At 69.3% G+C, this 56,453-nt stretch carries 51 protein-coding genes (2 of these 51 only partly in view); 22 read left to right on the forward strand and 29 right to left on the reverse strand.

Annotated features, from left to right (window positions below):
* On the forward strand, positions 1-33 hold the end of the coding sequence (locus J5226_RS16310) for a hypothetical protein (protein WP_215835487.1). 147 nt of this gene lie to the left of the window's left edge; the window shows 33 of its 180 coding nt (coding positions 148-180); its start codon lies beyond the left edge, outside the window; its stop codon occupies positions 31-33.
* Between the two features lie 407 nt (positions 34-440).
* Positions 441-854: an inner membrane protein YiaA gene (gene yiaA / locus J5226_RS16315; protein ID WP_215835488.1), complete on the forward strand. Its 414-nt coding sequence runs from the start codon at positions 441-443 to the stop codon at positions 852-854.
* A 262-nt stretch (positions 855-1,116) separates the two neighbouring features.
* On the opposite strand, the gene J5226_RS16320 is transcribed toward yiaA, so the two are convergent.
* The 6 genes from J5226_RS16320 to J5226_RS16345 form a co-directional block, all read right to left on the reverse strand.
* A complete protein-coding gene (locus tag J5226_RS16320) occupies positions 1,117-1,665 on the reverse strand; it encodes a YggN family protein (RefSeq protein ID WP_215835489.1) in 549 nt (182 codons plus the stop codon).
* A gap of 77 nt (positions 1,666-1,742) precedes the next feature.
* The gene (locus J5226_RS16325) at positions 1,743-2,504 is read right to left on the reverse strand and encodes a DUF4097 family beta strand repeat-containing protein (protein ID WP_215835490.1); all 762 of its coding nucleotides are present in this window, start codon (positions 2,502-2,504) and stop codon (positions 1,743-1,745) included.
* Positions 2,505-2,595: 91 nt separating this feature from the next.
* On the reverse strand, positions 2,596-3,621 hold the full coding sequence (locus J5226_RS16330; protein ID WP_215835491.1) for an ABC transporter permease: 1,026 nt from the start codon (positions 3,619-3,621) through the stop codon (positions 2,596-2,598).
* Positions 3,618-4,502, reverse strand: coding sequence for an ABC transporter ATP-binding protein (locus J5226_RS16335; RefSeq protein ID WP_215835492.1), 885 nt, complete (start codon positions 4,500-4,502; stop codon positions 3,618-3,620). Before J5226_RS16335 ends, J5226_RS16330 begins: the two co-directional genes overlap by 4 nt.
* The gene (locus tag J5226_RS16340) at positions 4,499-4,891 is read right to left on the reverse strand and encodes a GntR family transcriptional regulator (RefSeq protein ID WP_215835493.1); all 393 of its coding nucleotides are present in this window, start codon (positions 4,889-4,891) and stop codon (positions 4,499-4,501) included. The genes J5226_RS16335 and J5226_RS16340 overlap by 4 nt, the downstream gene beginning before the upstream one ends.
* A gap of 3 nt (positions 4,892-4,894) precedes the next feature.
* Positions 4,895-5,410, reverse strand: coding sequence for a hypothetical protein (locus J5226_RS16345; RefSeq protein ID WP_215835494.1), 516 nt, complete (start codon positions 5,408-5,410; stop codon positions 4,895-4,897).
* Between the two features lie 187 nt (positions 5,411-5,597).
* Between J5226_RS16345 and J5226_RS16350 the strand changes: the two genes are divergently transcribed.
* From J5226_RS16350 to J5226_RS16385, 8 genes are all read left to right on the forward strand, one after another.
* Positions 5,598-6,197, forward strand: coding sequence for a glutathione peroxidase (locus tag J5226_RS16350; protein WP_215835495.1), 600 nt, complete (start codon positions 5,598-5,600; stop codon positions 6,195-6,197).
* 266 nt (positions 6,198-6,463) lie between these two features.
* Positions 6,464-7,408: an FKBP-type peptidyl-prolyl cis-trans isomerase gene (locus tag J5226_RS16355; RefSeq protein WP_215835496.1), complete on the forward strand. Its 945-nt coding sequence runs from the start codon at positions 6,464-6,466 to the stop codon at positions 7,406-7,408.
* Positions 7,409-7,538: 130 nt separating this feature from the next.
* Positions 7,539-8,366, forward strand: a complete 828-nt coding sequence (locus J5226_RS16360; protein WP_215835497.1) for an FKBP-type peptidyl-prolyl cis-trans isomerase — start codon at positions 7,539-7,541, stop codon at positions 8,364-8,366.
* Positions 8,367-8,638: 272 nt separating this feature from the next.
* Positions 8,639-9,982 (forward strand): UDP-glucose/GDP-mannose dehydrogenase family protein, encoded by a 1,344-nt coding sequence (locus J5226_RS16365; protein WP_215835498.1) that lies wholly within the window; start codon positions 8,639-8,641, stop codon positions 9,980-9,982.
* 7 nt (positions 9,983-9,989) lie between these two features.
* A complete protein-coding gene (locus tag J5226_RS16370) occupies positions 9,990-10,220 on the forward strand; it encodes a SlyX family protein (protein ID WP_215835499.1) in 231 nt (76 codons plus the stop codon).
* 10 nt (positions 10,221-10,230) lie between these two features.
* A complete protein-coding gene (locus J5226_RS16375; protein WP_215835500.1) occupies positions 10,231-10,962 on the forward strand; it encodes a DUF2058 family protein in 732 nt (243 codons plus the stop codon).
* Positions 10,963-11,247: 285 nt separating this feature from the next.
* Positions 11,248-11,505 carry a hypothetical protein gene (locus J5226_RS16380; RefSeq protein ID WP_215835501.1) on the forward strand — a complete coding sequence of 86 codons (258 nt, stop codon included), beginning with the start codon at positions 11,248-11,250 and terminating at the stop codon, positions 11,503-11,505.
* Positions 11,506-11,511: 6 nt separating this feature from the next.
* Positions 11,512-12,120, forward strand: a complete 609-nt coding sequence (locus J5226_RS16385; RefSeq protein ID WP_215835502.1) for a hypothetical protein — start codon at positions 11,512-11,514, stop codon at positions 12,118-12,120.
* A gap of 111 nt (positions 12,121-12,231) precedes the next feature.
* On the opposite strand, the gene J5226_RS16390 is transcribed toward J5226_RS16385, so the two are convergent.
* A complete protein-coding gene (locus J5226_RS16390) occupies positions 12,232-13,092 on the reverse strand; it encodes an alpha/beta hydrolase (RefSeq protein ID WP_215835503.1) in 861 nt (286 codons plus the stop codon).
* A gap of 173 nt (positions 13,093-13,265) precedes the next feature.
* Complete coding sequence (locus tag J5226_RS16395) at positions 13,266-14,054, reverse strand: SDR family oxidoreductase (RefSeq protein WP_215835504.1); 789 nt, start codon at positions 14,052-14,054, stop codon at positions 13,266-13,268.
* 134 nt (positions 14,055-14,188) lie between these two features.
* Here J5226_RS16395 and J5226_RS16400 point away from each other — a divergent pair, with 134 nt between their 5' ends.
* The 3 genes from J5226_RS16400 to J5226_RS16410 all read left to right on the forward strand — a co-directional run bounded on the left by J5226_RS16400 (position 14,189) and on the right by J5226_RS16410 (position 16,724).
* On the forward strand, positions 14,189-14,737 hold the full coding sequence (locus J5226_RS16400) for a TetR family transcriptional regulator (RefSeq protein WP_215835505.1): 549 nt from the start codon (positions 14,189-14,191) through the stop codon (positions 14,735-14,737).
* 209 nt (positions 14,738-14,946) lie between these two features.
* Positions 14,947-15,756: a right-handed parallel beta-helix repeat-containing protein gene (locus tag J5226_RS16405; RefSeq protein WP_215835506.1), complete on the forward strand. Its 810-nt coding sequence runs from the start codon at positions 14,947-14,949 to the stop codon at positions 15,754-15,756.
* Between the two features lie 140 nt (positions 15,757-15,896).
* Positions 15,897-16,724: a right-handed parallel beta-helix repeat-containing protein gene (locus tag J5226_RS16410; RefSeq protein ID WP_215835507.1), complete on the forward strand. Its 828-nt coding sequence runs from the start codon at positions 15,897-15,899 to the stop codon at positions 16,722-16,724.
* Between the two features lie 140 nt (positions 16,725-16,864).
* On the opposite strand, the gene J5226_RS16415 is transcribed toward J5226_RS16410, so the two are convergent.
* The 4 genes from J5226_RS16415 to J5226_RS16430 all read right to left on the reverse strand — a co-directional run bounded on the left by J5226_RS16415 (position 16,865) and on the right by J5226_RS16430 (position 22,620).
* A complete protein-coding gene (locus J5226_RS16415; RefSeq protein WP_215835508.1) occupies positions 16,865-17,587 on the reverse strand; it encodes a hypothetical protein in 723 nt (240 codons plus the stop codon).
* A gap of 53 nt (positions 17,588-17,640) precedes the next feature.
* Entirely contained in the window at positions 17,641-20,400 is a 2,760-nt protein-coding gene (gene metH, locus J5226_RS16420) for a methionine synthase (protein ID WP_215835509.1), read from the reverse strand.
* Positions 20,401-20,525: 125 nt separating this feature from the next.
* Positions 20,526-21,641, reverse strand: a complete 1,116-nt coding sequence (locus tag J5226_RS16425) for a homocysteine S-methyltransferase family protein (protein WP_215835510.1) — start codon at positions 21,639-21,641, stop codon at positions 20,526-20,528.
* 10 nt (positions 21,642-21,651) lie between these two features.
* Positions 21,652-22,620, reverse strand: coding sequence for a metalloregulator ArsR/SmtB family transcription factor (locus J5226_RS16430; protein ID WP_215835511.1), 969 nt, complete (start codon positions 22,618-22,620; stop codon positions 21,652-21,654).
* 396 nt (positions 22,621-23,016) lie between these two features.
* Here J5226_RS16430 and J5226_RS16435 point away from each other — a divergent pair, with 396 nt between their 5' ends.
* The 3 genes from J5226_RS16435 to J5226_RS16445 all read left to right on the forward strand — a co-directional run bounded on the left by J5226_RS16435 (position 23,017) and on the right by J5226_RS16445 (position 30,749).
* Positions 23,017-24,177: an acyl-CoA dehydrogenase family protein gene (locus J5226_RS16435; RefSeq protein WP_215835512.1), complete on the forward strand. Its 1,161-nt coding sequence runs from the start codon at positions 23,017-23,019 to the stop codon at positions 24,175-24,177.
* Positions 24,178-24,721: 544 nt separating this feature from the next.
* On the forward strand, positions 24,722-29,581 hold the full coding sequence (locus tag J5226_RS16440) for an NAD-glutamate dehydrogenase domain-containing protein (protein WP_345778206.1): 4,860 nt from the start codon (positions 24,722-24,724) through the stop codon (positions 29,579-29,581).
* 388 nt (positions 29,582-29,969) lie between these two features.
* Positions 29,970-30,749 carry an NAD kinase gene (locus J5226_RS16445; RefSeq protein WP_215835514.1) on the forward strand — a complete coding sequence of 260 codons (780 nt, stop codon included), beginning with the start codon at positions 29,970-29,972 and terminating at the stop codon, positions 30,747-30,749.
* A gap of 124 nt (positions 30,750-30,873) precedes the next feature.
* On the opposite strand, the gene J5226_RS16450 is transcribed toward J5226_RS16445, so the two are convergent.
* Complete coding sequence (locus J5226_RS16450; protein WP_215835515.1) at positions 30,874-32,247, reverse strand: amino acid permease; 1,374 nt, start codon at positions 32,245-32,247, stop codon at positions 30,874-30,876.
* Positions 32,248-32,408: 161 nt separating this feature from the next.
* On the opposite strand from J5226_RS16450, the gene J5226_RS16455 reads away from it, so the two are divergent.
* The gene (locus J5226_RS16455) at positions 32,409-33,329 is read left to right on the forward strand and encodes a 5'-nucleotidase (protein ID WP_215835516.1); all 921 of its coding nucleotides are present in this window, start codon (positions 32,409-32,411) and stop codon (positions 33,327-33,329) included.
* A 244-nt stretch (positions 33,330-33,573) separates the two neighbouring features.
* Here J5226_RS16455 and J5226_RS16460 read toward each other — a convergent pair whose 3' ends face one another.
* Entirely contained in the window at positions 33,574-33,963 is a 390-nt protein-coding gene (locus J5226_RS16460; RefSeq protein ID WP_215835517.1) for a lysozyme inhibitor LprI family protein, read from the reverse strand.
* Positions 33,964-34,288: 325 nt separating this feature from the next.
* Between J5226_RS16460 and J5226_RS16465 the strand changes: the two genes are divergently transcribed.
* Positions 34,289-36,346: a TonB-dependent copper receptor gene (locus J5226_RS16465; protein WP_215835518.1), complete on the forward strand. Its 2,058-nt coding sequence runs from the start codon at positions 34,289-34,291 to the stop codon at positions 36,344-36,346.
* A 13-nt stretch (positions 36,347-36,359) separates the two neighbouring features.
* Here J5226_RS16465 and J5226_RS16470 read toward each other — a convergent pair whose 3' ends face one another.
* The 4 genes from J5226_RS16470 to attM form a co-directional block, all read right to left on the reverse strand.
* Positions 36,360-36,911, reverse strand: a complete 552-nt coding sequence (locus J5226_RS16470; RefSeq protein ID WP_215835519.1) for a DUF2939 domain-containing protein — start codon at positions 36,909-36,911, stop codon at positions 36,360-36,362.
* A 282-nt stretch (positions 36,912-37,193) separates the two neighbouring features.
* Positions 37,194-38,369, reverse strand: coding sequence for a DUF4785 domain-containing protein (locus tag J5226_RS16475; protein WP_215835520.1), 1,176 nt, complete (start codon positions 38,367-38,369; stop codon positions 37,194-37,196).
* Between the two features lie 11 nt (positions 38,370-38,380).
* Positions 38,381-39,271, reverse strand: coding sequence for an alpha/beta hydrolase (locus J5226_RS16480; protein WP_215835521.1), 891 nt, complete (start codon positions 39,269-39,271; stop codon positions 38,381-38,383).
* A gap of 311 nt (positions 39,272-39,582) precedes the next feature.
* On the reverse strand, positions 39,583-40,374 hold the full coding sequence (attM, locus tag J5226_RS16485) for an N-acyl homoserine lactonase AttM (RefSeq protein ID WP_215835522.1): 792 nt from the start codon (positions 40,372-40,374) through the stop codon (positions 39,583-39,585).
* A gap of 136 nt (positions 40,375-40,510) precedes the next feature.
* Between attM and J5226_RS16490 the strand changes: the two genes are divergently transcribed.
* Complete coding sequence (locus tag J5226_RS16490) at positions 40,511-41,401, forward strand: LysR family transcriptional regulator (RefSeq protein WP_215835523.1); 891 nt, start codon at positions 40,511-40,513, stop codon at positions 41,399-41,401.
* 33 nt (positions 41,402-41,434) lie between these two features.
* Here the strand turns inward: J5226_RS16490 and J5226_RS16495 are convergent, their stop codons facing one another.
* From J5226_RS16495 to J5226_RS16545, 11 genes are all read right to left on the reverse strand, one after another.
* Entirely contained in the window at positions 41,435-42,475 is a 1,041-nt protein-coding gene (locus J5226_RS16495) for a PH domain-containing protein (protein ID WP_215835524.1), read from the reverse strand.
* The gene (locus J5226_RS16500; RefSeq protein ID WP_215835525.1) at positions 42,448-43,134 is read right to left on the reverse strand and encodes a DUF2461 domain-containing protein; all 687 of its coding nucleotides are present in this window, start codon (positions 43,132-43,134) and stop codon (positions 42,448-42,450) included. The genes J5226_RS16495 and J5226_RS16500 overlap by 28 nt, the downstream gene beginning before the upstream one ends.
* 137 nt (positions 43,135-43,271) lie before the next feature.
* Positions 43,272-44,717 (reverse strand): exodeoxyribonuclease I, encoded by a 1,446-nt coding sequence (gene sbcB, locus J5226_RS16505; protein ID WP_215835526.1) that lies wholly within the window; start codon positions 44,715-44,717, stop codon positions 43,272-43,274.
* 1 nt (position 44,718) lies between these two features.
* Entirely contained in the window at positions 44,719-46,092 is a 1,374-nt protein-coding gene (locus tag J5226_RS16510; RefSeq protein WP_255322825.1) for an NAD(P)/FAD-dependent oxidoreductase, read from the reverse strand.
* A gap of 52 nt (positions 46,093-46,144) precedes the next feature.
* Positions 46,145-47,431: a kynureninase gene (gene kynU / locus J5226_RS16515; RefSeq protein WP_215835528.1), complete on the reverse strand. Its 1,287-nt coding sequence runs from the start codon at positions 47,429-47,431 to the stop codon at positions 46,145-46,147.
* Positions 47,432-47,475: 44 nt separating this feature from the next.
* Positions 47,476-47,901 (reverse strand): zeta toxin family protein, encoded by a 426-nt coding sequence (locus tag J5226_RS16520; protein ID WP_215835529.1) that lies wholly within the window; start codon positions 47,899-47,901, stop codon positions 47,476-47,478.
* 10 nt (positions 47,902-47,911) lie between these two features.
* Positions 47,912-48,922: an amidohydrolase family protein gene (locus J5226_RS16525; protein ID WP_215835530.1), complete on the reverse strand. Its 1,011-nt coding sequence runs from the start codon at positions 48,920-48,922 to the stop codon at positions 47,912-47,914.
* 7 nt (positions 48,923-48,929) lie between these two features.
* Positions 48,930-49,460, reverse strand: a complete 531-nt coding sequence (locus J5226_RS16530) for a 3-hydroxyanthranilate 3,4-dioxygenase (RefSeq protein WP_215835531.1) — start codon at positions 49,458-49,460, stop codon at positions 48,930-48,932.
* 3 nt (positions 49,461-49,463) lie between these two features.
* Positions 49,464-49,904 (reverse strand): RidA family protein, encoded by a 441-nt coding sequence (locus J5226_RS16535; RefSeq protein WP_215835532.1) that lies wholly within the window; start codon positions 49,902-49,904, stop codon positions 49,464-49,466.
* Entirely contained in the window at positions 49,901-50,566 is a 666-nt protein-coding gene (gene can / locus J5226_RS16540; protein WP_215835533.1) for a carbonate dehydratase, read from the reverse strand. The genes J5226_RS16535 and can overlap by 4 nt, the downstream gene beginning before the upstream one ends.
* A gap of 61 nt (positions 50,567-50,627) precedes the next feature.
* A complete protein-coding gene (locus J5226_RS16545) occupies positions 50,628-52,055 on the reverse strand; it encodes an aldehyde dehydrogenase (RefSeq protein ID WP_215835534.1) in 1,428 nt (475 codons plus the stop codon).
* 536 nt (positions 52,056-52,591) lie between these two features.
* Here J5226_RS16545 and J5226_RS16550 point away from each other — a divergent pair.
* The 3 genes from J5226_RS16550 to J5226_RS16560 form a co-directional block, all read left to right on the forward strand.
* The gene (locus J5226_RS16550; protein ID WP_215835535.1) at positions 52,592-54,220 is read left to right on the forward strand and encodes a TldD/PmbA family protein; all 1,629 of its coding nucleotides are present in this window, start codon (positions 52,592-52,594) and stop codon (positions 54,218-54,220) included.
* A gap of 18 nt (positions 54,221-54,238) precedes the next feature.
* Complete coding sequence (locus J5226_RS16555; RefSeq protein WP_215835536.1) at positions 54,239-55,573, forward strand: TldD/PmbA family protein; 1,335 nt, start codon at positions 54,239-54,241, stop codon at positions 55,571-55,573.
* Between the two features lie 85 nt (positions 55,574-55,658).
* On the forward strand, positions 55,659-56,453 hold the beginning of the coding sequence (locus tag J5226_RS16560; protein WP_215835537.1) for a TldD/PmbA family protein. Its footprint extends 831 nt past the window's final position; the window shows 795 of its 1,626 coding nt (coding positions 1-795); the start codon lies at positions 55,659-55,661; its stop codon lies beyond the right edge, outside the window.

The raw sequence follows: 56,453 nt of genomic DNA on the forward strand, positions 1-56,453 counted from the left end.
GCCGCCGTCGCCGGCGTCCAGACCGCGCGCTGACCGCCGCGCCCGGGCCGGAACCTCCGGCCCGGGACGTGCGCGTCCGTGGGCGCGCGGCGGCGCGTCCGCTTCGGCGCCGTTGCGTTTCAGCGCCGCCGGAGCAGCCAAGGCGGCGGCCGATCCGGCCGCATCGCCGATCGACGGGGCGCAGGCCGATCCGGCCGTATCGCCCGATGCGCGGCCACGCCCGCGCGATGCTTCGTCTTCCCGCGCCGCCTCGCGACGGCGCGCCGCGAACCTCCATATCCCGCATTCCCGCAGCGCCCCGCCGCCGCGGATGACAGCGCGCGGCGCGATAGGCATAGTGGCGCCGCGGGCTGGGAGCGCCCGCACGGCCACGCCGCCGCGCCTCGCGCGGACGGCGACATTCCGGCGCCCGCCGGCCGCTACTCATTCAAGGATGCGATATGAACCGTGCTATTTCCCGCAAGCCCTCGGCGGCTTTCGTCGGCGCCTCGTGGGGCGCGCTCCTGCTCGGCTCGCTGGCCTATCTGGTCGGCTTGTGGAACGCCGGCATGCAGCTCAACGAGAAGGGCTATTACCTCACCCTGCTGCTCTACGGCCTGTTCGCGGCGGTGTCCGTGCAGAAGTCGGTGCGCGACCGGATGGAGGGCATCGCGGTGACCAACCTCTATTTCGGCCTCGCCTGGACCTCGGTGATCGCGGCGCTGACGCTGATGTTCATCGGCTTGTGGAACGCGCAGATCAGCTTCAGCGAGAAGGGCTTCTACGCGATGGCGTATGCGATGAGCCTGTTCGCGGCGATCGCGGTGCAGAAGAACACCCGCGACAGCGCGGACGACGGGCGCGGGTACGAGTGAGGCCCGGTTAAAGGGTTCCTCTTCCCCGGCGTTTTTTGTTCGCTATCCCCGCGAAGGCGGGGATTTCGCGGCTTTGGCGTGAGGTCGCGATAACGCCCTGGATGCCCGCGTTCGCGGGCATGACGGCGAGCGGGCCGCGCGGCGTTGCTTACGGATCGTCATCCCCGCGAACGCGGGGATCCGGAGACTTCAGCGCGGCGCCGCGTCGAAACGACGCCGCGCCATGCCATCCGCGCTGCGAACGCAACGCGTCCGGCCGGCCTCAGCTGCGCGACCGGCACTCATCGCCGGTGGTCAGGTTCTTGCGCGCGAACGGCGCGAACTGCGGCACCTGCGCGACGAGCTGTTCCTGCGCCACGCGCAAGGTGCCCACCCGCTGGCAGATCCGCATCGCCTGTTCCTCCAGCTTGGCCGCCTGCGCTTCGACCTTGGACCCGGTCTGATCGGTGTGGCCCGAGCGCAGGTCTTGCGCCACCGTGCTCAGCACTTGCCCGGCCATCGCCGCGCCGGCCTTGCCGATGGCGGCGCCGTCGCTGCGGATGCCGACGGCTTCGACGTAGAACGCGCGGCCGGCGGCTTGCTGCGCCGGGTTCAAGGCCAGCGCCTTGCCGTCGATGGCGATGGCGCCGTCGGGGCCGATCTCGGCGCGCTGGCCGCCGCCGCGCACTTGCAGGCGGTCGCCGGCCATCGACATGTGGTCGATCACCACCACGTGCACGTCGGAATCGGATTTGCGCGAACAGCCGCCGGCCAGGGCCGCCGCGAACGCGACGGCGAGCAGGAGGGCGGCGGAGGGCTTGCGGGCGGTCATGGGAGGCGTTCCGTGGAAGCGCGCGGCGGAAAGGGAACGGCGCGGACGGGCGGCGCGCGGCCCGTCCGCGCCGAGGATCAATCGTCGTTCGGCACGTCGACCTTGCCGGTCACGCCGCGATGGCGCACCGAGCCGCTGCCGACCCGGGCCACGCGCAGGTCGCCGCGCACGTCGCCGACTTCCAGATCGCCCGAGCCGATGCGCTCGACGCTCACCGAGCCGGCGACCTGATCGAGTTCGACGTCGCCGGAGCCGACCGTGCCGACCTTGACGTCGCCGCCGACGTTGCGCGCCTTCAGATCGCCCGAACCCAGCGCGACGATCTGCAGCGGCCCGATGTCGCGCAGGCCGATGTCGCCGGAGCCGACCGCGGCGACGGTGAGGCCGCGCACGTTGGAAATCTGGATGTCGCCGGAATTCACGTCGGCGCTGAGCGCGGCCACGTTCTTGACCGTGGCGTCGCCGGAACCGACCTTGAGCTGCACCCGCAGGTCTTGCGGCACGTTGGCGTGCAACTGCATGTGGTACTGGCCGTTGAAGTTCAGGCCCAGGCGCTTGGCGTGCTCGGCGGTCACCACCAGCTTGTCGCCTTCGCGGCGCTGGCTCAGGGTCAGGCCGGGCAGGTCGGCGGCGTTGGAGGCGCAGGCGCGGCCGCTGATGCCCGGCGCGCCGGTGCCGCCTTCGATCACCAGATCGTCGGAGCCGATGTCGAACACGACGGCTTTGACGCCCTTGAGATCCAGCGCGAGGCTGCGCGGCTGGGCGTTTTCGCAACGGTCCGCGGCGCAGGCGGTGCCGGACAGCAAGGCGGCGCAGAGCAGGGTGGAGGCAAGACGCATGGGACGCTCCTGAGCGATGAGGTGTAGCTGGGATGCGGAACGAGCCGGCGCGGTTGCAATCGATCCCGATCGCCGCCGCGCCGGCCGCGCCTCAGCCGTCGTCGCGCCAGCGGCGCAGGCGGATCGCGGCGTAGATCATCGCCGCGCCGATCACCGCGCCGATCCACAGGTCGGCGGTGGCCAGCACGTGCAGGCTCGAGGCCGAATCGAGCTGGTTCAGCGCCTCGGTGCCCTTCATCGCCGCGTTCTGGGCGTCGTCGCCGAGGCTGTCGTGCAGGAACCAGGTGCCCGGAACCACGCTGAGCAGGCCGCGCAGCGCCACCGTGTACCAGATCGCGCCGTGCGGGATCTCGATGCCCGGCATGATGTCGAGGAAGCTCACGAACACGCAGGCCAGCAGCGGAATCACCACCGCCCAGACGAACGGCACGCTGCGCGCCCAGGCCGAACACAGCATCAGCCAGCCCACGGTCGGCAGCGCCCACAGCGCGTACACCGGCACCGACAGCGCCAACTCGCCGAGCATCCGGAACGGATGGGCCTGGGTGAAGATCGCGCCGGCGCCGGAGAAGCCGTTGAGCACCGCCGCCAGCCACGCCAGCACCCACATCACCAGGCCCACGGCCAGACCGATGCCCGCCGCCAGCACCGGCGCCAGCAACAGCGCCCAGGCCAGCTTGGACAGCACCGCCTGCACGTCGGACACCGGCAGCGATTTCCAGAACAGGATGCTGCGGTCCTTGCGTTCGTCGTAGAGCGAGCCGAGCGCGTAGAAGAACACCACGAACACGAACACCAGGCAGACGATGCCCAGGCCGCCGGCCAGCGCGGCGTCGCCGATCTGTCCGGCGCGGGCCAGGTCGCCGGTCATTTCCAGGTTGATGCCGTCGTGGTCGCGCACCGCGTACTTGTTGAACAGCACCGAGCCGCCGACCACGCCGAGCACGGTGAAGGCCACGGCGATCGCGCCGGCGATCAGCGGACCCCACAGGAAACCGCCGCGGTGTTCCCAGAACTCGCGCTTGAGCAGCATCAGGAACACGCGCGAGGCGGGGATCGCGGCGGCCGCGCGGGGGACGGCGGCGGGGGAGGAGAAGTCGTCGGTGGCGGCGTTCATGCGTAGGTCCCCTTCATGGTGGCGACGAACAGATCGGCCAGGCCCGGGGTGCGGGTTTCGCCGAGTCCGTCGAGCTGCGCGGCGGCGACGCCGTCGAACAGCATCACGGTCTTGCCGAACGGCAGAGCGCGTTCGTCGAGCGGGCCGAGCGTGCGCGCGTGGTCGGCCTTGTCGCGGTCGATCAGCACTTCGACGAAGCGGCCGCCGAGGTCTTCCATCGGACAATCCAGGACGATCTTGCCGTCGCGGATGAACATCACGTCGGTGAGGATGTGCTCGATCTCCTCGACCTGATGGGTGGTGACCACGATGGTCTTGTTCTCGTCGAAATAGTCTTCCAGCAGGCGCTGGTAGAACTGCTTGCGGTAGAGGATGTCCAGGCCCAGCGTCGGCTCGTCGAGCACCAGCAGGCGCGCGTCGATCGCCATCACCAGGGCCAGATGCAGCTGCACGATCATGCCCTTGGACATTTCGCGCACGCGCAGGTCCGGCTTGAGCTGGGTGCCGTGCAGGAAGCGCTCGCACTTGGCGCGGTCGAAGCGCGGATGCACGCCGGCGACGAAGTCGATGGCTTCGCGCACCCGCAGCCAGCGCGGCAGCACGGCGACGTCGGCGATGAAGCAGACCTCGCGCATCAGTTCGTCGCGCTGGGTGCGCGGGTCGAGCCCGAGCACCGACAGGTCGCCGTCGAACTGGGTCAGGCCGAGCACCGCCTTGAGCGCGGTGGTCTTGCCGGCGCCGTTGGGGCCGATCAGGCCGACGATGCGGCCGGCGGGGATGTCGAAATCCGCGCCGTCCAGCGCGGCCTTGTTGCGGTAGACCTTGCGCAGGCCGCGGGCGCGGACCACGTGGCCGGGATCGATGTGCAGGGCGTTGGTCATGGTGCGTCCGCCTTGTGGGAACCGTTCGCGCTGGCGTCGTCGCCGCCCAGCAGTTCTTCCGCGCGCAGGCCGAGCCGGGCGATGCGTTCCAGCACCAGCGGCCATTCCTCGCGCAAGAACCGGTCGCGTTCGTTGAGGAGCAGTTTCTTCGCGGCTTCTTCGGTCACGTACATGCCCAGGCCTCGGCGTTTTTCGACCAGCGCCTCGTCGGCCAATTCCTGATAGGCGCGCGAGACGGTGATGGGATTGAGTTGGTATTCGGCGGCGACCTGCCGCACGGAGGGCAGGGCGTCGCCCGGCTTGAGCACGCCGTCGAGCATCATCGCGACGACGCGTTCCTTGAGTTGGCGGTAGATCGGAGCGCCGTCGCTCCATTGGATTGCGGTCATGGCTCAGCCCCGCGACAGGAAGGAGAAATAGGGCATGACGAGATTGCTGCGGCTGCGGCGCGCGGCGCTTCCGGCCTTGCGCTTGGGTTCGGCGGCGCCGGCCGACTCCGCGGCGGCGTTGGGGTTCGGGGCGATGGCGGGCGCCACCGCGTTGGCCAGCGCGGCGAGGTCGGCGACATCGCCGGCCAGGGCGCCGGCGATGGTGGTCAGCTCGCCGGCCTGATCGGTGTTTTCCAGCTGCTGGGCGCGCTGCTCGATCTTGCGCACGGCGCCGGCGACGTCGCCGGAGCGGCTGCGGGCGCGTTCGAGGAAGTCGCGGTCGAAGCTGATGCGGGCCTTGACCGCGCCCAGGTTCACCTCGATCGGGCGGGTGGCCGGGGCGTCGGCGGCGAACTGGGTCAGCGCCGGCGCCGGCGGAGCGTCGGGGGCGGGCAGGGGCAGGGCGACCACGAGGCCCAGGACCAGGGCGCCGCCGGCGGCCATCAGGGCCGAAATCGAGTTATGGAGCTTGCGGTTCATGCGAACGTCCTGCTCTTTAGTGGGCCGGTGTTGTATGCAACTATAACACCTAAACACGCCGCGTCAATCGCCGCGGACCCAACTGAAGTCATACTTGGGCGGAGCCGCTGATCCGGCCCGGCCGGGCGTCCTCCCGTCCCGTCCCGGCCGCGCTGGCCGGGCTCCCACTCATCTTCAGAGGCGTCCCATGCCCGCCATCGCCCCCGTTTCTCCCCGCCGCGCCGTCTCCGCCGCGCTGGCGCTCGGCCTGACCCTGGCCGTCGGCGCCGCCGCCGCGGCCGGCGGCCTGCTCGACCGCAGCTACCGCCCGCTCGCCGGCAAGCAGCCGGTGGAGCTGTCCAAGACCTACGCCGGCGACGTCGTGCTGGTGGTCAACACCGCCAGCAAATGCGGCTTCACCCCGCAATTCGAAGCGCTGGAAGGCCTGCACGCGAAATACAAGGCGCGCGGCTTCGCCGTGCTCGGCTTCCCCTCCGGCGATTTCAAGGCGCAGGAGTTCGAAGACGAGAAGCAGATCCAGGAGTTCTGCACGCTGACTTACGGGGTCAAGTTCCCGATGTTCGAGAAGGTGCACGTGGTCGGCGATCAGGCCACGCCGCTTTATAAGGATCTGGCCAAGGCCGCCGGCGAGGCGCCGAAGTGGAACTTCCACAAGTATTTGATCGGCCGCGACGGCAAGCTGATCGCGAGCTACGGCAGCAAGACCACGCCGGACGATCCGGCGGTGGTGGCGGCGATCGAGCGCGCCCTGGCCGCGCCGGCGCCCAAGCCGGTGGCGGCGCGCTGAGCGCGGAGGGCGATGGCGCCGTCGTGTGCGGCTCGGGCACGAGCTCGCTACGACCGCGGCACGATTTGCGCGCCCGGTCCGGTTTCCGGGCCGCGTCGCGGCCGCGACGGCGGAACTAAAACGCGCGGCGGCCGTCACATTGGAACATTGCCGCGTGCGGCCGCGCCCGCGACAATGACGGGCTCGCGCCGCGCGACGCCGCGGCGCGGCACTCCATCACTACCAGCAGCCACACCCAGAGTTTGGCAACCAGGAGCGGGACCCTAATGAAGCCCTTCGTGCGCGGCGCGGCCGTGTTGATGACCACCGCGGCGCTGTTCGCAGGCGCCGCCTCTGCCCAGGAAAAATCCGTGCTCGCCAACGAACGCGAAAAAATCAGCTACGCCATCGGCATGGACGTGGCGTCCTCGCTCAAGCCGGTCGGTCCCGACCTCGACACCGCCACCTTCGAGCGCGCGGTCAAGAACGTGTTCGACGGCGGCAAGCCGCTGATCACCCAGGACGAGGCCCGCACCGTCGACACCGCGCTGCGCGCGCGCATCGCCTCGCGCGAAGGCAAGCCGGCCCAGGGCACCCCGCCGGGCACGCCGCCGCCGGCGGTGGACAAGGCCAAGGTCGGTCTGCTGATCGGCACCTACATGGTCGGCCCGGCCCTGCAGCAGATCAAATCCGAAATCGAACTGCCGGTGCTGGTGCAGGCCGTGCGCACCTCGCTCGGCGGCGGCAAGACCCTGCTGGCCGAAGGCGACGCGCGCACCGTGCTGACCAACTTCAGCGAGCGCATGCAGGCCAAGGCCAAGGCCGACGCGGCCGCGGCGGGCGACAAGAACCTCAAGGAAGGCAAGGCGTTCCTGGAGGAGAACAAGAAGGTCAAGGGCGTGTTCGCGACCGGTTCGGGCCTGCAGTACATGATCCTGCGCCAGGGCTCGGGCGAGCGTCCCAAGCCGACCGACAAGGTCAGCGTGAACTACAAGGGCACGCTGCTCGACGGCAAGACCTTCGACAGCTCCTACGATCGCGGCCAGCCGGCCGAATTCCCGGTCAACGGCGTGATCCAGGGCTGGCAGGAAGGCCTGGCGATGATGCCGGTGGGCAGCAAGTTCAAGTTCTGGATTCCCTCCGAACTGGCCTACGGCCCCAACGGCGCGCCGCCGAGCATCGGCCCCAACGCGGTGCTGACCTTCGAAGTCGAGCTGCTCGACATCCTCTGATCCCCCGCACGCGCCGCGCGTCTGCGGCGCGTGAAGCAACGTTCAGCCGGCGCCGGGCAGTTTGTCCGGCCGGCCACCCACCTTCCGGTCATCCAAGTCTTTTCAGGAGTGCAGTTTGATGAAGCCTTTCATGCGTAACACCGCCCTGGCGATCGCCGTGGCTTCGATGGCGCTGTTCGCCGCGGGCTGCGATCAGGCCGGCAAGCCGGCCGGCGCCGACAAGGCGGCCGACGCCAAGAGCGGCGACAAGGCCGGCGATGCCAAGAAGGACGTCAAGGTCCTGGGCGGCATGAAGACCGAGAAGGAGCAGAACAGCTATCTGATCGGCATGGACATGGGCCGTTCGCTGGAACTGCTCAAGGACGATATCGATCTGGCCGTGCTGCAGAAGGCCATGCAGGCCAGCATGAAGGGCGAGAAGTCCGCGCTCAGCGACGAAGAGGCGATGCAGATCCGCCAGCGCCTGCAGGAGACCGTGCGCAACAAGCAGGTCGAGAAGATGATGGCGCTGGCCAAGACCAACCTGGAAGAGGGCGAGAAGTTCCTCGCCGCCAACGGCAAGAAGGCCGGCGTGGTGACCACCGCCTCGGGCCTGCAGTACCAGATCGTCAGCGAAGGCAAGGGTCCGAAGCCCAAGGCCTCCGACACCGTGCGCGTCCACTACAAGGGCACGCTGCTGGACGGCAAGACCTTCGACAGCTCCTACGATCGCAACGAGCCGGCGGTGTTCCCGCTGGGCGCGGTGGTCCCGGGCTGGCAGGAAGGCATCGCGCTGATGCCGGTGGGCAGCAAGTTCAAGCTGTGGATCCCGGCCAAGCTCGGCTACGGCGAGCAGGGCACCCCGGGCGGCCCGATCGGCCCGAACGCGACCCTGGTGTTCGACGTCGAGCTGCTCGACATCGTCAAGGCCGACGCGGGTCCGCAGTCGGCCGCGATGGGCACCGCGCCGAAGCATTGATCGGCACCCCCGGCGGCGGCGCCCGATCCGGGCGCCGACCGCCGCGCCGCCCGCGCCCGCGAGGGCGCGAGCGCGGGGCCGGGCGGTCCGCTTTTGCAGCGCCGCCCGCGTCCCCATACCCTGGCGGCAACCGGCGCCGTCGCCCGGCCGGCCCTAAGCCGCCCGGGTTCCGGCGTCCGCCCCTTTCGCGGGCCGCGCCGCACGGATTCGACGCAGCGTTTTCGATGTAGCGTTTTCGGCGCGGCGGTCCCGCAACACCAAGGAACAACGAAATGCGCGTCACCATCTTCGGCACCGGCTATGTGGGCCTGGTCACCGGCACCTGCCTGGCCGACGTGGGGCACGACGTGGTCTGCGTCGACATCGACCAGGCCAAGGTCGAGGGCCTCAACCGCGGCGTGATCCCGATCTACGAGCCGGGCCTGGAGCCGATGGTCAAGGCCAACCACGCCTCCGGCCGCCTGCACTTCACCACCGACGCCGCCGGCGCCATCGCCCACGGCGACCTGATCTTCATCGCGGTCGGCACCCCGCCCGACGAGGACGGCAGCGCCGACCTCCAGTACGTGCTGGCCGTGGCCCGCACCGTCGGCCGCCACATCGAGCGCCCGGTGATCGTGGTCAACAAGTCGACCGTGCCGGTCGGCACCGCCGACAAGGTCCAGGCGACGATCGCCGCCGAACTCGCCGCGCGCGACGCGCAGGTCGCGTTCGATGTCGCCTCCAATCCCGAATTCCTCAAAGAAGGCGATGCGGTCAACGACTGCATGCGCCCCGACCGCATCGTCATCGGCGCCGGCAACCCGGCGGCGGTGGAGAAGCTCAAGCGCCTGTACGCGCCGTTCAACCGCAACCACGAACGCATCGTGGTCATGGACGTGCGCTCGGCCGAGCTGACCAAGTACGCGGCCAACGCGATGCTGGCGACCAAGATCAGTTTCATGAACGAGATCGCCAACATCGCCGAGAAAGTCGGCGCCGACATCGAGATGGTCCGCCAGGGCATCGGTTCGGACCCGCGCATCGGCTGGCACTTCATCTACCCCGGCGCCGGCTACGGCGGCTCGTGCTTCCCCAAGGACGTGCAGGCGCTGGCGCGCACCGCGCAGCAGCACGGCTACGGCGCGCGCCTGCTCGACGCGGTGGAAGCGGTCAACGACAGCCAGAAGGGCCATTTGTTCGAGCTGATCCAGCGCCACTACGGCGGGGACGTGCGCGGCAAGACCTTCGCGGTGTGGGGACTGGCGTTCAAGCCCAACACCGACGACATGCGCGAGGCCTCCAGCCGGCGCTTGCTGGCGCAGTTGTGGGAGGCGGGCGCCAAGGTCCGCGCCTACGACCCGGAAGCCAGCGAGGAAGCGCACCGCATCTTCGGCGAGCGCGACGATCTGGTGCTGTGCGACTCGGCCCGCGCCGCGCTGGCCGACGCCGACGCGCTGGTGGTGGTGACCGAGTGGAAGCAGTTCCGCAGCCCGGACTTCGTCCGCGTGCGGCAGGCGCTGGCCGACGCGGTGATCTTCGACGGGCGCAACCTGTACCATCCCGACGAGGTCGAGGCCGCCGATCTGGCCTACTACGGCATCGGCCGCGGCCGTTCGATCCACCTCGACGCCTGAGCCGCCCGTGAGTTCCGACCTCGAACAACGTCTGATCGATCTGGAAACCCGCGTGGCCTTCCAGGAGCACGCGCTGACCGAACTCAGCGACGCGCTCGCCGCCGCGCGCGGCGAGGAGTCGCGCAACGCGCTGCTGCTGTTGCGCGCGCTCGACGAGATCAAGCACCTGCGCGCGGCCATGGCCGCGAGCCCCCTGACCGGCGATTCGGCCAACGAACCGCCGCCGCCGCACTACTGACGAATCTGCAATGAGCGATAGCCTGCGCGACCAATTGCTCGGCCTGGGTTTCAAGCCCGCGCCGAAGCCCGAACGCCAAGAACGCAAGGGCGAGGACCGCCGCGGCGGCAAGCCCGGCGGCGGCAAACCGCCCGTGCGCGGCGATCACGCCGCGCGCGGCGACGCGCGCCCGGGCGGACCCAAGCCCGGCGCGTCCGGCAAGCCCGCTGGCGCGCCCGCCAAGCCCGGCCAAGGCCGCCCCGGCGGCGGCAAACCCGGCGACCAACGCGGCCGCGGCGGCCGACCTGGCGGCCCGGGCGGGCGTCCGGCTTCGCGCGAGGACATCGACCTCGCCAAGGCCTACGCGATCCGCGCCCAGCGCGAGAAGGACGAGCGCATCGCCGCCGAGCAAGCCAAGCAGGAAGAAGCGCGCCTGCGCCGCGAAGCCCGCGCCAAGCTGGCCGAGATGCTCAAGGACCGCGCCTTGAACGTGGCCGACGCCGACATCGCCCGGCATTTCCCGTACGGCGGCAAGATCAAGCGCATCTACGTGACCGCCGAACAGCTCAAGCAGCTCAACGCGGGCGAGTTGGGCGTGTTGCAGCAAGAAGGCCGCTACCTGTTGGTGACGGCGGCGACGCTGGCCGAGGCCGAGGAAATCTTCGCTCCGGCGGTGGCGCTGAAGGTCGATCCGAACGTGCCGGCGCACGAGGATCCGTATGCGGATCCGATGTATCAGGTGCCGGACGATTTGGTGTGGTGACGGTTCGGTGAGTCGCGCGCGGACGAGTCCGCGCGGCTTTGCATGACGGCGGCTGCGATGAGAATCGCGGCCGTTGTTTTTTGGTGGGCAGTGAGGAACGGCTGGGCGATGAAGCGTCGATGCGGACTGTTGAAATCCGATTGTCCGTTCGCTGCGCCGCTCTTGTTTCTTCCTGTAGGCGTTGCGCAGGCTGCGATCAATCGTAGCGGCGATGCTCCGGAACCGCCTCGAAGTCTTGCGAGCCCCGGTTAGTCGTTGTGGCGAAAGCCGGAATTAATTTCGATCTTGTCGCTGTCGCTGTCGCTGTCGCTGTCGCTGTCGCTGTCGCTGTCGCTGTCGCTGTCGCTGTCGCAGTTGCAGTTGCAGTTGCAGTTGCAGTTGCAGTTGCTGTCGCAGTTGCAGTTGCTTTTGCCTTTGGCTGGGACGTATCTCCGCCCGAGGTCATCGTTCTGCAGCCCCGGAGGGCGCGCGCATGGATGCGCGCGCGCGCCATGGGTCAGGATGACCCTTATGGCGCGGCCCCGCGCCCGGTACTGGACCTAGTGGCTCTTGATTCGAAAACAGGGAAAGCGCCTTTCTTTGGTTACTTTCTTTGGCAAGACAAAGAAAGTAACTCGGCCGCTTGCGGACGAAAGCTTTAAGCGTTTGATCTTCGCTTGTCGTCGTACGCCTCTTGCCAGAGAAAGCGGAAGCAACATCAAAATGGATTCCGGCTTCCGCCGGAATGACGGAGTGCGAGCTGCGTTTCTCGCACGTGGCGGAACACCCCACCCACCGTCATTCCGGCGAAAGCCGGAATCCATTTTGACTTTGCAGTTGGTTTTGCCTTCAACGCAGCAACGAGTGACGACAAGCGACAATCCAGAGCGTTCCGTCCGCAAGCGGCCGGGTCACTTTCTTTGTCTTGCCAAAGAAAGTAACCAAAGAAAGGCGCTTTCCTTGTTTTCGAATCAAAAGCCACTAGGGCTCATAGCGACGCGGGGCCGCGCCATAAGGGTCATCCTGACCCATGGCGCGCGTGCGCATCCATGCGCACGCCCTTCGGGGCTTTGGAACGTGTGCTTTGCTTGGGGATGCGTCAAAGCGAAGAGCGACAGCAATGGCAGCTGCAACAGCAACAGCCAATGGATTCCGGCTTTCGCCGAAATGACGAGCTGAGGGATGTGGGCTTCGGGAAAGTTCGGCACAGCGTCGTCGCTGCGGTTGGCCGCGGCTTGCGCAACGCCCACGCAGAGAAAGAGAAATCGAAGCGGCGCGCCGCGCGGGCGATCAGGTGCCGGTAGGCCGCAGCGGCACGTCGTCGGCCTCGGCTTGCGACGGTGCGAGCCGCTCCAGCATCGCCTCGATCGCGCGAGCCGTCTCCACCGGCCGCTCCATCGGAAACAAATGCCCGCCCTCGACCCAAGCCCAGCGATCCCCGACCAACCGCCGGGTCGCCGCGCTGCCGGCGTTGCGCAGCTCGCGCGAGCGGGTGCCGGCGAGAAAACCGACCGGCGTGCGCAGGCGCGGGGTCAGATCGCTGAGCGAGGTGGTCGGCAGGCTGCGGTAGATGCGGTACTCGATCTCGCGCTCGAACGACAGCTCGCGCGCGCCGTCCTCGGCCGCGCGGGTGCCGTGTTCGACGTAGTCGTCGAGCACGCGCGCGTCCCAGCGCGCGAACGCGGGTTTGGCGAGGAAGTGGTCGCGCACCGCGGCGCGGTCGGGCCAGTGGCGGCGGCGTTGCAGGGTGGCGCGGGTCGGCATGACCAGATTGTCCAGGCCGGTGCGCCGGCCCAGTTGCACCAGCCGCGCGCGCCAGCCGGCGATCAGCGGCGAGTCCAGCATGACCACGCCCGCCAGGCGCGAGGCCAGCGCGGTGCCGGCCAGACGGTGCGAGGCGAGCAGGCTGAGGTAACCGCCGAGCGAATGGCCGACCAGGAAGATCCGCCGCGCGTCGCCGGCGGCGGCCTGCACGCGCAGGGCCAGTTCCTCGACCAGATGCGGCCAGTCCAGGGTCACCGGATAGCGCGGATCGTGACCGATGCGCTCGGGCCGTTCGATCCGGTAACGCGCCGACAGGGTGTCCAGCATCACCCGATAGACCGGGGCCGGGAAGCCGTTGGCGTGGGAGAACAGCAGCAGGTCTTGCATGGCGGCGCGGGCGGGCAGGGCGGCGGTGGCGGAAACATACCATTGCGTACGGTTTAGCGATAGCCGCGCGCCCTGTAGGAGCGGCGCAAGCCGCGACCGCGACACCGCGCCTACGTCGCAAGCCGGAAGTCGCGATCGCGGCCCACGCCGCCCCTACCGCCGGATCGCCGGCCTCAACCGCCGTTGAGATACCGCGGCGCGGGCTGCGATTGGCTGTAATGCGGCAGCATCGCCTTGCGCGCCGCGTCCGCCGCCTGCCACAGACCCTCGTCGTGCAGCGGCGGAATCGTCACCGTCTCGCGGCGGTCGTAGCCGGCCAGCGCCGCGTCGACCAGCGCATCGACCTCCATGACGCCGGGAATCTGCTCGACGTCGCGCCCCGAGCGCGCCCAGATTTCAGTGCGCGTCGCCGCCGGCAGCACCGCCTGCACGTACACGCCCTGGCCGCCGAGTTCGAGCTGCAGCGACTGGCTGAGGTACTGGACGAAGGCCTTGGTCGCGCCGTACACGCTGGAGCCGAATTCCGGCGCCAACCCGACCACGGACGCGAGATTGACGATGGCGCCGCTGCCGGCCGCGGCCAGACGCGGGGCGATCGCCGCGGCCAGGCGGGTCGGGGCGGTGACGTTGAGCGCGATCAACTGCGCGGCCTGCTCCGGCGATTGGTCGAGGAAACCGCCGGGCAGGGTGGCGCCGGCGTTGTTGATCAGCACGCCGATGCGGGTGTCGTCGCGCAGCAGGGTTTCGACCCGGGCGAGTTGCGCCGGGTCGGCCAGATCGGCCTGCAGGGGCTGGGCGTTCACGCCGTACTCGGCGCGCAGGCGCTGGGCCAGGGCGTCCAGGCGGGCGAGGTCGCGCGCGACCAGGATCAGATCGTGGCCGCGGCGGGCGAAGCGGTCGGCGTAGACGGCGCCGATGCCGGTGGAGGCGCCGGTGACCACGACGGTGGGGAGGGTGGACATGGGGGAAGGGCTCGAAGTTGGGAGAGAGGGCGGACCGAAGGGATCGGTCCGGATTTATTCATGATGATTATCATGTTTGATTTATCATGATGATCGTCATGTAAGATGTCAAGCCGCCCCAGGAGCCCGTCCCGATGAAAGTCAGCCGCGAGCAAGTCGGCGAAAACCGCCGCCGCATCCTCGACGAGGCCGGCCGGCTGTTCCGCGAGCGCGGGTTCGACGCGGTCAGCGTGGCCCAGGTGATGAAGGCCGCCGGGCTCACCCACGGCGCCTTCTACGGCCATTTCCAGTCCAAGGACGATCTGATCGCGCAGACCCTGAGCCACGTCCTCGCCGGAACCGAAGCGCGCGCCGAGCCGGATGCGTTCCTCGCCGGCTATCTGTCCTCGGAGCATTGCGCGAACGCGGCCGGCGGCTGTCCGGTCGCCGGACTCGGCGCGGAGACGCTGCGCCAGTCGCCGCAGGCGCGCGCGGCCATGACCGCCGGCTTGCGCGAGCAACTGCGGCGCATGAGCGAAAGCGCGCCGGGCGCCGACGCGCCGGCGCGCCGGCGCGAAGCGATCGGGCGGTGGTCGGCGATGGTCGGCGCGCTGACGCTGGCGCGGCTCAGCGACGATCCGGCGTTGGCGGAAGAGATTCTCGAACAGGCGCGCGCCTGGATCGGCGAGCGCGGCGCGGGCTGAGCGTCGCGACGGAGCGCGCATCGCCGTCGCTGCGCGGCGAACGCGTCGCACGCGCCGATACGCAAAGCGCGAATACACAAAAACACAGGCGCGCCGCATCGCCGGCGCGCGCCGCGCGCCGTCGTCTGCGCATACTCGTCGAGCCGGCGCCGCGCTACGCGGCGGCGCCGCGCATCACCCATGGACGCAATCACACAGAGAGGGATTTCATGCGCATCATCCTGCGTACGGGGCTGGCGTTGGCCGGCCTGATCGCCGCCGGTTCGGCGTTCGCCTGCGACACCGTGCTCGACCCGCAGCAGCGTTTCATCGACCGGCCGGGCAAGTACTGCTTGAACGCCAATCGCGACCAGCCCATCGCGATCCTCGCCGACGACGTCGAACTCGATTGCCGCGGCCGCACCTTGACCTGGAAACCCAACGACGGCAACGACGGCGTCGGCCTGCACTTGCGCCGCGGCGACAAGGCCATCGTGCGCAATTGCCGCCTGCAAGGCTGGAGCTACGGCATCCTGGTGAGCGAGCGCGGCAACGCGCAGGTGCTCAACAACACCGTCTACGCCAACGGCGTGGGGATCGCCGTGCACGGCAGCGAACGGCCCGAGGACGAGAACGCGCGGCTGATCGGCAACCGCGTGTTCTATTACACCCAAGGCAACGGCGCCGACGCGGCGATCGAGGTCCAGCACGCGGCCAAGCCGGTGCTGACCAACAATCTGATCGCCGGATTCCGCGGGCGGAGCGCGATCCTGTTGGACCGCGCGCCGGACGCGCAGCTCACCGGCAACCAGATGCTCGACCTCAACGAAGGCGGCTCGGAGGCGGTGCGGATGGAGTACTCGCCGCGCGCGAAGCTGGTCCACAACACCGCGATGCTGCGCCGCGGCGTCAACGGGCGCGGTCTGGTCGGCGCGCAGGACGCGACCTGCATCGAGAACGTGTTCATCAACACCGTCGAGTCGGGTTTCCAGTCGTGCTCGGTGCGCCGCTACAACGTCGAGCAGATCGTCAACGACTGACGCTGCGTTTTTGAGCGCGACGGTCGCGGCCGCTGAGAAGCGCGGCCGCGACAATCGATGCGCGGCGGCGACGCGGCTTCGGCCGGCGCCGCCGCCTTCGCCAAGGACCTACACACCCTCAAGACAAGGACGATCACTGCATGCGATCCATCCATAAGGCCGGACTGGTTCTGGCTTGCGCCCTGCTCAGCGCCAATGCGCTGGCCTGCGACACCGTCGTGCCGCCGCAACAGGGCAGCCTGTTCGGCCCGGGCAAGTACTGCTTGAACGCCAACCGCTCCGCGTCGCTGGAACTGATGGGTTCGGACATCGAACTCGATTGCCGCGGCCGCACCCTGACCCGGCCGCAGAACAGCGGCGCGGCGGTCGGCATCCGGGTCAATCCCGGCGACAGGATCGTGGTGCGCAACTGCCGCATCGACGGTTTTCCGGTCGGCATCGACATGAGCGCGAACGCCGGTTCGCAACTGCTCAACAACACCGTGCTGCGCGCCGCGGATGCGCCGATCGTGGTGCGCGGCGGCCCGCCGTCGGGCGATCCGCAAGCCGAACCGATGCGCATCGTCGGCAACCGCGTGGTCGGCTACGAAAGCGGCCAGCCGATCGGTCCGGGCGTGGCCTTGCGCGTGATGGGCCTGCCGCGCGCGGTGATCGCCAACAACGTGGTCGCCGGCTACACCGGCTCCGGCGGTCTGGAACTGAGCGAATCGCCCGACGCGCAGGTGACCGGCAATCAGTTCATCGACTTTTCGGCCGCCCAGCAGATGATCCATCTGATGCATACGCCGCGGGTGCGGGTGGTGCACAACACCATCGTCTCGGCCCAGCCGGCGATGTACGGCTTGGTCGGCGCGGACGATGCGACCTGCGTGGAGAACGCGTTCGTCAACGTGCGCTCGTCGGGCTTCGAGCGTTGCCCGGTGGCGCGTTACAACATCGACCGGGCGCCGGCGCCGGGCGGGTTCTAAGCAGCGCAGGGGCCGTTCCGAGCGCGGGGCGGCTTCCGCGGATCGAAGCGCGATCTTCGCCGCCGGCCTCAGCGCCGGCGGTTTCGTTTCGGCGAAGCGTTAAGGCGAATGCCGCTCTCGCGCGGCGCGAGCGCCGACGCTCAATCGAACGCGGCGTCGAAGCGCTCGCGCAGCGAATGGCCGATTTCGCGCACCGTCGACACGCCCAGATCGCGCAGGATGCGGTGGGTGGCGTGCGGCAGCGGCGATTCGTCGATGTCGTGCGGGGCGATGTTCTTGCCGGGCACGCCGGGCAGGAACTCGATGCCGGCGGCGAGATAGCAGTGCTGCACCAGCGCCGAGCAGAACAGCGCGCCGTCCTTGGCCAGCAAGTTGCTGCGCTTGCGCAGGCGGCGGCTGTGCATCGCCATCATCGTGCCGAGCAGTTCGGTGAGCGAATAGCTCGACAGGCCGGCGAGCAGATCCAGTCCGGCCTTCTGCACCTGCAAGACCTGCTCGGAACTCAGGCCGAAGTCGAGGACGGCGATGTTGGGAAAAGCTTCGGCGTCGAAGTAGCGCGCCGCGCGGTTTTCCTGCACGCCCAGGCGGATCTGGCGATAGCGCAGGTCCAGATCGGATTCGATCACCCACCACTGGCCGTCCACGCGCCGCTCGCTGAAGACGAAGGCGTGCGACCACAGGCTGCGGTGGCCGTCCTCGGTCAGCGGCGACTGCGCCTTGCGGATCAGCTTGTTGATGAAGTCGCGCCCGCCGCACAGGCCGATGCGGCCCGGCGCGGCGTGCTTTTCGATGAAGGCCTGATTGCCGCGCGGGTCGGAGGACTCGTCGTCGGCAACGTCTTCGGGCAACAGGATTTCGCTCATCCGTGAAGTTCCGGCAAGGGCGGGGCGGGCTGGCGGGCCCGCGCCCGGACCCGTCATTCGGGATCGTAATCCAGATTCGACGCCAGCCACCGCTCGGCCTGGGCGAGGCTCACGCCCTTGCGCCGCGCGTAGTCCTCGACCTGCTCCTTGGAGACCCGCCCGACCACGAAATACTGGCTGTCGGGATGGCTGAAGTAATAGCCCGACACGGCCGCGGCCGGGTACATGGCGAAGCTCTCGGTCAGCTCCAGGCCGGCGTGGGCGCTGGCGTCGAGCAGGGAGAACAGCGCGCGCTTCTCGCTGTGCTCGGGGCAGGCCGGGTAGCCGGGGGCGGGGCGGATGCCGCGGTAGCCTTCGTCGATCAGCGCGTCGTTGCTGAGCGCCTCGTCGCCGGCGTAGCCCCAGAATTCCTTGCGCACGCGCTCGTGCAGGCGCTCGGCCAGCGCTTCGGCGAAGCGGTCGGCCAGGGCCTTGAGCATGATCGCGTTGTAGTCGTCGAACTCGGCCTCGAAGCGCGCGACGTGCGGCTCGATGCCCAGGCCGGCGGTGACCGCGAACGCGCCGATCCAGTCCTGGCGGCCGCTGTCCTTGGGCGCGACGAAGTCGGCCAGACAGAAGTCGGGGCGGTCGGCGGGCTTGTCGGCTTGCTGGCGCAGGAAGTGCAGGCGGGTCGTGCCGCTGAGGCCGCCGGCGACGCGTCGCGGCTGCGTCGGGCCGTGGTCGCCCGACGGCGCGGCGTCGGGTTCGACGCCCAGCTCGACATCGACATCGTCGCCGACCGCATTCGCCGGCCAAAGGCCGAACACCGCCTTGGCGCCGATCCACTTTTCCGCGACCAGGGTTTTCAGCATCGCGCGCGCGTCGCGGTACAACTCGCTGGCCTGCTGGCCGACGACCTCGTCGGTGAGGATCGCCGGATAGCGCCCGGCCAGTTCCCAGGTGTTGAAGAACGGCGTCCAGTCGATGTAGTCGACCAGTTCCTCCAGCGGGTAATCGTCGAACGCGTACACGCCCGGCGCGAGCTTCGGCGCCGGCGGCGCGTACTCGCTCCAGCCGCCGTCGAAGCGCTGGCCGCGCGCTTTCTCCAGCGACACCAGGCGCTTGCCGTCGCCGCGCTGTTTGTGGCGCTGGCGGATTTCGGCGTAGTCGGAGGCGTTGGCGGCGACGAAGGGCTCGCGCAGTTCGATCGAGATCAGCGACTGGGCCACGCCGACCGCGCGCGAGGCGTCCTTGACCCAGATGGTCGGCGCTTTGTAGTGCGGATCGATCTTCAGCGCGGTGTGCGCGCGCGAGGTGGTCGCGCCGCCGATCAGCAGCGGCATGGTGAAGCCCTGGCGCTGCATTTCGCGGGCGACGTGGCTCATCTCTTCCAGCGACGGGGTGATCAGGCCGGACAGGCCGATCAGGTCGGCGTTCTCGGCCTTCGCGCGGTCGAGGATGGTCTGCGCCGGCACCATCACGCCCAGGTCCACGACCTCGAAGTTGTTGCAGGCCAACACCACGCCGACGATGTTCTTGCCGATGTCGTGCACGTCGCCCTTGACGGTCGCCATGACGATCTTGCCGTTGGACTTGCCGACATCGCCGGTGCGCAGCTTCTCGGCTTCGATGTACGGCAGCAGATAGGCCACGGCCTTTTTCATCACCCGCGCGGATTTGACCACCTGCGGCAGGAACATCTTGCCGGCGCCGAACAGATCGCCGACCACGTTCATGCCCGACATCAGCGGGCCTTCGATCACGTCGAGCGGGCGCGTGGATTCGGCGCGCGCGACCTCGGTGTCTTCCTCGATCCACTGGTCGATGCCGTGGACCAGGGCGTGGCTGAGGCGGTCGCGCACCGGCTTGTCGCGCCAGCGCAGGTCTTCGACCTTTTTCTCGCCCTTCTTGCCCTTGAAGCGGTCGGCGATTTCCAGCAGGCGCTCGGTGGCGTCGCTGCGGCGGTTGAGCACCACGTCCTCGACCCGCTCGCGCAAGTCGGCGTCGAGATCGTCGTACAGCGGCAGCGCGCCGGCGTTGACGATGCCCATGTCCATGCCGGCCTTGATCGCGTGGTAGAGGAACACCACGTGGATCGCCTGCCGCACCGGCTCGTTGCCGCGGAAGGAGAACGACACGTTCGACACGCCGCCGGAGATGTGGCTGTACGGAAAGCGCCGCTTGATCTCGCGGGTGGCCTCGATGAAGGCGACCGCGTAGTCGTTGTGTTCTTCGATGCCGGTGGCGACGGCGAACACGTTGGGATCGAAGATGATGTCTTCCGGCGGGAAGCCGACTTCCTCGGTCAGTAGCTTGTAGGCGCGCGAGCAGATCTCGACCTTGCGCTCGATGGTGTCGGCCTGTCCGACCTCGTCGAAGGCCATCACCACCACCGCCGCGCCGTAGCGGCGCACCAGCCGCGCCTGACGCAGGAATTCTTCTTCGCCTTCCTTCATCGAAATCGAGTTGACGATGCCCTTGCCTTGCAGGCACTTCAGGCCGGCCTCGATCACGTTCCACTTGGAACTGTCGACCATCACCGGCACCCGCGCGATGTCGGGCTCGGCCGCGATCAGGTTGAGGAACTCGACCATCGCCTTCTGCGAATCGAGCAGGCCCTCGTCCATGTTGACGTCGATGACCTGGGCGCCGTTCTCGACCTGCTGGCGCGCGACCACCACCGCCTCGTCGAGGCGGCCTTCCAGGATCAGTTTCTTGAACTGCGCGCTGCCGGTGACGTTGGTGCGTTCGCCGACGTTGACGAAGTTGCTTTCCGGGGTGATCTGCAGCGGCTCGAGGCCGCTGAGGCGGGTTTGGCGGGGCAGAGCTTTCATGTAGGGCGGTGCCGGGGCTCGTGCGGATCGTGGGGAGGGGGAGCGGGAGATAGCGGATAGGAGTTGGGAGATAGCGAAAAGCCGCTTCTGCTATCTCCTAACTCCTATCCGCTATCTCCTAGCCTTCAAGCTGCGGCTTCCAGCGACAACGGCGCCCGCGGCGCCACCCCCTCCACCGCCGCCGCGATCGCCGCGATATGCGCCGGCGAGGTGCCGCAGCAGCCGCCGACCAGATTGAGCAGGCCGGCGCGGGCGAATTCGCCGAGCACCGCGGCCATGTCCTCGGGCGTTTCGTCGTAGCCGCCGAAGGCGTTGGGCAGGCCGGCGTTGGGGTGGGTGCTGATGTGGGCGTCGGCGATCTGCGAGAGCACGTCGACGTGCACGCGCAGGTCCTTGGCGCCGAGCGCGCAGTTCAGGCCGATCGCGGTGGGCTGGACGTGGCGCACCGAATACCAGAACGCTTCGGCGGTCTGGCCGGAGAGGGTGCGGCCGGAGGCGTCGGTGATGGTGCCGGAGATCATCACCGGCAGCCGCGCGCCGCGCGCGTCGAAGGCTTCCTCGATCGCGAACAGGGCGGCCTTGGCGTTGAGCGTGTCGAAGATGGTTTCCACCATCAGCACGTCGGCGCCGCCGTCGATCAGGCCGTCGGCGGCCTCGCGATAGGCCTCGCGCAGTTGGTCGAAGCTGATCGCGCGGTAGCCGGGGCGGTTGACGTCCGGGCTCAGCGAAGCGGTGCGGCTGGTCGGGCCGAGCACGCCGATGACGAAGCGCGGGCGCGCCGGATCGAGCGCCTCGATCTCGTCGCACACGCCGCGCGCCAGCTTGGCGCCTTCGAAATTCAGCTCGCGCGCCAGATGCTCCAGGCCGTAGTCCTCGAGCGAGATCGTGGTCGAGTTGAAGGTGTTGGTCTCGACCAGATCGGCGCCGGCCTGCAGGTATTCGCGGTGGATGCCGGCGATCACCGCGGGGCGGGTCAGGGTCAGCAGGTCGTTGTTGCCGCGCTGGTCGCGCGAGCAGCCGCAGCCTTCGCCATGGACGTGTTCGCCGTCGTGTTCGGCCGATGGCTGCGAATACAGCCGGTCGTAGCCCGCGGCGAAGCGTTCGCCGCGATAGTCTTCCTCGGTCAGCGAGTGCTGCTGGATCATCGTGCCCATCGCGCCGTCGATGATCAGGATGCGCTCGGACAGGCCGCGCAGCAGCGCCTGCGCGCGTTCGGGGTGGAGCCAGGGCAGGGACTTCATCGGCGGTTCCTCACTTCTTGGCCGGCTTGCGCGCCGGCGCGGGTTCCGGCGCCGGCTTGCGCGCCATCAGCGCGATCACTTCGAAATGCGGCGGGCGGCGTTCGCGGGTTACGGTCTCGCAGCTGACGATGTCGAAGCCGGCCTTGGACGCGAACTTCTGCAGGTCTTTCTCGGTGAAACCGAGGTTGACGTGGCCGAAGGCCTCGACCGCGCCGCGGTGTTCGTGCCGGGCCAGACTGGTCACCAGCACGCGGCCGCCGGGGCGCAGCACGCGCGCGGCCTCGGCCACGGCCTGGGCCGGCTGTTCGGCGTAGGTCAGCGCGTGCATCAGCACCACCAGGTCGAAGGATTCGGCCTCGAACGGCAGCGCGTGCATGTCGCCCTCGCGCACTTCCACGTTGCGCAGCTTGCGCAGGCGCTCGGACGCGGCGGCGACGACCTTGGTGCTGGCGTCCAGGCAGATGTAGCGGTGCGAGTGCGGCGCCAGCAGCTCGGCCAGCACGCCGTCGCCGGAGGCGATGTCGAGCACGTCGCCGGGCTGCAGCAGCGGCAGCGCCGAACGCGCCAGCGCTTCCCAGGTGCGGCCGGGCGAGTAGTGGCGTTCCATGTCGCCGGCGACCGAGTCGGCCCAGTTCTGGTCGGAGGCGCGCATCGCCAGCACCGCGGTCACGCGTTCGGCGTCCTGGCGCAGCAGCGGGTCGTCGCTGCCGGTGCTCAGGGTCTGCCACAGCGCACGCTGGGCGTGGTCGAGCGCACCCTCGTCGAAGCGGTAATAGGCCGAGACGCCGGCGCGGCGGTCGCGCACCAGCCCGGCTTCCTTGAGCTTGGAGAGGTGGGTGGACACGCGCGGCTGGGCCAGGCGGGTGATCGCCGACAGCTCGGCCACGGTCAGCTCCTCGCGTTCGAGCAATGCGAGCAGGCGGACGCGGGTGGCGTCGGCGAATACCTTGAGTCGGGACGACCAGCCTTCGAGATCCATGGGATTGGGCAATGAGAGGAAGGGGGAACGGCGGGGCGTTGCCGAAGCGTGCGGGGGTAAACGGTTTCCGTTGCCGAAGCGCTTTCATCAACGTATCGCGATATAGCGATAAGTGTGTGCCGACCGTGCGCTCAGGTCAAGTCGTGCGGCGGCGCAGCAATTGCGCAATGCCGACTGAAGCGCGATGCGGACCGCGTCGATGACGCCAGATCGGGGCAGCCGCATGGGTGGGGTTCTGCGGCGCGCGCGGCTACAATTCGCAGTCGCGGCCCGATGTATGGATCGCGGACCAGGACGCAGAACCAACGCGCCGGTCGTTCCGGGATGCGGCGGCGCCGTTAGAGCGCCCCGCGATAGGGGGAACGGCCGCGGCGCTCAACCCAGCAGAGGTGCGACGTGGATTTTGGTTTTACCGAAGAGCAGTTGATGATCCAGGACGTGGCGCGCCGTATCGCCCAGGAGAAGATTGCTCCCAGCGCCGAGCACCATGACCAGACCGGCGAATTCCCGCTGCAGAACATCCGCACCCTCGGCGAGAACGGCCTGATGGGCATCGAGGTGCCGGCCGAGTACGGCGGCGCCGGCATGGACCCCATCGCCTACGTGCTGGCCATGGTCGAGATCGCCGCCGGCGACGCCGCGCACTCGACCATTGTCTCGGTCAACAATTCGCTGTTCTGCAACGGCATCCTCAAGTTCGGCACCGAAGCGCAGAAGCAGCTGTATGTGCGCGCGATCGCCGAAGGCCGCGAAATCGGCGCGTTCGCGCTGACCGAGCCGCAGTCGGGCTCCGACGCCACGGCCATGCGCTGCAAGGCGGTCAAGCAGGCCGACGGCAGCTTCGTCATCAACGGCAAGAAGAGCTGGATCACCTCCGGCCCGGTCGCCAAGTACATCGTGCTGTTCGCGATGACCGACCCGGACCAGGGCGCGCGCGGCATCACCGCGTTCATGATCGACACCGCCAAGCCGGGCTTCCACCGCGGCAAGACCGAGCCCAAGCTCGGCATCCGCGCCTCGGCCACCTGCGAAATCGAATTCGAAAACTACGTCGCCTCGGCCGAAGACGTGCTCGGCGAGGAAAGCCACGGCTTCAAGATCGCCATGGGCGTGCTCGACGCCGGCCGCATCGGCATCGCCAGCCAGGCCATCGGCATCGCCCGCGCCGCCTACGAGCGCACCTTGGAATACGTCAAGGAGCGCAAGGCCTTCGGCGCGCCGATCGGCACCTTCCAGATGACCCAGGCCAAGATCGCCGACATGAAGTGCAAGCTCGACGCGGCGCTGCTGCTGACCTTGCGCGCGGCGTGGCAGAAGGGCCAGGCGGAGAAGAACGGCGGCCGCTTCAGCAACGAGGCCGCCATCGCCAAGCTCACCGCTTCGGAAGCGGCGATGTGGATCGCCCATCAGGCCGTGCAGATCCACGGCGGCATGGGCTATTCCAAGGAAATGCCGCTGGAGCGCTACTTCCGCGACGCCAAGATCACCGAAATCTACGAAGGCACCAGCGAGATCCAGCGGCTGGTCATCGCCCGCAACGAAACCGGCCTGCGCTGATCCACCCCTCACGATGAAACGTTTCGGCTCGTCCCGGCCCACCGCCTGTCCTGAGGACGGCGGCAATGGCCTGCGCGCTGCAAAACACGTCGTCGGCGCCGCGCTCCATGCCGGCCCGCGCTCCGTCCTTCGGGACGGCGCGCGCGGCCGCGCCGCGGCCTCGCTCGACTACGGCGCCGGCGCTTTTGCCGCCGTACGACTCCCGCTCCATCCGCCGCAATAACCTTTCTCTTGGCCCGCGCGCAAGCGTGGGCCTCATTCCATCCGGACCTCAAACGTTCCCATGAGCAGCAAACCCAAAGCTTCCAAGTCCGAACCCGCCAAACCGGCCGCGAAGGCCGTCAAGCCGGCTTCTGCCAAGCAAGCCACGGCCCGCGCCGCCGCCAAGCCGGCGAGCAAGTCCGCCGCCAAGTCGCCCGCCGCGAAATCCGCCGCCGCCAAGCCCGCCGCCAAGCCCGCCGCGGCCAAGTCCGCCAGCCGCGCGCCGCATTCGGCGCCGCCGGTGGACGCGCAGGCGGTGGACCTGCGTCCGATCGTCGAGGCCATGCGCAAGCGCCTGCCCAAGGCGCGCCATGCCGAGGCCGAGGCCTTCGCCCAGGCGTTCTACAAGCGCATGAGCAGCGACGAGATGCCGCAGCACGCGGCCGACGGCTGGGCCGCGCTGGCCGCCGACTTCCTCGACTTCGCCCGCGACCGCAAGCCGGGCAATGCGCTGGTGCGCCTGTTCAACCCGCAGCTCAAGAGCCACGGCTGGGAATCGCCGCACACCGTGCTGCAGATCGCCAACGACGACATGCCGTTCCTGGTCGACTCGGTGACCATGGCCCTGGCCGACCAGGGCGTCGGCGTGCACGTGCTCGGCCACCCGGTGGTGGCGTTCCAGCGCGACAAGGCCGGCAAGCTGCTGGCGGTGGGCGAGGGCCAGTCCGAATCGCTGATGCACCTGGAGCTCGACCGGCAGACGCCGGAAGCGATGGCGCAGATCAAGCAGGCGCTGGACACCGTGCTCAGCGACGTGCGCGCGATCGTGCGCGACTGGTCGCAGATGCGCGACAAGATGAACCAAGTCGCCGACGAGCTGCCGGCGCAGTCGATGCCGATCGGCGAAGAGGGCAAGCGCGAGGCGCAGGCGTTCCTGCACTGGGCCGCCGACAACCACTTCACCTTCCTGGGCTACCGCGAATACGAAGTGACCCAGCAGGGCGGCGAAGGCGTGCTGCGCGCGGTCAAGGACAGCGGCCTGGGCCTGCTGCGCGGCAAGTCGCCGGGCAAGCCGCGCGCGCTGACCTCGCTGGCGGCGCACTACATGCCGCAGTCGGGTTCGGTCGATGCGCTGATCCTGACCAAGACCAACGCGCGCTCGACCGTGCACCGTCCGGGCTACATGGACTACATCGGCGTGCTGAGCTTCGACGCCCAGGGCCGTCCGACCGCGGAGAAGCGCTTCCTCGGCCTGTATACCTCCAGCGCCTACAACCGCCGCCCGTGGGACATCCCGCTGGTGCGCCAGCGTCATAACTACGTGATGCAGCAGTCGGGGCTGGCCTCCGACAGCCACAGCGGCAAGGCCTTGCGCCACGTGCTGGAAACCCTGCCGCGCGACGAACTGTTCCAGTCCGGCGAGGAAGAACTGCTCAAGACCACCTCGGGCATCCTCGGCCTGCAGGAGCGCGTGCGCAGCAAGCTGTTCCTGCGCCGCGACCGCTACGGCCGCTATTTCTCGGTGCTGGTCTACATCCCGCGCGAACGCTTCAACACCGACGTGCGCCTGCGCGTGGAAGCGATGCTCAAGGACAAGCTGCACGGCGAGCACGTCGACACCACCGTGCACATCGGCGAATCGCCGCTGGCCCAGGTGCATCTGATCGTGCGGCCGAAGTCGGGCGAGGCGGTCGAGGTCGACAACGCCGCGATCGAGGCCGAGCTGACCGAAATCGTGCGCAATCGCCAGGACGACCTGCGCGAAGCGCTGGTGCGCAACAACGGCGAGCAGCAGGGTCTGGTGCTGGCCAACCGCTACGGCCGGATCCTGCCGGCGGGCTACATCGAGGAAGTGTCCGCGCCGGTCGCCGCGCAGGACATCGCCCATCTGGCCGCGCTGAGCGGCCCGGAAGACCTGCGCCTGAGCCTGTGCCGGACCCGTCCGGGCGAGGGCGGCCTGCGCTTCAAGTTCTACCGCCAGCTCGACGACATCCCGCTGTCGGACGCGCTGCCGATGATGGAGAACATGGGCCTGCGGGTGATCTCCGAACACCCCTACCGCCTCAGCGTCGACGGCCAGCCGGTCTACATCCAGGACTTCGAGGTCGAAACCTCGAACAACGACATCGACGTCGACCGCCTGGACGAAAACTTCGAGGACGCCTTCGCCCAGATCTGGCGCGGCAACGCCGAGAACGACGGCTTCAACCGCCTGATCCTGGCCGCCGGCCTGTCCTGGCGCCAGATCGCGATGCTGCGCGCCTACTGCAAGTACCTGCTGCAGGTCGGCGTGCCGTTCTCGCAGAGCTACGTCGAGGAAACCTTCGCCCGCTATCCGCTGCTGGCGCGCCTGCTGGTCGAACTGTTCGAAGCGCGCTTCGACCCGACCACCGGCAGCGAGAGCAAGGCCGAGATCAAGGCCGGCCAGGAGCGTTTGAAGGTCCAGTTCGACGCCCTGCACGACGGCGACGAAGCCGTGCGCGCCGCGCTCGAACCGGTGATCGCCGCCCGCGCCGGCAAGCGCGACGCCCAGGCCGAGGCCACGGTGACCGCGCTCAAGGCGCTGCTCGACCGCGTCTCCAGCCTCGACGAAGACCGCATCCTGCGCAGCTTCATCGGCGTGATCCAGGCGACGTTGCGCACCAGCTACTACCAGCGCGCCAGCGACGGTTCCGACCGCGGCTACGTCAGCTACAAGTTCGATTCGGCGCTGGTGCCGGACCTGCCCAAGCCCAAGCCCTACCGCGAAATCTTCGTCTACGGCCCGCGCGTGGAAGGCGTGCACCTGCGCTTCGGCCCGGTCGCCCGCGGCGGCCTGCGCTGGTCGGACCGCCGCGAGGACTTCCGCACCGAGGTGCTGGGTCTGGTCAAGGCGCAGATGGTCAAGAACACCGTGATCGTGCCGGTCGGCTCCAAGGGCGGCTTCTTCGCCAAGCGTCCGCCGCTGGGCGGCGACCGCGACGCGGTGCTGGCCGAGGGCATCGCCTGCTACAAGATGTTCATCAACGGCCTGCTCGACATCACCGACAACATCGTCGACGGCAAGATCGTGCCGCCGCAGAACGTGGTGCGCCACGACAACGACGATCCGTATCTGGTCGTCGCCGCCGACAAGGGCACCGCGACCTTCTCCGACATCGCCAACGGCATCGCCGCCGAGCACAAGTTCTGGCTCGACGACGCCTTCGCCTCGGGCGGTTCGGTCGGTTACGACCACAAGGGCATGGGCATCACCGCCAAGGGCGCGTGGGAATCGGTCAAGCGCCACTTCCGCGCGCTCGGCCGCGACAGCCAGACCCAGGACTTCACCGCGGTCGGCATCGGCGACATGTCCGGCGACGTGTTCGGCAACGGCATGCTGCTGAGCGAACACATCCGCCTGGTCGCCGCGTTCGACCACCGCCACATCTTCCTCGACCCGAACCCGGACGCGGCGCGCTCGTTCAAGGAACGCGACCGCATGTTCAAGCTGCCGCGTTCGAGCTGGGAGGATTACGACAAGAAGCTCATCAGCAAGGGCGGCGGCGTGTTCGCGCGCTCGGCCAAGTCGATCCCGCTGTCGGCCGAGGCTAAGGCCGCGCTGGGCATCGAAGGCAACGCCACCGCGCTGAGCCCGGCCGAACTGATGAGCGCGATCCTCAAGGCGCCGGTCGATCTGCTGTGGAACGGCGGCATCGGCACCTACGTCAAGGCGCGCAGCGAATCCAACAGCGACGTCGGCGACCGCGCCAACAACGCCCTGCGCGTCAACGGCGCGGACCTGCGCTGCAAGATGGTGGGCGAGGGCGGCAACCTGGGCCTGACCCAGCTCGGCCGCATCGAAGCCGCCCAGCACGGCGTGCTGCTCAACACCGACTTCATCGACAACTCCGCCGGCGTGGACACCTCCGACCACGAGGTGAACATCAAGATCCTGCTCAACGGGCAGGTCCAGGCGAAGAAGCTGACGCTGCCGGAGCGCAACAAGCTGCTGGCCTCGATGACGGACGAAGTCGCCGAGCTGGTGCTCAACGACAACTACCGCCAGAACCAGGCGATCAGCCTGATGGAGCGGATGAGCCTGACCCGCCTGGGCAGCAAGCTGCACTTCATCCGCACCCTGGAATCGCAGGGCTTGCTCGACCGCCAGATCGAGTTCCTGCCGTCCGACGCCGAGATCGCCGAGCGCAAGGCGCGCGGCCAGGGCCTGACCCGTCCGGAACTGTCGGTGCTGCTGTCGTACTCCAAGCTGGTCGCGTTCCAGCAGATGCTCGATTCCGACGTGCCGGAAGACCCGTACCTGTCCAAGGAACTGGTCCGCTACTTCCCGCAGCCGCTGCAGGCCAAGTACGTCAAGGCGATGGAGAACCACCGCCTGAAGCGCGAGATCATCGCCACCGCGGTGACCAACTCGACCATCAACCGGATGGGCGCGACCTTCCTGCTGCGCATGCAGGAAGACAGCGGCCGCACCCCGGGCGAGGTCGCCAAGGCCTTCACCATCACCCGCGAAACGCTGGACGCGCGCGAGCTGTGGGCGCAGATCGACGCGCTCGACGGCAAGGTCGCCGAATCGACCCAGATCGACGCCTTGCAGGTGATCTGGAACCTGCAGCGTTCCTTCACCCGCTGGCTGCTGTCGCGTCCGGGCGCGATCCCCGACATCACCACGGCGGTGGAGCGCTACCACGACGGCTTCAAGGACATCCGCGCCGGCCACGGCATCCTCGGCGACGGCGAGCGTCCGGCGCACGATGCCGCGTTCGCCGACTGGAAGGCCAAGGGCCTGCCGCAGGCGCTGGCCGCGCAGCTGGCCGCGCTGCCGTACCTGGAGCCGAGCTGCGACATCATCGAACTGGCGCGCGAGCGCAAGCTCAAGCCGGTCGACGTCGCCAAGGTCCACTTCCGCCTCGGCGAAGCGCTGCGCCTGCCGTGGCTGCAGGAGCAGATCGACGCGCTGGCCGTGGACGGCCGCTGGCACGCGGTCGCGCGCGGCGTGCTGCGCGAGGAACTGGCGACCCAGCACCGGGTCCTGGTCGGCCAGGTGCTGAAGGTGCCGGGCGCCAGCGCCGAAGCCAAGGTCAAGCAGTGGCTGAGCCGCGACGACCAGTCGCTGCGCTTCACCCTGGCGATGCTGACCGAACTGGCGGCGCAGAAGACGCTGGACTACCCGACCGCCTCGGTCGCGGTGCAGCGTCTGTCGCAGTTGGCCGCGCGCGGCTGATCGCGGCCGCTCGGTAACGACGCGAACCCCCGCCGGAAACGGCGGGGGTTTTTCGTATGTGGGTATCCCCCGTTGTAGGAGCGGCGTGAGCCGCGACCAACCGCAGCGATGAACGTAAGCGCAGCCCCCGAAGTCACCGAAAAACGGATTAGCGCTTGCCTAGCGCTCGCAGAACCCGGGCTGCGGACGGAGCGCTCGCGAACACCGCTGCGGTTGGTCGCGGCTCACGCCGCTCCTACAGTCAGAGCCAGCCGCAACGCCGCGATCGGGCAAAAACGCGACCGTGTCGCGAACCGACCACGCACCGCGACACGCCGCGTTCCGCCGCCGCGACACGAATCCCCCGCGCCGGCCGGGTTATGCTGACGCGATCCTCCCGGAGCCGCCGATGACCGCGACGCCCCGCATCGCCTTTCTCGCCAGCCACACCGACGACGCCCAGCGCGCGCTCGCCGAGCTCAGCGGCCGCCACGGCCAATGCGAGCCGGCCGAGGCCGACATCCTGGTCGCGCTCGGCGGCGACGGCTTCATGCTGCAGACCCTGCACCGCCACGGCGCGCTCGGCAAACCCGTGTACGGGATGAAGCTGGGCACGGTCGGGTTCCTGATGAACCAGCACGCCGGCGGCGGCATCGATGTGTTCGAGCGCCTCGCCCATGCCGAACCGGCGGTGCTGCGTCCGCTGGAGATGGTGGCGCAGACCGAGTCCGGCGCCACCTTCGGCTCGCTGGCCTACAACGAGGTCTCGCTGCTGCGCCAGACCCGTCAGGCCGCGCACCTGAGCATCGACCTCAACGGCCAGACCCGCCTGGACGAACTGATCTGCGACGGCGTGCTGGTCGCCACCCCGGCCGGCAGCACCGCCTACAACTTCTCCGCGCACGGCCCGATCCTGCCGCTGGGCTCGGCGGTGATCGCCTTGACCCCGATCGCCGCGTTCCGCCCGCGGCGCTGGCGCGGCGCGCTGCTCAAGGCCGATACCGAAGTGCGCTTCTGCGTGCTCGACCCGTACAAGCGCCCGGTCAGCGCCACCGCCGACTCGCACGAAGTGCGCGACGTGGTCGAGGTCACCATCCGCGAATCGCGCGACCGCACGGTCACGCTGCTGTTCGACCCGGAGCACAACCTGGAAGAGCGGATGCTGGTGGAGCAGTTCACCAGCGGCTGACGAAGGCGCGCGGCATCGGCCGCGCGCACTTGAGAAATTACTTTAAGTTCCGGGAATTAATCCATTTAAATCAGTAGGTTATCGCCGGTTTCTGAGCTCGCGCCGCAAGCCGCGCGGGCGCCGCTCAGCCCCGCGCCCGCATCCGCCGCGCGATCTCGCTGACCGCGGCGATGCACAGGGTCAGCCCCACGGTCGAGAGCAGCTGCATGCGCGGGCCGGGCGTCATCAGCGCCAGCACGAACACCAGGGTCAGGATGCCCAGGCCGAAGTAGGTCACGTAGGGGAAGGCCCACATCTTGAACGGCAGCGCGGTGCCGTCGCGGTCGGCGCGGCGGCGCAGGATCAGCTGCGAGACCAGCGACAGGGTCCACACCAACAAACAGGTCGAACCCACCACGTTCAACAGCGCCGGCAGCACCTTGTCCGGGTACAGCAGCTCCAGCGCGGTAGCGATGAAGCCGAACGCCACGCTCGCCAGCACCGCGGCCACCGGCACCTGGCTGCGGCTCAGATGGGCGAGGAAGCGCGGCGCCTCCCGGCGCTGGGCCAGCGAATAGATCATGCGCGAGGCGCCGTAGAGGTTGGCGTTGAGCGCCGACAGCAGCGCCACCACCGCAACCAAGGTGATGGCCGTGGCCGCGCCGGGAATCCGCGCCACCTCCAACACCGCCGCGAACGGCGACTTCAGATGCTCGCTGGTCCACGGCACCACGGCGATGATGACCGCCAGCGAGCCGATGTAGAACACCAGGATGCGCCAGGCCACAGTGCGGATCGCCTGGGTGATGCTGCGCTCCGGGTCCTGGGTTTCGGCCGCGGCGACCGCGACGATCTCGGTGCCGCCGAACGCGAACACCACCACCAGCAGCGCCGCGCCGACGCCGGCCCAGCCCTTGGGCGCGAAGCCGCCGTGTTCGGTGAAATTGGACAGGCCGGGCGAGGGCACGTCGGGCAACAAGCCCAGCAGCAGCGCGGCGCCGATGGCGATGAAGGCGAGGATCGCGGCGACCTTGAGGATCGCGAACCAGAACTCGAACTCGCCGAAATTGCGCACGCCCAGCAGGTTGACCAGGGTGAAGGCGCTCATGAAGACCAGCGAGGTGGCCGCGACCGGCAGCCCCGGCCACACCGTCGCCAGCAATCCGGCCGCGCCGACCGATTCGGCCGCGACCACGATCACGATCTGCACCCACCACAGCCAGCCCAGGGTCGCGCCCGCGGTCGGGCCCATGGCGTCGGCGGCGTAGACCGAGAACGCGCCGCTGGTGGGCCGCGCCGCGGCCATTTCGCCGAGCGCGCGCATCACGATGATGATCAGCGTGCCGGCGATCAGGTACGACAGCAGCACCGCCGGCCCGGCGGTTTGCACGCCCACGCCCGAACCGAGGAACAGGCCGGCGCCGATCGCGCTGCCCAGGCCCATCATCACCAACTGGCGCGACTTGAGGGCGTGGCCGAGTTGCGGGGCGGCGGCGGGGGCGGCGGGACTGGCGGGCATGGGCGGCGGCGGACGGGGAAACGGCAAGGATAAGGGCAGAAGCAGGAGGTAGCGAATAGGAGATAGGAGATAGCGGGGCGGCTTTTGCTATCTCCTATCTCCTATTCGCTACCTTCTCGCTCACCGCTGCATCCGTCCCCTGCGCCCCCTACAATGCCCTCATGCCAGACCGTGATGCCGACCCGCTGATCGTCGCGATTTCCTCGCGCACCCTGTTCGACATGGAAGAGAGCCACTCGCTGTTCGAACGCGAGGGCATCGACGCCTATGCCGCGTTCCAGCGCGCGCGCGAGGACGACATCCTGCGGCCCGGCATCGCTTTCCCGCTGGTGCGCAAGCTGCTCGCGCTCAACCACGGCGCGCCGTCGGAGGCGCCGCGGGTCGAGGTGATCCTGATCTCGCGCAACTCCGCCGACAGCGGGCTGCGCATCTTCAATTCGATCGCCCACCACGGCCTGTCGATCAAGCGCGCGGCCTTCAGCAACGGCGCGCCGCCGTTTCCCTACATCCGTCCGTTCGGCGCCGATCTGTTCCTGTCGGCCAACGCCCAGGACGTGACCGCCGCGCTGGAAGCCGGCATCGCCGCAGCGACCCTGCTGCCGGCCGCGCCGAGCTCCAAGCTCGCCCCGCATCTGCCGCCGGACCAACTGCGCATCGCCTTCGACGGCGACGCGGTGATCTTCGACGACGAAGGCGAACGGGTCTCGCGCGAAGGCGGGCTGGCTGCGTTCGCCGAACACGAGCGCAACCACGCCGGCGAGCCGCTGTCGGGCGGGCCGTTCCGCGGCTTCCTCGACGCGCTGCACCGCTTGCAGGCGGCGTTCCCGGTCGGCCAGGACGCGCCGATCCGCACCGCGCTGGTGACCGCGCGCTCGGTGCCCGCGCACGAGCGGGTGATCCGCACGCTGCGCGAGTGGGACATCCGCCTGGACGAGGCGCTGTTCCTCGGCGGCCGCGCCAAGGGGCCGTTCCTGGAGGCGTTCGGCGCGGACATCTTCTTCGACGATTCGGAGAACAACATCGCCTCGGCGCGCGGGCATGTGGCGGCGGGGCATGTGCCGCACGGGGTCGCGAATCGTTGAGCGTTCGCGTGGTTGCGGTTGCGCCCTGTAGGAGCGGCGCGAGCCGCGACTGCGGCACTTCGACTACGCCGAAACCTTCGCAACAGGTGCATTGCCGCGGTCGCGGCTCGCGCCGCTCCTACAGGGGGCGGCCGCAACCTTCGTCGGGTGCCGAAACGACGCGAGCCACGCTTGGGGCGTGGCTCGCGCGGCGGTTGCGACGGCGCGGTCGCGGCTTACGCCGCTCCTACCTTGAACGCCTCGCTCAGTCCCAGGACTTCTTGACGATCATGTCTTCGCGGCAGGTGCCGGCCTTGCACTCGCGGGCGCGGTCGCGCAGGTACTCGGTGCGCTCGCGGTTGACGCGGTAGTTGCAGTCGACGTTGATGCTGCCCGAATTCTCGCAGCTGGCGTCGCGGTGCTTGATCCACTGCAACTGGGTGTCCTTGAGCCTGCTCTTGGCCGGTTCCTTGGCCACGCCGCGCAGGTCGTTGTAGGCGGCGTTGAGTTCCTTGTCCGACTCCAGGAACAGCTTGGCGAAGCAATAGGTCTTGTCGTAGCTGGTCCGGTACTTGTCGCACTCGCCTTGGGCGTGGGCGGCGCTGGCGCTGAGGCCGAGCAGGGCGAAGGCGAGGGCGGGGAAGATCGTTTTCATGGCGTTCCAGTCCAAGTCGTGTGGCGTTGACGATCGGGGCCGGGCATGCCTGTCCGGCGGCCGCCGCGCGGGGGGCGGCGGATCGGGTGCAAGGTAGGGCGCGGCCGCGGCGAACGCAAGCCGCGCGGGCGCGGTAGCGGGACGGGCGGTCGGAGCGTCGCGCATCGCCCGAACTGCGAAAACGTGCGGCGTTCTGCCGCGGCCCGCGCCGGCCGCGCGCCTCTACCCTTACCCGCATCCCGCCGCCGCCATCGCGGCCCGCGTCGCGCCCGCGTCCGTTCCGGCCCGCCGCCGCGGCTTCCGACTTCCCTTGCGAACCCTCCCGATGACTCTGCGAACCCTGGCGCTGCGCTGCGCCGTCCTTCAAGCGCTCGGCCTGCACGGCGCGCTCGCCGCCGAGGCGCCGGCCGGGCGCGTCGATCCCGCCCAGACCCTCGACGCGGTCGTCGTCACCGCTGCGCCCGTCTCGGCGCTGACCTTCGAACTCGACCCGAAACTGCCGCGGCAGCCGGTGCCGGCCAGCGACGGCGCCGATTACCTCAAGACCGTTCCCGGCTTCACCGCGATCCGCAACGGCGGCACCAACGGCGATCCGGTGCTGCGCGGGATGTTCGGTTCGCGGCTCAACCTGCTCAGCAACGACGGCAGCATGCCCGGCGCGTGTCCAGCGCGCATGGACAACCCCCTGTCGTACGTGTCGCCGGAAACCTACGACCGCGTCGTCGTGGTCAAAGGCCCGCAGACGGTGCTGTGGGGGCCGGGCGCCTCGGCCGGCACCGTGCGTTTCGTCCGCCGCACCGAAGCGTTCGAGCGCCCCGGCGTGCGCGCGAACGGCAGCGCGCTCGGCGGTTCGTTCGGCCGCAACGATCAGCGCGTGGATATCGTCGCCGGCGCGCCGCTGGGCTTCGCCCGGCTCGCCGCCAATCGCTCCGAAGCCGACGACTACGACGACGGCAACGGCCAACCCGTGCCGTCGTCGTGGAAGAAGTGGAACGCCGACGCGAGCGTGGGCTGGACGCCCGACGCCGACACCGTGGTCGAACTCGCCGCGGGCGCCGGCGACGGCGAAGCGCGCTACGCCGGCCGCAGCATGGACGGCGCGCGCTTCAAGCGCGAGAGCTACAGCGTGCGCGCGGAGAAAAAGAACTTCGGCGGGCGCCTGAGCGCGCTGGAAGCCAACGCGTTCTACAACTACGCCGATCACGTGATGGACAACTACAGCCTGCGCGAGCCCAACCCGATGAGCGCGATGCCGATGCCGGTGGCCGCGAACGTGGACCGGCTCACCGTCGGCGGGCGCGCGGCGGCGAGCTGGCGCTGGACTTCGCTGGATCTGACCGCGGGCGTCGATGGACAGCGCAGCCGCCATCGCGAGCGCAGCGGCCTGGGCCGCGACACGTATCGGGCCGCGCCGTGGAGCGCCGATGCGCGGTTTTCCACCGTCGGCGCGTTCGCCGAGGCGACCTGGCGCGCGAGCGCGTCGAGCCGGCTCGCGTACGGCGCGCGCATCGACCGCGCGCGCGTCGAGGACCAGCGCGCGACCGCGGGCATGATGGCCCTGCCCAATCCGACCTTCGGCGAAACCCGGCGCGAGAGCTTGCCCAGCGGCTTCGTCCGCTACGAACGCGATCTGGCCGGCTCGCGCGCCGGCTGGTACGCCGGCATCGGCCACGTCGAACGCATGCCCGACTACTGGGAACTGTTTTCGCCGAACCTCGGCCCGGCCGGCGCGCCGAACGCGTTCGCCGGTATCGCGCCGGAGAAAACCACGCAGTTGGACGTGGGTTTCCAGTACAAGAGCGAGCGCGTGGATGCGTGGGTGTCGGCCTATGCCGGCCGGATCGGCGACTACATCCTGTTCGCGTATCAGCCCGGCGGGATGATGGGAACGATGAGCCGCGCGCGCAACGTGGACGCGCGCATCCGCGGCGCCGAAGCCGGCGCGGATTGGCGGCCGGCCGAACATTGGAAGCTCGGCGCGACCCTGGCCTACGCCTGGGGCGAGAACCGCAGCGACGGCGGCGCGCTGCCGCAGATGCCGCCGCTGGACGCCAAGCTGACGTTGAACTACGACGACAAACGCTGGAATTTCGGCGCCTTGCTGCGCGCCTCGGCGAAGCAGACCCGCATCGCCGTCGGCCAAGGCAACGTCACCGGACAGGACATCGGCCGCAGCCGCGGCTTCGCGGTGTTCTCGCTCAACGGCGGCTACCGCTTCAGCGACCGCGCGCGCCTGAGCGCCGGCCTGGACAACGTGTTCGACCGCGCCTACAGCGAACACCTCAACCTCGCCGGCAGCGCCGACTTCGGTTATCCCGCCGAGCCGGTAAGGATCAACGAACCGGGGCGTTCTGCGTGGGTGAAGCTCGACGTGTCCTACTGAAGCGCGGCGCGGCTCAAGGCAGCATCTTGTCCAACGGCAAGCGCACGTCGGTGACGCGCCAGCTCAAGCCGTCGCGGGTCAGCACGAACACCACCGGATCGCCGTCGGCGTTGGCGACCGTCGCGGTGAAGCGCGACGGCGATTCGAAGCGATAGCTCAGATGCTTGAGCGGCTCGGCCGGCGGCACCTGTGCGTAGGCGTCGCGGCGCGGCTCGCGCGGATCGAAGCGCTTGAGCAGGTTGCGGCCTTCCAGCACCGCGCCGATCCCGACCGGCGTGGCGATGGCGTCGACCGCGGTGCCGGCCACGCCGCTGGCGAGGTTCAGGCCGATCGCGCCGAGCAGGCTGGATTGCGTGTCCGGGCCGGCGCGGCGGACCAGGTAGTCGTCGACCTGCGCCTTCAGGCTCAAGCGCAGCGCGGCGAAGTCGACGTGCTTGGACAACTCGCCGGTGTTGCCTTCCTTGACCGCGGCGCGGATCGCGCGGACGGTCATGAACGGGCCGGCGGCGACGTAGCCGATCAGCAGCGCGGCGATCAGGACGAGGGCGGCGATCCATTTCTTCATGTGCGGCGATCCTGGGCAGAGGCCGTCAGAGTAGTCGGGTCGCGGCGCGGCGGCATGAAGGGCGGCTTAGCCTTGCTTCTTCCGTCGGCGCCGGCCGAAGGGAGCGCAAGGCCGCGACGGCGCCCCCAAAAGGGCGGATGAAGGCGCGGCCCTCATCCAACCCCCATTCCGGCCCGACGTTCGGGCCTTCGGCGCTGCGCGAGCCGATGGCTCGCGAGCGCAGCCCTCACCCGCGTCGCGGGGAGGGGACTTCCAGCGAATCGCTCGCTATGCGACGTCCGATCAGCGTCCGACCCGAGCCACCCGCTGCCGCCGCTCGATCGGCGCCAACCGGCTCTGATCGTTGAGCTCGACATCGCGCAACTCGAACGGCGCGCCATAGCCCTTGGGCAGTTGCGCGCGGTCGAACGCGAGCTCGATCCGCGCCGCGCCGCCGTCGACCCACTGCGCGCTGTGCGCGATCATCACCGGCCGCAACTGGCGCTGGGCGTCGCTCGCGTACAGCGTGCCGCGCACCTCGTAGCGTCCCGGCGAGGCGGCGCGCAGCGGCAGGGCGAAGCTCAGCGCGCGCGCGTCGAAGGCATAGGCGCCGTCGAGCTTGGCGGTGGGCTGGGCCACGGCCAGCGCGGTGCGCGCGTCGCGCTGGACGGTGCCGTCGCCGGCGAACACCTGCACTTCCCACAGGCCCGCCGGTTCGTCGCCGGCGTCGCGCGGCAGCGGCACCGCGCCGCGCAGCTTGCCGTCGCCGCCGGCCTTCAGCGTCAGCGGCCAGCTGCGTCCGGACGGCGCCACCAGCAGCGCGCCGCCTTCGGTCTTGAGCGCGCTCTTGCCGCGCTGCAGATCGACTTCGATCTCGCGCGAGCCGCCGGCCAGCGCATGGTCGCGGTTCAAGCGCGCGAACAGGCGCACGTCGCTGTTGGGCTCGAACACGTGCACGACGTAGCGGCCGCGCGCCTGCGCGACCTGCACCGCGTACGGCCCGGGCGCGGCGTCGGCGGCGAGCTGCACCGCCGCGGTGCCGGCGCCGACCGCGAGCCCGGCGGCCTGCAACTGTTCGGCGCCGGTGCGCTTGAGCGCGCCGACGGGTTGGCCGGCGCGGGTGATGCGCACCGAGTCGGCGGCGACCTGCGCGGCGCCGGCGACCGGGCTGACCCGGATCAACGCGCCCGGCGCGCTGGTGGCGACCTGCAGTCCGCGCTGCAGCGCGGCGCCGTCGGTTTCCTGCCAGTACTCGCGGCTTTCCACCGCTTCGGGCGCGGGATCGGCGACGAGCGCGGCGTGCGGATCCAGCGCCCAGGAGAAGCGCACCGGCGCGCGTTCGGCCGCGGCCTTGGGCGCGGCGACGACCGCCAGGCGCTGCGGGATCTGATCGTTCTTGGCCGCTGGCAGCATCGGCGCGTCGGCGGCGTTGGCGTGGCCCGCGGCGACGAGCAGGGCGAGGGACAGAATCGTTCGCATGGTCGGCGTCCTCACGGGGTCATGTCGTTGCGCAGGATGGTGTTGAGGTTGAAGCAAGCGCGCCGGCTCTGGTTGTGGCTCAGCGGCTCGGCGTCGGCGGTGCGCTGCTTGTCCTGGAACCACACCGTGCCCGCGGCCGATTGGCTGGTGCAGTTGAGGAAGCCGTCGGAGCAGCTGTTCAACCAGTTCTGCGTGGTCTCCAACCCGACGTTCTCGGTGTAGCCGCCGCAGTAGCTGTCGCTGTCGAACGGCGAGGAATCGACATCGGTGCCGACCACGCTGCGGAACGGCTTGGGCAGCGCGGGACGGCCGGCGGTGCCGTAGAGATTGTTGGCGTTGTAGGTCGCCATCCAGCTGACCTGCTGCATCTTCACCGCGTCGGACTTGTAGCCCAGCAGCCAGCCCACCGCCTGCTCGAAGGCGTTGCCGTTCATCGCCGCGTCGGCCAGCGGCGTGCCGGCGGAGGAGGGCGCCAGCGCGTTGACCCGCACGATCTTGGAAATGATGTTCGGATAGCGGCTGTCGTAGGTCGGGTTGGACATGATCCAGCGCATCACGTTGCCGCCGTTGGAGTGGGTGATCACGATCATCTGCGTGATGCCCTTGGCGTTGATGAAATCGGTGAGCTGCTGGGCCAGGCAACCGGCGGCGCGGCTGTCCCACATGTATTGCTCGAAATCGCAATTGACCACGACGTAGTTGGCCGGATTGGCGAGGCCTTGGCGCACGCTGTCGACCATCGTCGGCTGCCAATAGTCCTGATACGCGTTGGTTTGGCTGCCGGTGCCGTGGACGAAGGCGACGCCGGTGACGGCGCCGGCGGCGAACGGCGCGAGCGCCAAGGACGCGGCGACGAGCAACGCGGCGGCGCGCGGCCGCGGCGTGGTGCGGTGTTGGTGCATGACCTCTCCCCGATGGGCCGCGGACGCGATCCCGGCGCGTTCCTCGCGCCCGTCCCCGGTCGATGTGGCCGCGCGCTCCTGCGCGGCGATCGCCACGAGCATACGTTCGCGAATGTTGCTGTCATGCGGCGTTGCGGCATGCCGATGGGCGGAAACGTGATCGGGTTCTGCGCGTGTGCGGAAGCGGCGCACAATTGGCGAAAGCGCGAACGCAAGTGGGCGACGCGCGCCATCGCGCTGCGGCGAACGCGATGGCGGCGCAGCGACGGGCCGGCGCACGCATCGCGTCCGCGCGGCGTTCTTCCGCGGCCTCAGTCGTAGTAGGCCGGCGCGAGCTTGAAGGTCTTCCACACGTCTGGATCGTGCCCCGGCACCAAGGTCGCTCCGTTGCGCTCGGCCAGCGCGCGCAGCTTGCGCACCGAGCGCACCGCATCGACCACCGAGGCGACGAAGCCGGGCAGGGCCTTTTCGTTCCAGTGATCCATCGTGTAGACGGCGTCGCCGGCCAGCAGCATCGGGCCGCTGTGTTCCAGCGTGACCAACACCGACTGATGGCCGAGCGTATGCCCCGGCGTGAACACCGTGCGCAGCACTCCGTCGCCGTACAAGTCGAACGGGTCGCCGGCTTCGCCTTCGAGCAGCTGCCAACGCAGTCCCGAGCGATCGAAATCCTTGCGTGCATAAGCGCCGGCGGCGAACCAGTCGGGGGCGAAGGCGTACTCGTACTCGCGCCGCTGGACGAGGTGGGTGGCGTTCGGAAAACGGCCGACGGCGCCGCTGTGATCGGAGTGCAGGTGCGAGAGCACGACGTAGCGGATGTCCTCGGGCGCCAGCCCCAACGCCGCCAGTTGCGCGATGCAGCCTTGCTCCGGGCGCATCACCGGCCGGTAGGCGTCGACCGCGTCGCCCCAATAAGCGCGCGGATCGGCCAGCCCTTCGGCGGCGAGGCCGCCGTCGACGACGACGTTGCCCTTGGGGTGGATCAGCAGGAACCACGGCACCGGAATTTCGAAGTCCGCGCCGCAGCCTTGATTCATCTTGATGTCGTGGACCTTGCACTGTTGGCTGCCGGATTGCAGCAAGTAAAGCCTGATATCGTTCATGTGGGTTTCCGCCGATGAGCTGAAGTCCGCGCCGCGCGTGGTCGCGACGGCGATGCGCGAATTCTCATGAGCGCGCTCCGGCTCCGGTAGGCCGCGCGCTCCGTTTTCACCTATCGGAACGAGCGATAGATCGGCTATGGACTATTTGGCGGCGATGCGGGTGTTCGTGCGCGTGGTCGAGCGCGGCAGCATGTCGGCGGCGGCGCGCGACCTGGGCATCGGCCAGCCCGCGGTGAGCGAACGGATCGAGCGGCTGGAAGCGCAGCTGGGCGCGCGCCTGTTGCGGCGGAACACGCGCTCGATTTCGCTGACCGACGCCGGCGCCGGATTCTACGAACGCAGCAAGGCCGCGATCGAAGCGGCGGACGAGGCCTTGCGCGAGGTGCGCAAGGATTTGCCGCTGCGCGGCAGCGTGCGCATCGCCGCGCCGCACGGGCTGGGCGAGACGGTGTTGCCGGCGCTGTTGCTGCGCTTGCGCCGGGAGTGCCCGCAGTTGCGGATCGATCTGGTGCTCAACGACCGCGTGGTCGATCCGGTCACCGAGGGCGTGGACGTGTCGCTGCGCCTGGGCGGCCCGGGCGAGGGCCACTTCGTCGCGCGCAAGCTCGGCCACGTGCGCCGCGTTTTGGTGGCGTCGCCCGACTATCTCGAACGGCACGGCGAGCCGGCGACGCCGGACGATCTGGTGCGGCATCCGTTCGCGCGCGTCTCGGGCTTGTTCAACAACGGCCGGCTGACGCTGCGCACGGCGCAGCGGCGCACGGTCGCGGCCGTGATCGATACCGTGCTGAGCGTGAGCCATGGTCGGCCGCTGCACGCGCTGTTGCTCGGCGGCGCGGCGATCGGCGTGCTGCAGGAGCCGGTCTGCCGCGAGGATCTGGCGGCCGGGCGATTGCGCAGGGTGCTGCCGGAATTCGCCGTGCCCGGCTTCGATCTGCATGTGCTGTACGGCGCGGACAAGCCGGCGCCGCAGCGGATCAAGACGGTCGTGGCGCTGTTGCAGAAGGAATTGCCGGCGCTCGTATGACCCGGGCGTCCGCCGGTGCCGCGGCCGCGAGTCTCAACACAATTTCAAGGTCTGCGCGTGTGCGTCCAATGCCAGGCAGACGCGTTCCAGCACCGGCGGCGGCAGGCGCAGCCGAATGAGCGCGGCGGCGCGGCGATAGTCGCCGAAATCCGCCGGCACCACGATGCGCCGATGGCCCGGGCCGTGCAGCACCATGCCGCCGCCCGGAAAGCTCATCGTGCGCACCTGCGGCCAGCGCAGGCGGCGGGTGCGGGAAAACCAGGCTTGGGTGGTGATGCCGGTGATGCCGATCTTGATCCGGCGGGTCAGCGTGCGGCAGACCGCGGCCAGCGCCAGGGCGGCGCACGCCGTCAGCGCGAGGCCGCCGAGCGCTCCCGGCGCGAACGTCGAGTACGTCAGCGCCGACAACGCGCAAACGGCGAGGGCCGCGGCGGCGGCGCGCAGGCCGTCGAATGCGTCGATGCGCAGGCACACGGTGTCGTCCGACAGTCCGGCGAAGCGCTCGGGAGCCTGCGGGCCGGCGGGCGCCGCGTCGTGTGGGTTGCGATGCGGGTGAGTCGCGCCTGCGGCGTCCGTCGCCGCCGGCGCTGCCGCGCGATCGCGAAAATCGCCGGAGCGCTCGCGCCGCAGCGCGACACGCAGCGGACGGACGTTGGCGGGGGCGAGATCGCCCGTGGAGCGGGTCGCGTCGCTGCTGGCGGATTGGAACGACATCATCCTGTTGCATCCGGCGATGAGGGCGCCGAGCGCCGCGAAGACGGATGCTCTCGCATCGCGCTCAAGCGAGGCTCCGCAGCGAGCGATAAGGGGAGCGACCGTCGTCGACGGAAACTGCGAACTGCGTCGACTGTACGCGATGGGCTCAGGGCAGGGGAGAGCTCGGCCTATCGGATTCGTCTGAAAATTCGCCGCCGTGGGAAGGCGCGATGGGATGCAGGATTTGCGTGCTGCGTTCGCTGCGCCGCGGCTTGCCCGCGCGCGCCGCCATAGCAGCGCTGCGGGCGCCTTCGTCCGCCGCTCTTTGCGATCCCTCGAACCGCCGCCGCTCAGAATTCCAGATCCAGCGCCGCGCACAGGTAATCGGTGAACGGCGCCAGCCCGCTCAAATCCTTCTGCAGCGTCGACAGCAGGCGCGGACCGGTCATGGTCGCGGCGTCGATATCGCGGTAAGCGACGAAGTTCTTGCGCTTGAGATCGTCGGCGAACTCGAACTCCGGCGGGAAGCCGCGCGGCGCGCGGGTCAGCATCTCGCTGTCGTCCAGGTCGTAGCGCTTGCGGAACTTCGGGTCGTGCGCCGCGGCCTTCCAGCTGCCGGGGTTGTCGAACACGAAGTGGCGGATCTTGCGCAAGCTCTCGGGCTGCGGATGCCACACGCCGGAGGCGACGAAGCACTCGTCCACGCCCAGGTGGATGTAGAACGACGGCGCCTCGACCTGCCGCCCGCGCTCATGGAACAGCCGCGCGCCCTGCCAGGTCTTGTACGGCGCCTTGTCGTTGGCGAAGCGGGTGTCGCGCTGGATGCGGAACAGCGAACCGCCGACGTTCTTGGGCTCGCTGCGGTAGTGCTCGCTGACTTCGGCCAGCGCCGGCTGCAAATCGCCGAGCAGGCGCAGGAACGGCCCGCGCACGTGCTCGTCGTAGGCGTCCTTGTGCGCGTGGAACCACTCGCGGTTGTTGTTGCGCGCCAGCGAGCGCAGGAACTTGAAGCTGGCGTCGGAGAAGTAGGAGGGCATGGGATGGGAGTTGGCGGATAGGAGATAGGAGATAGCGAAAAGCGAGGCAACGATAAAGAGTGGTCGGTTAAGCGCCGATTCGCGGCAGGGACTGGCGGCTTCGGCTATCTCCTAGCTCCTATCCGCTACCTCCTGCTTTACCCATGCAACTCCCGCCAAATCCCCCGTCCCCAATCCTCCAGCCGGTCCAGCAGCGCCTGCTTGGCGCCGTCTTCGCCGGCCAGGGCGCGCACTTGCCGCAGTTCCTCGGCGAAGCGCGGGAAGCTGTATTCGGACAGGCCGGATTCGCCGTCCAAGCGGTGGCGGCGGTAGGCGTCCCAGCGCTCGCGTTCGGCCGCGCTCAGCGTCTGCGGCCAGTTGCGGGCGCGGTAGCGGAACAGCAACTCGGGCAGGCGCGCGTCGCGGAACTCGAACGCGGCCTGCGCCAATTCCTCGGGGGCGGTGGCGCGGACGTTGCGGAACAATCGCTTGTCGCCGTCGCCGATGAAGGCGTCGTAGAGCGAGGCGTCGGCGTCGGAGGGCGCGCGCGCGGCGTCGTTGGCGTAGACCCGGCGCACCTTCTCGACCAGTTCCGGGCCGGCTTCGCGCAGTTGCGCGGCGCGGTATTCGGCGCGCACCGGGTCGATGCTCAGGCGCTCGAAATCGTCGGGGCGCAGGTGGTTCCAGGCGATCAGCGCCGGGCAGCGGTTGAGGTGCACTTCCTTGAGCGCGACGCGTTCCTCGCCTTCGGGCAGGTCGGCGGTCGGAGTGTAGAGGCGGTCGGCGATGTCGTCCGGGGCCAGGGTCAGCAGCGCTTGCGGGTCTTGCTCCAGATCGAACACGACGATGCGGCTATCGATGCGCGGATGCCGCGCCAGCGGAATCACCGGCGCCGCGCACAGCCGCGCGGCGGGGTAGCGCGAGGACACGTGCAGCGCGGGCTGCATCGCGATGGGGTCGATCAGGCTGGCGGCGAAGCGCTTGTCGCGCAGGCGCAGCGCGTACTCCCACAGCCGCGGCTGGGCCTGCTTGAACTTGCGCGCGATGCCGATCAGCGCGCGCACGTCCGACAGCGCCTCGTGCGCGTCGCCGATGCGTACATCGTTGGCGGTGGCCAGATGCTCGAGCTTGAACGAGGTGTAGCCGTCCTCGCGCAGCGGCCATTCCAGACCTTCCGGCCGCAACGCGCGCGCCAGGCGCAGCACGTCGAGCAAGTCCCAGCGCGAGTTGCCGTTGCGCCATTCGCGCTCGTAGGCGTCGTAGAAATTGCGGAACAGCCCGTAGCGCACGAACTCGTCGTCGAAGCGCAGCGAGTTGTAGCCGGCGGTGCAGGTCTCCGGCCGGGCCATTTCCTCGAAGATCAGGGCGAAGATCTCGGCTTCGCCGACGCCGTCGCGCAGCGCGTCCTGCGGCGCGATGCCGGTGATCAGGGTCGCCATCGGCGAGGGCAGCAGATCGTCGGCGGGTTTCACGAACACGCTGATCGGCGCTTCGACCTCGTTGAGATCGGCGTCGGTGCGCATCGCCGCGAACTGGGCGATGCGGCTGGTGCGCGGATCGGCGCCGAAGGTTTCCAGGTCGTAGAACAGGAAGCTCGCGGGCATGTCAGGCGTCCGCCGGCAGCGGACCCAGGCGCTCGCGCACGGCGGCGTCGACGGCGTTCCAGTCCAGGGTGTCGAGGCGGTCGTGGCCGCGGGTGAGTTCCACCAGCAGCTCGCGCTGGCGCTGGCCGCGCTCGAACGCGACTTCGTAGGGCATGCGATGGAAGGTCACCATCGCGTAGCGCGGCATGAAGCGGTCGGGATGGCGCTGGGCCAGCTCGTGTTCGAGCGCGCGCTGCAGCAGGTAATCGTCGTCGTCGACGCGGTCGCGCATTTCCAGGTAGTTCTCCAGCGCCATCGCCTGGATCGCGCGCGCGCTCGGCAGGCGCTGGCGCTGGAACGCGGCGAAGGCTTCGGCGCGGTCGCCGCCGGCGAGCAGGCGTTCGGCCAGGGCCACGCAGTCCTCGAACGCGCAGTTCATGCCCTGGCCGTGGAACGGCACCATCGCGTGCGCGGCGTCGCCGAGCAGCACGGCGCGGTCGTCCAGATGCCAGCGGTCGAGGTAGAGCGTGGCGAGCAGGCCGGCCGGATTGCGCTCGAAGTCGCGCTCCAGTTCCGGGATCAGCGGCAAGGCGTCGGCGAAATCGCGCTGGAACAAGGCCCGCGCCTGGGCGCCGTCGCGGATGTTGGCGAAGCTCGGATCGCCCTCGTTGGGCAGGAACAAGGTGACGGTGAAGGTGCGCTCGTCGTTGGGCAGGGCGATGCACATGTAGCGCCCGCGCGGCCAGATGTGCAGCGCGTTGGGCTCGATGCTGAAGCCGCCGTCGGGCGCGGGCGGGATTTCCAGTTCCTTGTACGAATGGCCGAGGAACTCGGTGCGTTCGCCCAGATCGGCGACCCGGCCCATCGCCGAGCGCAACGCCGAGCCCGCGCCGTCGGCGCCGACCAAGCTGTCGAACGCGACCTCGTGCAGGCTGCCGTCGCGATCGTCCTCGAAGCGGGCGATGCGCGCGTCGAAGTCCACGCCCGACAGGCCGCGATGGAAATGCAAATTAGCGCCGGCTTCCTGCGCGATCTGCAACAGGATCAGATTGAGCTCGCCGCGGTGCACCGACCAGATCACTTCGCTGTCGTCGCGGCCGTAGCGCTGCAGGTCGGTGCGCCCGTCGAGGAAATGCACCATGCGCCCGCGCATCATCACCGCTTGCGCCATCACCGCCTCGTCCGCGCCGGCCAACCGCAGCGCATGGCGCCCGCGCTCGGCCAGGGCGAGATTGATCGAGCGCCCGCCCTGATAGCCCTTCAGGCGCGGATCGCCGCGTTTTTCGTACACGTCCACGCGCCAGCCGCGGCGGGCGAGCAGGGTGGCGAGCAGCGCGCCGGCGAGGCCGGCGCCGATGAGGGTGATGTGTTGGGGGGCGGTGGCCGTAGCGTTCAAGGAACCGATCCTGCGGAGGATGTGGGGAGCGTAAGCGGTCGCGGCGCGCGGGTCACGCGTCGCGCCACTGCTCCACGGCGGCGACGAAGCGCACGATGTCGCCATGCGTGTTGTACAGCGGCGCCGGCGAAATGCGGATCACGTCGGGTTCGCGCCAATCGCCGAGCACGCCGCGGCGGGCGAGGTCGTCGAACAGGTCGCGGCCGGCGGCGCGCCCGCTCAGGCCGCGGCCGCCGATCACGCGCAGCGACAGTTGGCAGCCGCGCTGGGCCGGGTCGGCCGGGGTCACGATGTCGAGGGTTTCGCTCAGGCGCGCGCGGATCAGCGCTTCCAGGTAGCCGGTCAAGCGCAGCGACTTCTCGCGCAGCGCGCGCATGCCGACCCGGTCGAACAGGTCCAGCGAGGCGCGCAGCGGGGCGAGGCCGAGGATCGGCGGGTTGCTGAGCTGCCAGCCTTCGGCGCCCGGCGTCGGCGCGAACTCCGGGCCCATGCGGAAGCGGGTCGAACTCTCGTGGCCCCACCAGCCGGCGAAGCGCGGGCGGTCGGTGCGCGCGTGGCGTTCGTGGACGAAGCAGCCGGCGACCGCGCCGGGGCCGGCGTTGAGGTATTTGTAGTGGCACCACACCGCGAAGTCGGCGCCGCTGTCGTGCAGGTTCGGTTCGAGGTTGCCGACGCCGTGGGCGAGGTCGAAGCCGCACAGCGCGCCCTGCGCGTGCGCGAGCGCGGCGATGCGCTTGAGGTCGAAGGCCTGCCCGGTGCGGTACTGCACGCCCGGCCACAGCACCAGCGCCAGGCGCGGGCCGTGTTCGGCGATGGCGCGCTCGATGCTGTCCATCGAGATCAAGCCGCCCGGGCCGTCGGGCTGCAGTTCGATCAGGTCGGTGTCGGGATTGAAGCCATGGAAGCCGACCTGCGATGCCATCGCGTAACGGTCGGACGGGAACGCACCGGCCTCCATCAGGATCGCCGGACGCTCGCGGGTCGGGCGGTAGAAGCTGACCATCATGAAGTGCAGGTTGGCGGTCAGCGAGTTCATCGCCACCACTTCGTGCGGCAGCGCGCCGACCAGACGCGCCAGCGGCTCGCGCACCAGTTCGTGATAGGGCATCCACTGCGCCTGACCCGTGAAATGGCCCTCCACCGCCTCCATCGCCCATTTGTCCAGCACTTCCTCGACGTGCGCGCGTGCGCCGCGCGGCTGCAGGCCGAGCGAGTTGCCGACGAAGTACGCCTGTTCCTGCTCGCCGTGGCGCGGGATCAGGAATTCGTGGCGCAGCGTGGGCAGCGGGTCGGCGGCGTCGAGCGCGGCGGCGTGGGCGGGGGTGTGCAGGTCGGTCATAAGCTCGTTGCGTGGTTCGGTGCGTGGGCGGAGGAAGCGGCGGGTCAGCCCGACGCGCGGGACGGTTCGCCGGAAGCGGTTCGGTAGCGCCGGTGCAGCGCGCGCACCCAATCCGAATGCAGGTGCAAGGCGTCGCTTTCGTAGATCAGCGCGGCGTCGTCGGCGAGATACGCGGCCAGCTCGGCGTGGCCGCTGGCCTGCATGGCCGCGACGAACACCGCCTGCCGCAGCCGCGCGGACTCGGCTTGCGCGGCTTGCACGCGTTCGACCGCCAGCCGTTGCTTGTGGCTCTGCAGCGCGGCGTCGGCGCGGGTCCACTCGCCGTCGAACGGCGCGCGGTCGCGCTGATCCAGATACGCGTCGACGGCCTTGTCGCCTTCGTCGGCGACGCGCTCGGCCCAGTCGCGCAAGGTCGCGAGCAAGTCGTGCGGGTCCAGCGGCGGCGGTGCGTGCGGCGCGGCCGGGCTCATGCGGCCGCGCTCACGCGAACCGCGACAAAGGCAGGCCCAGCCATTCCAGCGCGGTGCCGTGGTACAGCCGCGCCTGTTCGGCTTCGGGCAGGTTCAGCGACGCGATGCCGGCGCCGGGCGTTTGCTCGCCGAGCGGGAAGGGATAGTCGGTGCCGAGCATCACCCGCGACACGCCGCAGGTGTCGAGCAGATAGCGCAGCGCGCGCGGATCGGCCACCCACGAGTCGAAGTACAGCTTGGACAGGTAATCGCGCGGATTGCGCGGGTTGTCGGTGGCGACCAGATCCGGGCGCATGTTGAAGCCGTGCTCGATCCGGCCGATGGTGTAGGGGAAGCTGCCGCCGCCGTGGGCCATGCAGATCTTCAGCTTCGGCAACCGCTCCAGCACGCCGCCGAACACCAGGCAGCAGGCCGCGCGCGATTGCTCGGCCGGCATGCCGACCAGCCACGGCAGCCAGTACTTGGGCATGCTCGGCGTTCCCATCATGTCCCAGGGATGCACCAGGATCGCCGCGCCGAGTTCGCTGGCGGCCTGGAAGAACTCGAACAATTCCGGCGCGTCGAGGTTCCAGTCGCCGATGTGGCTGCCGATCTGCACGCCCTGCAGGCCGAGCTGATCCATGCAGCGCTCCAACTCCTGCACGGCCAAGCGCGGCGATTGCAGCGGCACGGTGCCGATGCCGGCGTAATGGCGCGGGTAATCGCGGCAGGCCTGGGCCATGTGATCGTTGAGCGCCTGATGCAGCTCCAGCGCCTGATTGGCCTTGGCCCAGTAGCTGAACATCACCGGCACGGTGCTGATGACCTGCACCTGCACGCCGAAGCGCGCGTAATCGTCGATGCGCTCTTGCGGGTCCCAGGTCTTGGACCAGATCTCGCGGAAGAACTTGCCGTCCTTGTAGATGCGGTGGCGGCCGTCGTCGGTGTGATGGATCACCGGAAAACGGTCGTCGCCGAACTTGCGCGCCAGATCGGGCCAGTCGCGCGGCAGGTAATGGGCGTGGGTGTCGATCTTGAGCATCGCCGCCTCAGGTGTCGGGCATCGCGTAGCGCGCCGGCGCCGGGTTCAGGTGACCGCATTGCGCGCAGGTGCGGTGCTCGCGCGAGGCGTAGAAGCGGTCGAACACCGGCGGGAAGTCGGTCTCGATGTTGCGCAGCTTGAAGAACTCTTCGTACAGCTTGTGGTTGCAGCGCTCGCAAAACCACATCAGGCCGTCGTCTTCGTGCTCCAGGCGCTTGCGCTCGATCACCAGACCGACCGAGTCGGGCATGCGCTGCGGCGAGTGCGGCACGCGCGCGGGCAGCAGGAAGATCTCGCCGGCGCGGATCGGGATGTCGCGCACCGCGCCGTCCTCCTGGATGCGCAGCACCATCTCGCCTTCGAGCTGGTAGAACCACTCCGGGCCTTCGTCCCAGTGGTAATCGGTGCGCTGGTTCGGGCCGCCGACCACCATGACGATGAAATCGCCGACGTAGATCGTTTTGTTGCCGACCGGCGGTTTGAGCAGGTGGCGGTGTTCTTCGATCCAGGCTTGCAGGTTCAGCGGTCCGGGCAGCATGGCTTACTCCTTGGCCGCCTGCGCGGGCAGGCGGGCGACGCATTTGAGTTCGATCGCGATCGGCGTCGGCAGCGCGACGATGCCGAGCGTAGTCCGGCACGGCGCGCGGTCGATGTCGGGGAAATACTCGGCCCACAGCGCGTTGTACGCGGCGAAGTCGCGGGCCATGTCGGTCAGGTACACCGTCACGTCGACCAGATCGTCCCAGCCCGCGCCGCTGGCCTCCAGCACCGCGCGCACGTTGGCGAACACCGAGCGCGTCTGCAGCTCGATGTCGTAGGCGATCAGGCGGCCCTGGGCGTCGTGGACGTTGCCGGGCACCGCGTTGCTGGCCGCGTCGCGCGGGCCGACCCCGGACAGGAACAGCAAGTCGCCGACCCGGCGCGCGTGCGGGTACAGCCCGACCGGTTTGGGCGCGTTGCCGGTGCGGACCGCGTCGCTCATCGCGGCGAACCGCCGTGGGTCGAGTGCACCCGCGCCACCGCGCGCTCGTAAGCCGGCTGCAGCGATTCGAAGGAGTGCACGTTCATGCCGGTGTCGTGGACGCGGCCGTTGCGCAGGCTGTAGACCCAGCCGTGCACGCTCAGCGGCTGGCCGCGCGACCACGCGTCGCGCACGATCGTGGTCAGGCAGACGTTCTGCACCTGTTCGATCGCGTTGAGCTCGCACAGGCGGTCGTGGCGCTCGCCCTCGTGGGCGTGGGCGATGCACGACACGTGCTTGTCGGCGACGTCGCTGACGTGGCGCAGCCAGTTGTCGGCCAGTCCGACGCGGGTGCCGTGCAGCGCGGCGTGCACGCCGCCGCAGCCGTAATGGCCGACCACGAGGATGTGCTTGACCTTGAGCACGTCGACCGCGTACTGGATCACCGACAGGCAGTTGAGGTCGGTGTGCACCACCACGTTGGCGATGTTGCGGTGGACGAACACCTCGCCCGGGGCCATGTCGATGATCTGGTTGGCCGGGACGCGCGAGTCGGAGCAGCCGATCCACAGATACTCGGGCGCTTGCTGTTTGGACAGGCTGGCGAAGAATTCCGGGTCCTCGGCGTTGATTCGCTCGGACCATTCGCGGTTGCGTTCGAGCAGGTCGCTCAGCGGGCTCATGCGCGGCCCTCCGCGTGCGGGGCGGGGGAGGCGGGCGAGGGAAGCAGCGAAATCATGCAAGTCATCCGAGATGGAGGCCGATGTTCTTGGCCTCGGTGAAGAAACGCAGGGCCTCGACGCCGCCTTCGCGGCCGAGGCCCGACGCGCCGGCGCCGCCGAACGGCGTGCGCAGGTCGCGTTGCAGCCAGGTGTTGATCCAGACCATGCCGACGTCGAGGCGCGCGGCCAGACGGTGGGCGCGGGCGAGATCGCGCGTCCACAGGCTGGCGCTGAGGCCGTAGTCGCTGGCGTTGGCCAGGGTCAGGGCGTGGGTGTCGTCGTCGAACGGCTGCAAGGTGGCGATGGGGCCGAAGATTTCCTCGCGGTTGCTCGCGGTCTCCGGGCCCAGGCCTTCGATCAGGGTCGGCGCCACGTACCAGCCGGGACGCTCCAGCGCGGCGCCGCCGCACAGCACCCGGCCGCCTTCGGCGCGGGCGCGCCCCAGCGCGGCGACGACTTTGTCGAAGTGCGCCTGCGAGACCAGCGGGCCGAGCGCGGTGGCGTCCTCGCCGGGCTCGCCCACGCGCAGCGCGTTGGCGCGTTCGATCAAGGCGTCGCGCACTTCGGCATAGATCGAACGCTCGATCAGGATGCGCGAGCCGCACAGGCAGATCTGCCCGGAGTTCTGGAACGCCGAGCGCACCAGCACGTCGAGGTTCGCGCGCCAGTCGCTGTCGGCGAAGATCAGGGTCGGGTTCTTGCCGCCGAGTTCCAGCGAGACCTTGCGCAGCAGCGGCGCGCAGGTCGCGGCGATGCCGCGGCCGACCGCGGTGCTGCCGGTGAACGACACCGCGCGGATCGCCGGGTGCGCGACCAGCGGCGCGCCGACCTCCGGGCCCAGCCCGTGAACGATATTGAGCACGCCCGGCGGGAACCCGATTTCAGCGCAGAGCTCGCCCAACATGCTCGCCGTGGCCGGAGTCACCTCCGAGGGTTTGGCCACCACGGTATTGCCCGCCGCCAACGCCGGCGCGATCTTCCAGGTGAACAGATACAGCGGCAGGTTCCACGGCGAGATCGCCGCGACCGGCCCGAGCGGCTGGCGCAAGGTGTAGTTGAGCCCGGCCTGACCGTGATGGGATTCGCTGGCGAACTGGGTCGCGGCCTGGGCGTAGAAGCGCAGGTTCGACACCGCGCGCGGGATCTCGGCTTCGCGCGCCAGCCGGATCGGCTTGCCGCCGTCGCGCGATTCGGCGCGGGCGAACTCGTCGGTGCGCGCCTCCAGCGCCGCGGCCAGGCGCTCCAGCCACTGCGCCCGTTCGCTGTGCGCCAGCGCCGACCACGCCGGAAACGCGGCCTGCGCCGCGGCCACCGCGGCCTCGACTTCGGCGGCCGCGCCGGCGGCGACCTGCGCATACGGCTGCGCATTGGCGGGATCGAACACGTCCAACCAGCGGCCGTCGGCCGCATCGCGCGGCGCCCCGTCGATCCAGTGCCGGAATCTGTGCATGGCGCAAGCTTAACGCGTGGGCCGGACGGCGCCCATAGCGCGGCCGGGCGGGGCGCGGCGGAGCGGACGCGAGCGTTATGTGAACGGCGATGGCGGTCGGCAGACGCGGGGCGAACCTGGGCCGGGCGCGACCGCGGTCGCGATGTGCATCCGCGCCGCCGGTCGCGCTTTCGGCGATCCGGCCGAGCGCATCCGGCCGACGCTTGGTTCGCAAGCGAGCGCGCGCCGCGGCTTTCGATTCGCGGCGACGCGGCGCTCGCAACGTCCGCGAGCGCGCGAGGTTTGCCGAATCTGTCCGCGCGCCGGCGCGCGTTCCGGCGTCTATGTCGAAAGTCATGCGCATCGCCCAGAACGCGCGAAATCGCCTGCACGTTCGGCGAAATCCGGAGAAAACCCGGCGCGGCTACGACTAAGGTCATGCTTTGCGCACTTGACGCACTACTACGACGCTGCGCACATTCCGGCGGGGTTCATTCACTCATGCCTCGGCGCACGGCGGCGCGCATGCGCGGGGCCATTCAGGGCGGGACGATCACGTGGACAGACGCAATTTCCTCAGCATGTCGGGGCTGGGCATCGCCGGGCTCATGATTCCTTTCGGCAACGTCATCGCCGCCGAAGACCTGTTGGCGCCGCTGGACGTGGCGAAGAAGAAGGCGTGGGCCGACGCGGCCCTGACCGCGGCGCGCGCGGCCGGCGCCAGCTACTGCGACGTGCGCATCGGCCGTTACCTGCGCCAGTTCGTGATCACCCGCGAGGACAAGGTCCAGAACGTGGTGAATTCCGAATCCACCGGCATCGGCATCCGCGTGCTGGTCGACGGCGCCTGGGGCTTCGCCGCGACCAACCAGCTCGGCACCGACGGCGCGGCCAAGGCCGCGCAGCAGGCCGCGGCGATCGCCCGCGCCAACGCCCGGGTCATCACCGCCAAGGTGCAGTTGGCCAAGGCGCCCGGCGTGGGCGAGGTGAGCTGGAAGACGCCGATCCGCAAGAACTCGATGGAAGTGCCGCTGAAGGAGAAGGCCGAGCTGCTGCTGGGCGTGAACGCCGCCGCGCTCGGCGCCGGCGCCAGCTTCGTCAACTCGATGCTGTTCCTGGTCAACGAGCAGAAGTATTTCGCCTCCACCGACGGCAGCTACATCGACCAGGACGTGCACCGGATCTGGGCGCCGATGACGATCACCGCGATCGACAAGGCCAGCGGCAAGTTCCGCACCCGCCAGGGCCTGTCCTCGCCGCGCGGCATGGGCTACGAGTACCTCGACGGCGCCGCCTCGGGCAAGACCGTGCTGCCGTGCGGAGTGACCGTCTACGGCGATTCCTACGACATGCGCGAGGACGCGGTGGCCGCGGCCAAACAGGCGCGGCAGAAGCTCACCGCGACCTCGGTCAAGCCGGGCAAGTACGATCTGGTGCTCGATCCCTCGCACACCTGGCTCACCATCCACGAATCCATCGGCCACCCGCTCGAGCTCGACCGCGTGCTCGGCTACGAGGCCAACTACGCCGGCACCAGCTTCGCCACGCTCGACAAGCGCGAGAACGCGTTCAAGTACGGCAGCGACAAGGTCAACGTGTTCGCCGACAAGACCCAGGTCGGCAGCCTCGGCGCGGTGGGCTTCGACGACGAAGGCGTCAAGACCAAGCGCTGGGACCTGATCAAGAACGGCGTGCTGGTCGATTACCAGACCATCCGCGATCAGGCCCACATCCTCGGCAAGACCGAATCCGACGGCTGCTGCTACGCCGACTCGTGGTCGAGCGTGCAGTTCCAGCGCATGGCCAACGTGTCGCTGGCGCCGGGCAAGGACAAGCTCAGCGTCGCCGATCTGGTCAAGGACGTGGAGAACGGCATCTACATCGTCGGCGACGGTTCGTTCTCGATCGACCAGCAGCGCTACAACGCCCAGTTCGGCGGGCAGGTGTTCTACGAAATCAAGAACGGCAAGGTCACCGGCATGCTCGAGGACGTGGCCTATCAGATCCGCACCCCGGAATTCTGGAACTCCTGCGCCGCGGTCTGCGACGACAAGGACTACCGCCTGGGCGGTTCGTTCTTCGACGGCAAGGGCCAGCCGGGGCAGGTCTCGGCGGTCTCGCACGGTTCCAGCACGGCGCGGTTCAACGGCGTCAACGTCATCAACACCGCCCGCAAGCTCGGCTGACCGGGGCAGGAGAACACTATGAGCATCTTCACCGAAGCCCAGTCCAAGGCGATTTTGGACAAGGTCATTGCGTTGTCGAAGGCCGAGGAGACCAGCGCGCGGCTGACCGGCTCGATCGACGGCAACATCCGGTTCGCCCTCAACAACATCTCCACCAGCGGCGTGGTCAGCGACGTCAGCCTCGCGGTGCAGGTCTCCTTCGGCAAGCGCGTGGGCGTGGCGACGATCAACGAGTTCGACGACGCCGCGCTCGAACGCGTGGTCCGCCGCGCCGAGGATCTGGCCCGGCTGGCCCCGGAAAACCCGGAGTTCATGCCGATCATCGACAAGCAGAGCTACAAGGCCAGCCCGACCTTCGCCGCGCCGACCGCGGCGATCGATCCGGCGTTCCGGGCCAAGGTCGCCGCCGATTCGATCGCGCCGTGCCGCGACGCCAAGCTCACCGCCGCCGGCTTCCTCGAGGACGGCCAGAGCTTCGTCGCCTTCGCCAACAGCAAGGGCAACTTCGGCTACCAGACCGCGACCAACTTCAACTACACCTGCACCGTGCGCACCGACGACGGCCGCGGCTCGGGCTGGGTCGGGCGCGATCTGACCGACTCCTCGAGCTTCAAGACCGACGCCGACATCCGCATCGCCATGCGCAAGGCCACCGAATCGGCCGAAGCCAAGGCGCTGGAGCCGGGCAAGTACACGGTGATCCTGGAGCCGCACGCGGCCGCCGGGCTGATCTCGTTCATGATGAATTTCTTCGACGCGCGCCAGGCCGACGAAGGCCGCAGCTTCCTGTCCAAGAAGGGCGGCGGCAACAAGCTCGGCGAACAGGTCTACGACCCGCGCGTCAACTTCACCGCCGATCCCTGGGACCCGCGCGCGCCGGTGATGCCGTGGGACGTGGAAGGCCTGCCGCGCGAGAAGATGCCGATCGTCGAGAACGGCAAGGTGGTGGCGCTGAACTATTCGCGTTACTGGGCGCAGAAGCAGGGCAAGCGCGTCGTCGGCGCGCCGGGCAATCTGATCATGGCCGGCGGCGACAAGACCACGGCCGAACTGGTCAAGGGCACCCAGAAGGGCATCCTGGTCACCCGCACCTGGTACATCCGCATGGTCGATCCGCAGACCGTGCTGCTGACCGGCCTGACCCGCGACGGCACCTTCTACATCGAGAACGGGCAGATCAAGCACCCGATCAAGAATTTCCGCTTCAACGAATCGCCGGTGATCATGCTCAACAACATCGAGGAACTCGGCCGCCCGGTGCGCGTGGCCGGCGACGAATCGACCCTGGTGATGATGATCCCGCCGATGAAGCTGCGCGATTTCACCTTCACCTCGCTGTCCGACGCGGTCTGACCGCCGCGCGGCCGGCGCGTGCGCGCGCCGGCCGCTCCGCCGTACCGCAGATCCGCAGGCACTACCCGCAAGAGGCCGCACCGCCGTGCAACGACGCGATTTCCTCAGCTCCGCCGGCTTCGGCCTGGCCGCGCTCATGCTTCCCTTCGGCCGCAGCGTCGCCGCCGAGGCCTTGCTGGAACCGGCCGACGCCGCGCTGCGCAAGCGGCTGGCCGACACCGCGCTCGGCGCCGCCCGCGACGGCGGCGCGCAGTATTGCGACGTGCGCGTGGGCCGCTACCTGCGCCAGTCGGTGCTGACCCGCGAGGCGCAGGTGCGCAACATCGTCAACGCCGAATCGGTCGGCGTCGGCGTGCGCGTGCTGCGCGACGGCGCCTGGGGCTTCGCCGCGACCTCGCAGACGACGCCCGACGCGGTCGCTAAAGCGACGAAGCAGGCGCTGGCCATCGCCCAGGCCAACGCGCGCGTGCAGACGCGCAAGGTCGAGCTGGCGCCGGTGCAGGGCGTGGGCGAGACGCGTTGGGCCACGCCGGTGCGCAAGAACGCGCTGGCGGTGCCGATCAAGGACAAGGTCGACCTGCTGATGTCGGTCAACGCCGCCGCGCTCAAGAACGGCGCCGACTTCATCCAGTCCAACCTGTTCGCGATCAACGAACAAAAATATTTCGCCTCCAGCGACGGCAGCTACATCGATCAGGACGTGCACCGCATCTGGCTGCCGCTGACCGCGACCGCGGTCGACAAGGCCAGCGGCAAGTTCCGCACCCGCGACGGGCTGTCGGCGCCGATGGGCATGGGCTACGAGTACCTCGACGCCGATCCGGCCGGCAAATTCGCGCTGCCCGGCGGGCTCACCGGCTACGGCCGCAGCTACGATGTG

The organism is Lysobacter sp. K5869 (assembly GCF_018847975.1).
Lineage (GTDB): Bacteria > Pseudomonadota > Gammaproteobacteria > Xanthomonadales > Xanthomonadaceae > Lysobacter.

Excerpts from the sequence above, each read along its gene's own strand:
- J5226_RS16325 (WP_215835490.1), bottom strand. The coding sequence starts at position 2,504 with ATGCGTCTTGCCTCCACCCTGCTCTGCGCCGCCTTGCTGTCCGGCACC.
- J5226_RS16460 (WP_215835517.1), bottom strand. The coding sequence starts at position 33,963 with ATGAAAACGATCTTCCCCGCCCTCGCCTTCGCCCTGCTCGGCCTCAGC.
- J5226_RS16465 (WP_215835518.1), top strand. The coding sequence starts at position 34,289 with ATGACTCTGCGAACCCTGGCGCTGCGCTGCGCCGTCCTTCAAGCGCTC.
- J5226_RS16425 (WP_215835510.1), bottom strand. The coding sequence starts at position 21,641 with ATGAAGTCCCTGCCCTGGCTCCACCCCGAACGCGCGCAGGCGCTGCTG.
- J5226_RS16320 (WP_215835489.1), bottom strand. The coding sequence starts at position 1,665 with ATGACCGCCCGCAAGCCCTCCGCCGCCCTCCTGCTCGCCGTCGCGTTC.
- can (WP_215835533.1), bottom strand. The coding sequence starts at position 50,566 with ATGAGCCCGCTGAGCGACCTGCTCGAACGCAACCGCGAATGGTCCGAG.
- metH (WP_215835509.1), bottom strand. The coding sequence starts at position 20,400 with ATGAAAGCTCTGCCCCGCCAAACCCGCCTCAGCGGCCTCGAGCCGCTG.
- J5226_RS16375 (WP_215835500.1), top strand. The coding sequence starts at position 10,231 with ATGAGCGATAGCCTGCGCGACCAATTGCTCGGCCTGGGTTTCAAGCCC.
- J5226_RS16390 (WP_215835503.1), bottom strand. The coding sequence starts at position 13,092 with ATGCAAGACCTGCTGCTGTTCTCCCACGCCAACGGCTTCCCGGCCCCG.
- J5226_RS16340 (WP_215835493.1), bottom strand. The coding sequence starts at position 4,891 with ATGACCGCAATCCAATGGAGCGACGGCGCTCCGATCTACCGCCAACTC.
- J5226_RS16400 (WP_215835505.1), top strand. The coding sequence starts at position 14,189 with ATGAAAGTCAGCCGCGAGCAAGTCGGCGAAAACCGCCGCCGCATCCTC.
- attM (WP_215835522.1), bottom strand. The coding sequence starts at position 40,374 with ATGAACGATATCAGGCTTTACTTGCTGCAATCCGGCAGCCAACAGTGC.
- J5226_RS16535 (WP_215835532.1), bottom strand. The coding sequence starts at position 49,904 with ATGAGCGACGCGGTCCGCACCGGCAACGCGCCCAAACCGGTCGGGCTG.
- J5226_RS16410 (WP_215835507.1), top strand. The coding sequence starts at position 15,897 with ATGCGATCCATCCATAAGGCCGGACTGGTTCTGGCTTGCGCCCTGCTC.
- J5226_RS16525 (WP_215835530.1), bottom strand. The coding sequence starts at position 48,922 with ATGCTCAAGATCGACACCCACGCCCATTACCTGCCGCGCGACTGGCCC.
- J5226_RS16330 (WP_215835491.1), bottom strand. The coding sequence starts at position 3,621 with ATGAACGCCGCCACCGACGACTTCTCCTCCCCCGCCGCCGTCCCCCGC.
- J5226_RS16450 (WP_215835515.1), bottom strand. The coding sequence starts at position 32,247 with ATGCCCGCCAGTCCCGCCGCCCCCGCCGCCGCCCCGCAACTCGGCCAC.
- J5226_RS16350 (WP_215835495.1), top strand. The coding sequence starts at position 5,598 with ATGCCCGCCATCGCCCCCGTTTCTCCCCGCCGCGCCGTCTCCGCCGCG.
- J5226_RS16445 (WP_215835514.1), top strand. The coding sequence starts at position 29,970 with ATGACCGCGACGCCCCGCATCGCCTTTCTCGCCAGCCACACCGACGAC.
- J5226_RS16455 (WP_215835516.1), top strand. The coding sequence starts at position 32,409 with ATGCCAGACCGTGATGCCGACCCGCTGATCGTCGCGATTTCCTCGCGC.
- J5226_RS16430 (WP_215835511.1), bottom strand. The coding sequence starts at position 22,620 with ATGGATCTCGAAGGCTGGTCGTCCCGACTCAAGGTATTCGCCGACGCC.
- J5226_RS16490 (WP_215835523.1), top strand. The coding sequence starts at position 40,511 with ATGGACTATTTGGCGGCGATGCGGGTGTTCGTGCGCGTGGTCGAGCGC.
- J5226_RS16360 (WP_215835497.1), top strand. The coding sequence starts at position 7,539 with ATGCGTAACACCGCCCTGGCGATCGCCGTGGCTTCGATGGCGCTGTTC.
- J5226_RS16335 (WP_215835492.1), bottom strand. The coding sequence starts at position 4,502 with ATGACCAACGCCCTGCACATCGATCCCGGCCACGTGGTCCGCGCCCGC.
- J5226_RS16520 (WP_215835529.1), bottom strand. The coding sequence starts at position 47,901 with ATGAGCCCGGCCGCGCCGCACGCACCGCCGCCGCTGGACCCGCACGAC.
- J5226_RS16345 (WP_215835494.1), bottom strand. The coding sequence starts at position 5,410 with ATGAACCGCAAGCTCCATAACTCGATTTCGGCCCTGATGGCCGCCGGC.
- J5226_RS16500 (WP_215835525.1), bottom strand. The coding sequence starts at position 43,134 with ATGCCCTCCTACTTCTCCGACGCCAGCTTCAAGTTCCTGCGCTCGCTG.
- J5226_RS16480 (WP_215835521.1), bottom strand. The coding sequence starts at position 39,271 with ATGCACCAACACCGCACCACGCCGCGGCCGCGCGCCGCCGCGTTGCTC.
- J5226_RS16475 (WP_215835520.1), bottom strand. The coding sequence starts at position 38,369 with ATGCGAACGATTCTGTCCCTCGCCCTGCTCGTCGCCGCGGGCCACGCC.
- J5226_RS16555 (WP_215835536.1), top strand. The coding sequence starts at position 54,239 with ATGAGCATCTTCACCGAAGCCCAGTCCAAGGCGATTTTGGACAAGGTC.
- J5226_RS16545 (WP_215835534.1), bottom strand. The coding sequence starts at position 52,055 with ATGCACAGATTCCGGCACTGGATCGACGGGGCGCCGCGCGATGCGGCC.
- yiaA (WP_215835488.1), top strand. The coding sequence starts at position 441 with ATGAACCGTGCTATTTCCCGCAAGCCCTCGGCGGCTTTCGTCGGCGCC.
- J5226_RS16395 (WP_215835504.1), bottom strand. The coding sequence starts at position 14,054 with ATGTCCACCCTCCCCACCGTCGTGGTCACCGGCGCCTCCACCGGCATC.
- J5226_RS16365 (WP_215835498.1), top strand. The coding sequence starts at position 8,639 with ATGCGCGTCACCATCTTCGGCACCGGCTATGTGGGCCTGGTCACCGGC.
- J5226_RS16440 (WP_345778206.1), top strand. The coding sequence starts at position 24,722 with ATGCGCAAGCGCCTGCCCAAGGCGCGCCATGCCGAGGCCGAGGCCTTC.
- J5226_RS16530 (WP_215835531.1), bottom strand. The coding sequence starts at position 49,460 with ATGCTGCCCGGACCGCTGAACCTGCAAGCCTGGATCGAAGAACACCGC.
- J5226_RS16405 (WP_215835506.1), top strand. The coding sequence starts at position 14,947 with ATGCGCATCATCCTGCGTACGGGGCTGGCGTTGGCCGGCCTGATCGCC.
- J5226_RS16415 (WP_215835508.1), bottom strand. The coding sequence starts at position 17,587 with ATGAGCGAAATCCTGTTGCCCGAAGACGTTGCCGACGACGAGTCCTCC.
- J5226_RS16355 (WP_215835496.1), top strand. The coding sequence starts at position 6,464 with ATGAAGCCCTTCGTGCGCGGCGCGGCCGTGTTGATGACCACCGCGGCG.
- J5226_RS16470 (WP_215835519.1), bottom strand. The coding sequence starts at position 36,911 with ATGAAGAAATGGATCGCCGCCCTCGTCCTGATCGCCGCGCTGCTGATC.
- kynU (WP_215835528.1), bottom strand. The coding sequence starts at position 47,431 with ATGACCGACCTGCACACCCCCGCCCACGCCGCCGCGCTCGACGCCGCC.
- sbcB (WP_215835526.1), bottom strand. The coding sequence starts at position 44,717 with ATGCCCGCGAGCTTCCTGTTCTACGACCTGGAAACCTTCGGCGCCGAT.